The organism is Paenibacillus sp. RC334 (assembly GCF_030034735.1).
In the GTDB taxonomy this organism is placed as follows: domain Bacteria; phylum Bacillota; class Bacilli; order Paenibacillales; family Paenibacillaceae; genus Paenibacillus; species Paenibacillus terrae_A.
The window spans coordinates 1,554,937-1,612,607 of the sequence record NZ_CP125370.1; the positions used below are offsets into that span (position 1 = coordinate 1,554,937).

Here is a 57,671-nt window from a genome sequence, read left to right on the forward strand (position 1 = left end):
GAATGACTTCGTCGTTCATCAGACCCCAGCCGCCGCCCATAACGAGTACGGTGGGAATCGGCTTAAGACCGAATTGGTCCCGGATTTCGTCGTGCCCCGGATGTTCCCAGAAATTCGGATGAACCGGAATACCCGTTACTTGAATTTTCGACATAGGCACTCCGCGTGTGCGCAGCTTACGCATGACTTCAGGCGTAGATACAAAGTAACGGTCCACCTCGGGACTGATCCACGTTCCATGCGCATCGTAATCTGTAATGACGGTACAGAGCGGAACATGTACGCCCAAGCGCTTCAAACGTGAAATCACTGCACTTGGGATGGGATGAGTGCATACCACCAAATCAGGACGAAGCTGCCGAAGAATGTTTCGGGTCTGCGTGTAGAACAGACGGTGCAAAGCGAGCGTTGTAAGACGGTTTAATGATTTTTTATACTGATGACGGTAAACCATTCCGATCAGGCGAGGCTGCGATATGACAGTCTTCTTATACGCTGTAATAATGAGCGGAGCCATTCTCGGATTCAAAAAGCTCCCTAATTCCAGCACTCTGGTCTGCACATTCGGAGAAAGCTTGCGCAAACTGCTTGAGAGTGCGTACGCAGCTTGAGTATGTCCGGCACCGAAACCTTCCGATAATAATAACACTCGTTTTTTAGCCACTCTCATTTCACCTGTTCCTGCTGGGATGTTCTCAATCATACCATATCGGCTTTAAGGCCAGAATGCAACCGTTCCTATTGCTGCTGATGTGCCGATGACCGCCCCTGCGAGTACGTCCGTAGGATAGTGGAGCCCCAGGTAAATTCGGGAAAAACCCACAATCAGCGCGACGGGCAGCAAAAGCAGTATTAGCATGGGGGACTGTAGCATAAAAGGAACGGTTACTGAAAAAATAGCGGTTGTATGCCCCGAAGGAAAAGAATGATCCGACAGGGGATTACGGAACGTATTCGTATCTGGCAGTGCCAGGTACGGACGAATCCGCGGGTACAGCTTTTTGGCGATGGCTACAGGGATGTGGCTGACTCCAAGCGCGATGGCCCCCTTCATACCGGATTCCTTCCATGGAAGCGGAGCGAGCAGCCATACAAGCAGTGTAGAGGTGATTGTAAAGGTCGCTCCCCCCAGATGTGTAAGATAATAAAGCCAGAAGTTCAAAAAACGATTGTGTAAGCGTCCGTTGATCCATTTGAACAACTGCTGCTCCAGATTTACAAGTTTTACGACTAGACGTTGCATTTGGTTTCCTCCGGTTGCCGTGCCGGGTTGGTCGGCAAATATTTTGAATCACTTGGACAGAATCAGGTGATAAGTCATTATTCTCTTGCTCTCATCATATTTTTAAACGCTGCTCATTTCAAGAATCACAACTTATCTGGTTCAATTCTACACAAAAATGTTAATGGAATATAAGTTGAATTGTATAACTTTCTTTGCGTTCATTCGTCTAATACGATAGAGTATTTAGAAGTGGCTGTTAAATGGACCACAAAAAAGGAGGGACTAAAGAAATAAAAAGTTAGCAAATGGATGAAAATAAGACCTACCGTCATGTATGAAAGGATCAGCGTCGCATTCCTGGTTCAAACGGGAGTTTGTCGTGTTTTTTTGCTGCTGAGAACGGTTTAGAGGCTTTGACAAAAGATTGAAAACCAACGAAAATCGTAATGGCGTTCCTGTGTCAGCCAATAGGGGGCTGCGCACAGTCAATGAAAAAAGCAAGGGTCGGGTCAAAAACTACAAAAAAAGGCGCGCAAAGCGCCGCAACTTGCGCTACAGAGATAGAAAACAAACAAACGCAAGATTTTTAAGGGGTATAAAAAAAGGGGGTAACAAGAGATTATGTTAGACGCCATTTTTGTGACGCTCCAGATTATTCTGGCGCTGATCGCGGTCTATCAGTTTGGATTCTCCTTGTTCGGTCTGGTTCGCAAAAAAAGGAAAGAGCATGCGGCTCCGGAAAAATCATTTGCCATTTTGGTCGCTGCCCACAACGAGGAACAGGTTGTTGGAGCATTGATGGAGAACTTGAAGCAACTTGATTATCCAAAGGAACTGTACGATGTATTCGTTATTTGTGATAACTGTACGGACAAGACGGCGGATATCGTTCGCGCACACGGCATGAATGCTTGTGAACGTACGAATCCGAATTTGCGTGGTAAAGGCTACGCCATTGAGTGGATGCTCAAGGAATTGTGGGCTATGCCACGTCAATATGATGCGATTGTCATGTTCGATGCTGACAATTTGGCACATACGAATTTCTTGAGTGAAATGAACAACGACTTGTGCACAGGTGCCCGTGTTATCCAGGGGTACATTGATACGAAGAATCCTGAGGATTCATGGATTACTGCGGCATACGGAGTATCTTACTGGTACATCAACCGTCTGTGGCAGTTGTCACGTCACAACCTGAACATGGCTAACTTCCTTGGTGGTACAGGCATGTGTTTTGAAACGAACCTGCTCAAGGAAATGGGCTGGGGTGCGACGAGTCTGGTAGAGGATTTGGAGTTTACCATGCGCTGTACGCAACGTAATGTATATCCAAGATTTAATTATGATGCCAAGGTATATGACGAGAAGCCGTTGACTTTTAAAGCTTCCTCCAGACAACGTTTGCGCTGGATGCAGGGTCACTTTACAGTCGCTCGCCGTTATTTCTTCCCACTGCTGTGGCAGAGCATCAAGCATAGAAGCCTGGTCAAATTCGATATGGCTCTCTATGGTCTGAACGTGTATATCGTACTGCTTACCTTCTTGATGACAGTAGCGATGTGGGTAGACATTACGTTATTTGGTGGACCTAATATCGAAAATATCTATGTACAATTCCCGGCCTGGACCGGTGCTATAGCTGTTGGTCTGAATATTACCACCTTTTTGATCGCGATGATCCTGGAAAAGGTCACGTTCAAAAAAGTGTATCTTTATTTGTTGCTGTTCCCTGTCTATCTGGTTTCGTGGTATCCGATTACGTTCTATGCGTTCTTTACGCAAAACAACAAGCAATGGAGCCACACCCAGCATACCCGTGTCGTTCGGCTGGAAGAAGTTCAAAGTAAGCAGGGCTAAATGCAGAAGACATGAGTGTATCGCAGATCCTAAGTGCCAACTGTTTTGAATAAATGTGTTGACACTCTGGTGAGTTGCGTGATAAGATGTTCAAGCATGTTAATTGAAAAGTATGGATTATAAGTAGAAGGTCCGACTTCTCACCTGTCCGGTATTGCCGGCTGGTCTTGATCCAATGATTTGTGAATTGAACTTTCATGATGAATTGAGTATCAGACAGGGATGTCGGCTGCATAGTCGTCATCCCTTTTTTGTGTTTTAACACAATACAACAATAACAGGTTCTGGAGGTGGAGGGTTATTAGTAAGGAACATATGATCAATGATGAGATTCGGGTGAGAGAAGTACGTCTGGTTGGTGCTAACGGGGAACAAATCGGGATTACACCGACTCGTGAAGCTCTGCAAATGGCGATTGACGCAAACTTGGATCTCGTGAACGTGGCGCCTCAAGCGAAGCCGCCCGTGTGTCGGATTATGGATTACGGAAAATTCCGCTATGAGCAACAGAAGAAAGAAAAGGAAGCCCGTAAAAACCAGAAGATCGTTGACATCAAAGAGGTATGGTTCCGTTCCAACATCGAGGAGCATGACTACCAGACCAAGTTTCGCAATGTGGTTAAGTTCCTGAATGAAGGGGACAAGGTGAAATGCTCCGTTCGTTTCCGTGGTCGGGAAATTACCCATGCTAATGTGGGTCAAAAAATTCTCGAGCGTGTGAAAGTGGAAGTTGCTGATCTTTGTACCGTGGAGCGCCAACCCAAGCTCGAAGGACGCAGCATGATTATGATATTGGCTCCAAAGAGTCAATGACAAATTAAGGAGGAAGTTCAATGCCCAAAATGAAAACACATAGCAGCCTTAAAGGCCGCTTCAAGATTACTGGTACTGGTAAAGTAATGCGTTACAAAGCTTACAAAAACCACTTGCTTTCCCACAAATCCAAACGTGCAAAACGCGTACTGGGTACTAACCCTGAGATGGCACCTGGGGACGTTAAGCGTCTGAAACAAGGTCTTGCTAACCTGAAATAGCACACAGCACGGCAATGAATTAAGCATAAACATTATTTGGGAGGTCTTTTGATATGGCAAGAGTAAAGGGCGGATTCGTCGTTCGTCGTCGTCATAAAAAAGTATTGAAGCTTGCTAAAGGTTATTTTGGTTCCAAACACCGCATTTTTAAAACAGCTAACGAGCAGGTAATGAAATCGCTTGTTTACGCATACCGTGACCGTCGTCAGACGAAACGTAACTTCCGCAGACTGTGGATCGTGCGTATCAATGCAGCAGCTCGTTTGAACGGTTTGTCTTACAGCAAACTGATGCACGGCCTGAAATTGGCTGGTGTGGACATTAACCGCAAAATCTTGGCTGATCTTGCAGTCAACGATATCAATGCGTTCAACTCTTTGGCAACTGTTGCTAAAGGCAAAATCAACGCTTAATTATTGAAATGAAGGCGTTGAAACCGCGAAAGTGGTTGAAAAGGTATCCCGAGCAGTATGCTGTGTAGGGATGCCTTTTTTTGTACATACTTAACGAAATGAAAAAAGTCCAAATTATTCAAAATACGAATAAACATGACGTGTGATGACAGAATGTATGGATTTTACAATAGGTGTAGCGCTTACATTAATCAATTTTCAAAAAAAATTGACCCAAGGTTATTAATCATCTAGATTTTAGTCGATCATAATTGTATAATCTCTAAAGTAAGTCTTCTGTACGATCTGTCTCGACAGTAAATGGAATGTATGACGTGTCCATTTTCAGAGAAAAGAGACAGTCCAGGGATCTAACACTAAGGGGGAACAGTATCAGCATGAAGAAAATGTTCAGTATGTCTTTGGTTATGCTGCTAGCGATCTCAGTCATTCTCGCAGGCTGCGGTAACAAAAATCAAGGGGCGTCCAACGCAAGTGGCGGAGACGCAGGTGGTTCTGCCAAAACATCGAATGTCCAAATCGGCATGGTTACAGATGTAGGTGGAGTAAATGACAAATCGTTTAACCAATCTGCATGGGAAGCATTGCAAGCCATTGAAAAAGAAACAGGCGCCAAGGCTAAATACTTGCAAAGTAAATCGGATCAAGATTATATTCCTAACCTGAACCAATTTGTTAAGGGCGGTTTTAACCTGACTTGGGGTATTGGTTTTAATCTGGCGAATGCGATTGGACAAGTAGCGAAAGACAATCCTGACAAAAATCTGGCGATCATCGACAGTGTCGTAGATGCGCCTAATGTAAAATCGGTTGTTTTTGCTGAAAATGAAGGTTCCTTCCTGGTGGGGGTTGTAGCTGGTAAACTCACCAAAACAAACAAAATCGGTTTTGTGGGTGGACAAGATAGCCCGCTGATCAAACGTTTTGAAAAAGGCTTCGAAGCGGGTATTAAAGCAGTTAATCCAAATGCAAAATTGGAAGTAAACTACACAGGTGCGTTTGATAAGCCGGATCTGGGTAAAGCAGCGGCTGCAACGATCTACAACAGCGGTGCGGACATTATTTTCCACGCAGCTGGCGGATCAGGTACAGGCGTATTTAACGAAGCGCTCGCACGGAAGCAACAAGGTCAGCAAGTATGGGTTATCGGTGTAGATAAAGACCAATCGCTTGAGTTTGGTGATGACGTAACGTTGACTTCAATGGTCAAACGTGTGGATGAAGCCGTAAAACGCGTATCCCAGGAAGTTATCGACGGTAAATTTAAGGGTGGTATCGAAACGCTGGCTCTGAAAGATAACGGAATTGGCTTGGCGGATACATCCAGTAAAAACGTTCCTAAAGACGTGCTTGATCTCGTAGAACAATACAAGCAAAAAATTATTAAGGGCGAAATTACAGTTCCTTCGAAATAAGATTTGGCTTGCAAGATAAATAAAGGTGGCGACAAGGCTGGTTCACAAGACTAGCCTTGTTCTTACGTCTGGAGTTATACAGATCATAACGGTAAATCAGCTCATTGGAGCACATACTATAAAGTATATAAGGGTGATCTCATGGATGCAGCGACCCCCGTCGTTGAGTTAAAGCAAATTACAAAACGATTCCCCGGCATCGTTGCCAACGACTCCATCAGCATCAAGCTGCATAAGGGAGAAATTCATGCCCTTTTGGGTGAGAATGGTGCGGGTAAATCTACGCTTATGAATATTCTTTTCGGACTGTATCAGCCGGATGAAGGATCGATAGAAATCGGTGGAAAACCAGTACAGATTGATAGCCCAAATAAGGCGATTGATCTGGGTATTGGCATGGTGCATCAGCATTTTAAGCTCGTGCAGCCGTTTACTGTCACCGAAAATATTGTCCTGGGCTCGGAGCCACGCAAAGGTCTGAAAATCAATTATAAAAAGGCTGCCGCCGAAGTACAGCGGTTGTCTGAGCAGTACGGCCTTCAGGTGAATCCGAATGCCAAAATTGAAGATATATCCGTCGGCATGCAGCAGCGTGTGGAAATTATCAAAACGCTCTATCGTGGTGCAGATATCCTGATCTTTGACGAGCCGACAGCGGTACTGACTCCACAGGAAATCATTGAGTTGCTGGACATTATGAAGCGTCTGGTAGCTGAAGGCAAGTCCATTATTCTGATCACTCATAAACTTAAAGAAATCATGCAAATTGCAGATACAGTTACGATTATTCGTCGGGGTCAGGTCATTGATACGGTCAAGACATCGGAAACGACGCCGAATGACCTGGCGGAGAAAATGGTAGGCCGCCGTGTGACCTTTAAAGTGGACAAGCAGCCTGCGAAGCCGGGACAAACCGTTCTTGAAATGAGCAATGTGGTCTCTAAAAACAAGGATGGCATTAGCGTTCTGAATGAGCTGAACCTGCAAGTCAAGGCAGGTGAGATTTTGGGAATCGCTGGAGTGGATGGTAACGGACAGAGTGAGCTGATTGAAGCTTTGACCGGTTTACGCAAGGTCGATGGCGGACACATTCGATTGCTCGGACAAGAGATGACGAATCAGTCGCCACGTAAAATTTCAGAGGCAGGCGTTTCGCATATCCCGGAGGACCGGCATAAGCACGGGTTGGTACTCGATTTTTCCATGAGCGAAAACATGGTCCTGGAGTCCTACTATCAGGCTCCTTACAGTAAAAACGGCTTTCTGAACAAAGAGGCTATTGATAAGCAGGCGAAAAGTCTCATTGAGAAATTTGATGTGAGAACGCCGGATATTCATACCAAGGCGAGAGCATTATCTGGCGGTAATCAGCAAAAGGCAATCATTGCGCGTGAAATAGATAAAAATCCAGACCTTCTCATTGCGGCCCAACCTACACGGGGGCTGGATGTTGGAGCGATTGAATTTGTCCAGCAGCAACTGATTGCCCAGCGGGATCAAGGCAAAGCGGTATTGCTCATTTCTTTTGAACTGGACGAAATTATGAATGTTTCCGACCGAATTGCTGTCATCTATGAGGGCAAGATTGTTGGGGAAGTGCTGCCGGAAGAAACGAATGATCAGGAATTGGGACTGATGATGGCCGGAAGTGCAGTGAAGAAAGGAGTAGAGAATGGCTAACCTATTGAAAATATTTACGAAAGACTCCTTTGTTCTGGCGCTGGTCTCTATTATTTTGGGTCTTCTTCTGGGTGCTGTCGTAATGCTGATTGGCGGCTATGATCCCATTGTGGCGTATTCTGCACTATTTAGCCGTGTGTACGGAGACTCATACAATTTTGGTGAGGCAATCCGTGAGATGACCCCACTGATTTTGACGGGGTTGGCATTTGCTTTTGCTGCCCGTGCCGGATTGTTTAACATCGGCGGCGAAGGTCAATTTCTGGTGGGTATGACGGCTGCTTCGATTGTGGGCATCAAGCTGCATGGACTGCCTGCTATTATTCATGCACCGCTGGCAATCATTGCTGGGGCGGTATTCGGGGGTCTATGGGCTGCAATTGCTGGCTATTTGAAGGCCAAGCGTGGCGTTAATGAGGTTATCACCTGTATTATGATGAACTGGATTGGTCTGTATTTGGCTAACCTGGTGATTAACCAGTTCGCACTCATGGAGGGTGAAAATCGTTCCGTGGATATTCTGCCTTCCGCTTCGATTTCGATTGAATGGCTGTCACAGATGATGGGAAATGCCCGGGTTCATTGGGGGACCGTCATTGCTGTGCTGGCGGCGGTGTTTTTCTATATTTTCATGTGGAAAACCAAGCAGGGCTATGAGCTGCGTGCTGTCGGATTTAATCAGGACGCATCCCGCTATGCAGGTATGAATGTGAATCGCAACATCGTAAAGGCGATGTTCATTAGTGGTGTTTTTGCCGGATTGGCGGGTGCCTTTGAAGTGCTGGGGGTATTCCATTATCAATCTGTCATGGCAGGATCGCCGGGGACCGGCTTTGACGGTATCGCCGTGGCGCTCATCGGGATGAATAATCCGTTCGGTGTGCTGCTTGGCTCTGTTTTGTTCGGAACGCTAACGTATGGTTCTGCGGGGATGAGCTTTAGCGCGGATGTACCGCCCGAAATTATTCGGGTTGTCATCGGCTCGATTATTTTCTTTATTGCAGCCCAGGGAATTGTACGTTGGGTTGTGAAGCCGCTCTACTCCAAGCGGAAGAAAGAGAAGGTGTTGTAAAATGAGTTGGTTAACACTTGGTGAATTAATCCATACAACGCTCGTTTTTGCGACGGCGATTATATTTGCCTCTCTCGGCGGAGTTTTTTCGGAAAAATCCGGTGTAACGAACCTCGGGCTGGAAGGTCTTATGGTGTTCGGGGCGTTTGCGGCGGGTGTAGGCGGATTTTATGCGGAACAAGCAGGGCTGGGGGGAACCTCTGCGGCTTGGGTAGGTGTGCTGTCGGCGGCGGTATTCGGCATTCTGGTTTCGCTGATTCATGCTGTAGCCTCGATTACGTTTAAAGCCGATCAGGTCATTAGCGGGATTGTTATTAACTTTTTGGCGGCAGGCAGTACACTATACATGGTTAAGCTTTTATTTGAGGGTGATGGGGATACTGGGCGAATTCAGGGGTTTAGCGAAATATCCATTCCCTATCTAGTAGATATTCCGATTTTGGGAAAAGCCTTTTTCCAAGCCTATCCAACGACCTATTTGGCCATATTATTAGTCATTATTGGATATTTTACATTGTATAAAACGCCGTTCGGCTTGCGTTTGCGTTCTGTCGGAGAGCATCCGGGCGCTGCGGATACCGTTGGTATCAAGGTAAATCGACTGCGTTATATCGGGGTCATGATCAGCGGTGCGTTGGCTGGTATTGGCGGAGCTACGATCACCTTGACGACGACAAATATGTTTTCGCATAATACGGTATCCGGTCAAGGATATATTGCCATTGCCGCTATGATTTTCGGAAAATGGAATCCGCTCGGCGCTTTTGGCGCAGCTGTGTTTTTTGGCTTTTCTCAGGCCATTCGCAACTATGTGCAGTTATTCGCATGGTCGCAAAGTATTCCCCAGGAAATTATTTTTATGCTGCCGTATCTCCTAACGATTATTGTTCTGGTAGCGGCTGTAGGGCGCTCGCGTGCTCCTGCTGCTTTGGGTCAGCTCTATGATCCAAGCAAGCGCTAATTTTACATGGGCAGCTAAAAGCTGTTTGTCTTGAAATCTGAAAATTGCATTTGTTCGCAAATCCGGTATCTGCATTCGCAGGTACCGGATTTTTTTAGGTTGTGCAGGCATTTAAACATACGCTTCTGGCATGGATGGAATAGACTGTGCTATGCAGATTGGACGAACGCTCGGCCCCTGTCAGCTCCAGTCTGTTTTTGTGGTGGCGGTGAGCTATCAAGGAGCCGTTCAATCTGTCCATCCGTTGAGAAAGAAGGAGGAAATACGATGAAACAGGCAGTGACCAGAAAGCAGGTGGAGAAGCTTGTCGGCAAAGTCATTCTGGCTACTCGCAAGGATGGTTCCCAGGTCAGCGGCAAGCTGATTCGCATTTCGGGTAACCGACTGATTCTTCAACCCAATCGTAAGAAAAAGGTAAAGACGAAGGCGATTATTCCCTTGGTGCTGTTCGACTTGCTTGCCATCGGCACGGCTCCTTATGTTGGTGGATATGGTGGCGGTTATGGCGGTTACGGAGCAGGTTATGGGGGACCGGGATACGGTGGCCCTCAGTACGGCCCATATACAGATGGGGGATACCCCGGAGGTTATCCGTTTTACCCCAATTTATTCTAGGATAATGGAATGATGAGCTGTAGGAGGTACTTTTTCACAATGCCTTTTCAAGTTCATGGCATCGGCTCAGGGAGACGTATCGTAGCATTTGGTACTGGTTGCGCAGATAAAAGCGGATTCCACGGATATTGTCTTCGTCTACCATGACTTTTGCCCGCTTGCAGCGTCGTAGTCGCCCATATTGCTCGGCATGCTCCAGCAGTTTTATTCCGTAGCGCTGGCCTTGATGAGACGAAGAGATTGCGATCAAATCAATATACAGCAGCTCTCCATGCAGCATGACATGAATGAAGCCGACAGGCTGTGCATTATCCGGCCTGCAAGCGACAAAAGTGATGCCCCGGTTTAAGCGCCGGGGTAATTCTTTACGAATTTGATCCATTTCTTGTGCGCTTAAATGCGATAGGGGAACAAGCTCTTGCTCGATCAGTCGAAGGATCATGCGGTCATCCTGAGCGCTGCGTTTGCGGATCATAAGCGGGCCTCCTTTTCCACCCTTTTAGCAAGGCAAGACGCAGCTTTGGAGGTGCGCACAGTCTCGCCGTGTGGTCTTTTTTATAATATGCGGATACCTCATGGAAGCGTGCGATTCAGAGGTACCCCGGAGAAAAAACATAAATTTTTATGAAATCTGGGTATTGACTATCCCAGATGGGGGACATATAATGTGTCTAAACATTTGAAAGAATGACATGAACTCAACGGCGATGAAAAGGACGAAGTGATTAGGGCTCTTTTGTTCAGAGAGTGAGGCATTAGCTGCAAGCTTCACCAAAATCCCTTTTTAACGAGCTCACCTTGGAGCTGTTTTCCTGAAAAGTATTTGGGCCCGATGATATTTAGCGGTGCGCTGAATCACCTATTAGGGAAAATCGTATGGTCTACGTTACAGACGCCAGATATGGAGATCCTTTGTGATTTCTGTACCTGCCAAGGTTCGGTATTGCGAAATATCGGGCAAACACGGGTGGTACCACGGAAGCTACAGCCTTTCGTCCCTCAGTAACAGCAAGTCTGTTCTAGGGATGGAAGGTTTTTTTGTTTTTACAAATGTCAGATGTATGTAAATTTTGTGAAGGAGGATGACCAATGAGTGCACAAATTCCTGAAGTTCGGTCAACCGATGAATTACGTGAAAAGTGGATGAAACCTGAAGTGATTACAGGTTCGGAAATTTTGCTCCGTAGCCTGTTGCTGGAGGGAGTAGATTGTGTCTTCGGATACCCTGGTGGTGCAGTGCTTTACATTTATGATGCCATGTACGGCTTTGAGGATTTCAAGCATGTCCTCACCCGTCACGAGCAGGGAGCTATTCATGCGGCAGATGGTTACGCACGTGCCAGCGGTAAAGTCGGCGTCTGTATCGCGACTTCCGGACCTGGAGCAACCAACCTGGTAACCGGCATTGCGACGGCTTTTATGGATTCGGTGCCGTTAGTGGTCATCACGGGTAACGTTGTATCTTCCTTGATCGGCACGGACGCTTTCCAGGAAGCCGATATCACGGGAATCACGATGCCGATTACGAAGCACAGCTATCTGGTAAGAGATGTAGAGGATCTGCCGCGAATCATTCATGAGGCGTTCCATATTGCCAACACGGGTCGCAAGGGTCCGGTACTAATTGATATTCCGAAGGATATATCGGCAGCCCAAACGCTGTTTGTTCCGCAAACGGGACCTGTGACCATGCGAGGTTATAACCCGAAGGTATTACCAAACAAAATTCAGCTAGACAAGCTGACTCAGGCTATTGCTGAAGCGGAACGCCCATTTATTCTGGCAGGTGGCGGGGTTGTATACTCCGGCGGACATGAGGCACTTTACGAGTTTGTTCGCAAAACGGAAATTCCGATTACGACAACATTGCTGGGATTGGGCGGTTTCCCAAGCGGTCATGAACTGTGGACGGGAATGCCGGGGATGCACGGAACGTACACCTCCAATCTGGCGATTCAACAGTCGGATTTGCTAATCTGTATTGGTGCCCGCTTTGATGACCGGGTGACAGGCAAGCTGGACGGCTTTGCTCCTCACGCCAAAATCGTCCATATTGATATCGATCCTGCTGAAATCGGTAAAAACGTACCGACAGACATTCCGATTGTAGGCGATGTGAAAGCGGTACTGGAATTGCTGAATCAGGATGTGAAACGCGCGAATCGAGCGGATGCATGGAGAGCGCAAATTCAACAATGGAAAAATGAGAAGCCTTATTCTTATAAGGATTCGGATACAGTGCTTAAGCCGCAATGGGTTGTCGAGCTGCTGGATGAAACGACCAAAGGCGGCGCAATCGTAACGACGGATGTGGGTCAGCATCAAATGTGGGCGGCGCAGTATTATAAATTCAATCAGCCGCGCTCATGGGTAACATCCGGTGGGCTGGGCACGATGGGATTTGGTTTCCCTTCCGCGATCGGCGCTCAGATGGCGAATCCCGACAGACTGGTTATCTCAATTAACGGAGACGGCGGCATGCAGATGTGTTCGCAGGAGCTGGCCATTTGTGCAATCAATAACATCCCGGTCAAAATCGTAATTATCAACAATCAGGTGCTGGGGATGGTTCGACAATGGCAGGAATTGATCTATGACAATCGCTATAGCCATATTGATCTGGCCGGAAGCCCGGATTTTGTGAAACTGGCTGAGGCATACGGCGTAAAAGGACTGCGTGCTACGAATAAGGAAGAGGCACGTCGGGCTTGGCAGGAGGCGCTTGATACACCCGGACCGGTCGTTGTCGAGTTTGTGGTCAACAAGGAAGAGAATGTATATCCGATGGTGACGCAAGGTTCGACGATTGATCAAATGCTGATGGGGGACGAGTAAAATGACGATTAAAAATACCATTGCTGTACTGGTAAATGATCATCCCGGCGTTTTGCAGCGTGTGTCCGGCCTGTTCGGTCGCCGTGGTTTTAACATTGAGAGCATTACCGTGGGTCAATCGGAGGAAGCTGGATTATCCCGTATGGTCATTGTGACCATAGGAGATGAGAACAATCTGGAGCAGATTGAAAAGCAGCTTTACAAGCTGGTTGATGTAATCAAGGTTATTGATCTTAGCTCCAAGCCAATGGTTGCGCGGGAATTGGCGATGATTAAGGTGAAAGCAGAACCACCTCAGCGGCCAGAAATTATGGGTGTCGTGGAAACGTTCAGAGCAGCAGTAGTTGATGTTGGAACGACGAGCTTGATTGTTCAGGTCATTGGCGATACCGAAAAAATTGATGCTATGATCGAGTTGTTGAAGCCCTACGGTATTCGTGAGCTGACCCGAACCGGGGTTACGGCCATGATACGTGGCAATGCTTAATACGGAGCTTTAACGAATTACCGCTTATAGCGCATTACATCAATAAAGAACCGCCCGCATAAGAGCGGGGGCTCGAAGAGATTTTCAAATTTTGGTAACGAGGCAGAGTCTCTTGGAGTACCCGCTCATTATGAAGGGTCCAATTAAAAGGAGGAAATTAACCATGGCAGTTACAACGTACTACGAAAAAGATGCAGAGCTCAGCGTATTGAAAGGAAAAACAGTTGCCGTTATCGGTTACGGTAGCCAAGGACATGCTCAAGCACAAAACTTGCGTGATAGTGGTCTGAATGTTGTTATCGGTTTGCGTGAAGGCAAATCGGCAGATGTTGCAAGAAACGACGGTTTTGAAGTTCTGAACGTGGCTGATGCAACAAGCCGTGCAGATGTGGTCCAAATTTTGTTGCCGGATGAAACACAAGCTTCTGTGTACAAAAATGAAATTGAACCTAACCTGAAAAAAGGCGCAGCTCTTTTATTCTCCCATGGTTTCAACGTTCATTTCGGACAAATTGTTGCTCCTAAAGATAGCGATGTACTGCTGGTTGCTCCAAAATCCCCAGGTCATATGGTACGTCGTACCTATGTAGAAGGTTTTGGCGTACCGGGTCTGATCGCAATCGAGCAGGATGCAACGGGTCAAGCGAAAGAAATCGGTCTTGCATATGCCAAAGGTATTGGCTGTACACGTGCAGGCGTGATCGAAACCTCCTTCCGTGAAGAAACGGAAACGGATCTGTTCGGTGAGCAAGCGGTATTGTGTGGCGGCGTGAGCGCACTCGTAAAAGCGGGCTTTGAAACGCTGACTGAAGCAGGATATGCTCCTGAGATGGCTTACTTCGAATGCTTGCATGAGCTTAAGCTGATCGTTGACCTGATGTATGAAGGCGGATTGGCAACAATGCGGGATTCTATCAGTAACACAGCGGAATATGGCGACTATGTAACTGGACCACGTATCGTAACAGAAGATACGAAGAAAGCAATGAAAGACGTATTGACAGACATTCAACAAGGTAAATTTGCTCGTGACTTTATCCTTGAAAATCAATCCGGACGTGCATTCCTGACGGCTACTCGCCGTAATGAAGCTAACCATCCGATTGAAGTGGTGGGCGGACAATTGCGCGAAATGATGCACTGGATCAAAAAATAAGATCTTTTTGTACAACGAGTTCGACAATATGATTCATTCATAATGTAATCTTACAATGCGGCCCTGCTTATTGCGTGAGCCGCATTGTAATTTAATGCTTCTATCCTGAGGGAGGTGTGTTAGGTTGCGCAAAATATATATATTTGACACAACGTTGAGAGACGGAGAACAGTCACCTGGTGTGAACTTGAATACCCGTGAGAAAGTAGAGATCGCCTACCAGTTGGAGAAACTGGGAATTGACCGTATGGAAGCTGGCTTTCCGGCTGCTTCTCCGGGTGACCTGGCTGCTGTCAATGCAGTCGCCAAGGCTGTCAAAAATTCAACGGTTATTGGTCTTTCACGTGCCAGGGAACAAGATATTGATGCGGTCCGCGAGGCACTTAAGGGAGCTCAGGACCCATGTATCCATATCTTTTTGGCAACCTCTCCGATTCACCGTCAGCATAAGCTGCGGATGGAGAAGGCACAGGTATTGGAAACCGCTCGTTCAGCCATTCGTTACGGGTTAAAATATTTGCCAAAGGTAGAGTTTTCTCTGGAGGATGCAGGTCGTACAGAGCTTGATTTTGTGGTGGAAATGGTCACCATGGCTGTACAGGAAGGCGCGTCTGTCGTCAATATTCCGGATACCGTGGGTTACTTGACACCTTATGAATACGGCAACATTTTCAAGCATATTAAGGAAAATGTGGTTGATGTGGAAAAGGTTCAACTGAGCGCACATTGCCACAACGACCTGGGAATGGCTACGGCCAATACACTGGCTGCGATCCTGAACGGGGCGGATCAGATTGAGGGCACCATTAACGGTATCGGTGAACGCGCCGGAAATACCGCTATTGAGGAAATTGCAATGGCGCTGGAGACGAGACAGGAATTTTTCCAGGCCAAAACGTCTCTGCAACTGTCCGAGATCGCACGTACGAGCCGGTTGGTCAGCCGCCTGACGGGCATGGTTGTGCCGGGCAACAAGGCGATTGTTGGAGCGAATGCTTTTGCACATGAATCGGGTATTCACCAGGATGGCATGTTGAAGGAAAAAACGACCTACGAAATCATGACGCCGGAAAGTATTGGTTTGAAGGAGAGCAAGCTGGTACTGGGCAAGCATTCCGGTCGCCATGCTTTCCGCGAACGTTTGATCGAGCTGGGCTACGAATTGAGCGAAGAGGAGCTGAACCGCTCTTTCGGACAGTTCAAGGATTTGGCTGATAGGAAGAAAGAAGTATCGGATGATGATATCCTGGCGCTACTGGAAGAAAAACTGGCCGATTCACCGGAAGTCTTCAAGCTGGAAACGATTTTCGTAACCTATGGCAACGAGGCTACACCTTCCGCCAAGGTACGTTTGGTTACCGACGAGGGTCAGGTTATTGAGACGGAAGCTGAAGGGAACGGCTCGGTCGATGCGATTTACAATGCGATTGACCAAGCCAGCAGCGAGGTAGTCGTTCTTTCGGATTACTCGATCAAGTCTGTTACCCAAGGTAAGGATGCTCTGGGTGAAGTGCATGTCGTGTTGACCCAAAACGATCTGTCTGTACAGGGACGTGGGGTAAGCACTGACATTCTGGAAGCAAGTGCCCGCGCTTATGTGGATGCATTGAATGGCTTGATCGACAAGCGTAAAAACTACAGCAATCGTGTAGATTACAAGTCCTAATGGTTGCGAATCAAGCAATTTGGAGTTTACAGGATCGGGTATTTCCGGTCCTGTTTTGTTTTGTCTTACTACAGCTTTTCAGCTTATAGGCTAATCCTATTAAATTGATAGATTCTATATCTTGGTCAAAGCCCTGTCATGTATGTTACAAAGAAGGTATGAATAATACGCCCGTAAGGCTGTAAAACAAGAGGAGTGTACGTGATGGCAGACGTGAAAAAGATTGCGGTAATAGCTGGGGACGGAATTGGACCGGAAGTGGTCGCTGAGGCAGAGAAAATTTTGAAGCGTACGGAGGAAGTGTTTGGCCATTCATTTGAAACGGAGCATGCACTGTTCGGTGGAATTGCCATTGATGAGAAGGGTACACCATTGCCGCAAGAAACGCTGGCTGTCTGCCAATCTGCAGATGCCGTACTGTTGGGAGCCGTAGGTGGTCCCAAGTGGGATAACAATCCGAAGGAGCTTCGCCCTGAAACAGGATTGCTGGGTATACGCAAAGAGCTGGGACTGTTCTCGAATCTTCGTCCGGCTGTCGTCTTCGACTGTCTCAAGGACGCATCGACACTGAAACCTGAAGTGCTGGAAGGAACGGATCTGATCGTTGTGCGCGAGCTGACGGGCGGCATCTACTTCGGTGAGAAGTTCAGACGTGAAAGCCCGCAGGGTGAGGAAGCTGTCGATACATGTGCATATAATGTAATGGAAGTGGAGCGCATTGTTCGCCAATCTTTCGAGATTGCACAAAAGCGTCGCAAAAAGCTCGCATCGGTGGACAAGGCCAACGTGCTGGAAACTTCCCGTTTGTGGCGTGAAGTGGTTAACCGGGTCGCAGTAGACTATCCGGATGTTGAGCTCGAGCATGTGCTGGTTGATAACTGCGCAATGCAATTGCTGCGTCGGCCGTCCAGCTTTGACGTCATCGTGACGGAAAATATGTTCGGCGATATCCTTAGTGACGAAGCGGCTATGCTGACCGGGTCCATCGGTATGCTGTCCTCCGCTTCTCTCGGGGAAGGCAGCTTCGGTCTGTACGAGCCGGTCCACGGCTCGGCACCGGACATTGCGGGTCAAGGACTGGCCAACCCGATTGCAACCATCCTGTCCGTTGCTTTAATGTTCCGTATGACCTTCGGATATGAGAAAGCTGCTGATGCCATTGAGAAGGCGGTAGCTGAGGTACTGGATGCCGGACATCGCACAGCCGATATCGCGGTGGATAAATCCAAGGCCATCTCGACAACTCGAATGGGCGATCTGATCGCAGCGGCTATTCGATAAAAGCTTAGAGGCTTCCTTAAAACAAGGTAGCTGATTATACAGCAAGTGCATGATGATACAGCAGCTCCTGAGCCATCAGGGGCTGCTGTTATATCCGGAAGTGTACAACCTGGTGAATGTGTATAAATTGTGAATTTTCAAAACCTAGTTTAAAATAATTCTAAAAAAGTAATGGTTACAATATTGACTTTGATTTCTGCGAATGATAACATTTATCAAGTAGGTTGTTTTAATACAATACAGATGATTGAGGAAAACACATTTGATGTTTTTCTTACATGAGGAGTTTTCAAAATCCTTACATATTTTAAAAGGAGGATTTCATATTATGGCAGAAAGATTGGTAGGAAGACCCGCACCTGATTTTGCATTGGAAACAGTGACTGGGGACGGTCAAGAATTTGGTTCGGTGAAGCTTTCCGATTACCGTGGCAAATGGCTCGTGTTCTTCTTCTATCCACTGGATTTCACTTTTGTGTGCCCAACAGAAATCACAGCATTGAGCGATGCTGCTGACCAATTTAAAGAGCTGGATACTGAAATTCTGGGTATCAGTGTAGACTCCGTACACAGCCACAAAGCATGGATCAACACAGCAAAAGAAAACAATGGATTGGGCAAACTGAACTTCCCGTTGGCTTCTGATATCACGAAAAAAACAGCAAGCGATTATGGCGTTCTGATCGAAGAAGAAGGAGTTGCATTGCGCGGTTTGTTCATCATTGATCCTGAAGGCGAATTGAAATATCAAGTGGTTAACCACAACGACGTAGGTCGTAGTGTCGAAGAAACATTGCGTGTACTGCAAGCTTTGCAATCTGGCGGCTTGTGCGCAATGAACTGGAAACCAGGCGACAAGAACCTGTAATACAAACTTCAGAAGAAGTTGAGCATTAAACTTGCAAGCCCCCAACAAGCGGTTTTTTACCGACATTGGGGGCTTGCTTGCCTATGTTATGCAGGAAAAGATTTTATAATTATGTGTGTTTGAAGTGAACAGTATAGGGTGAAATAAGAAATAATTGTGGAAATGTTACTGTGTTTTGGAGGAATTTCGACTGGTGAAAGCGAATAAGGTAACATAGAGGATAAACAAGGCGGAACAGGTTTTGTTCAGAGGAGGCTGAGCCCGGATGAGTTATTGCTGTGGAGCAAGCATGGTAGGAACCAAGGGAACGCTGAAGCATTACCGCACCCAAGTTCATAATGTTCCTTTGCTGTTTTGCCCAGTATGTCGTCGCATTGAGGTCCATTATAAAGTCGAGAATGAGTATGAAATTTTGGCGGAGTATGCACATGGAGACGGGGCAAGCGAGATTGATTTTCAGGACTACGTCATGGAAGATGATGATACGATATTTGAGAATTGTGTGAATCGAGAGAGTGAAGATGCGTTTGAAATTGTGAAGCGTCAAATTGACATGTCTCTGGATTTATTGATGGTAGCAAAACAGATGAACGATGAAAAATGGCAGGGAGAGCTCAAGAGAAGACTGGCTGTTATGAGCCAGAGACGCTCTCGGCTTCAGCATAATAAGAGCGGCAGTTGACATCCTACACACCAAAGAAGCTCTCACACCTAGAGAGCTTCTTTGGTGTGTAGGATGCTTATTCCTAACTTATTATTTCGTTTTTGGTAATGTTGCGCAGATATTATGACGAAAGAAAACAGGATAAAAATGTGAATTCGACACTTTTTCCGATTGACTGGAATCCTAAGTCTTGTCTATCATAAAATTAGACTCTCAATTGGAAAGAGATGACCAGGATTTTCTGAATCTGTTTTCTAACCGTTGAAGGGTAGTCGATAGATGATGTCTTTCTCTTCTTCAAAAAATGTTAAGCGTCCGATACGGCCAGTTTATCATTCCGAAACAAGGGGGAAGCCTGGCATGATCAGTGAATTCCAAGAAGCCTTGCTTGATACCGTGGGAGCTTGTCCTTCCACTCAGATCGCCAATAACAAGTATGAAAATGTTCTGGAGAACCTGGATAGTGGTATCATGCTGTTTGACAGTGACGGTGTACTGACCTTTATTAACGTGCAAATGGCCAAACTGCTGGAACTGCCGCGTAGTTCGCTGGCAGGCCGCAACTTGATGCAAATTTTGCATCATCCCGAGTTAAGCCGATTTAAGAAGAAGAAAATTATGCGGATATACAAAGAGACCATCTTTCATAGAAAGCGCTATCATGAGCTAATTGATGAATATAGTCGGCATTGGTTGATTACGGTGACCTACGGGGATCAGATGGATGGCGATTTTTTGTTCAGTGTCAAGGATGTGTCGGATTATAAGCAAATTGAGCAGACGGCGTATCAAAATGACAAGCTCGCGATGTTAGGCCGCATTTCCGCCTCGATTGCTCATGAAATCCGTAACCCGCTTACCGCTATTCGGGGCTTTATTCAATTACTGCGGCCGCATCTGGTGGAGCTGGGAAGAGATGAGTATGCTCGTATAATATTGACAGAGATAGATCGTGCGAACGACATTATTTATGAGTTTCTGAATTCGTCCAAGCCTTCAGCTCCGCAAAAAACAGCCGTACCTGTGATGGGTCTGCTGAAAGAGGTTGTGATGCTGACCGAAAGCGAGGCGCTGATGAAGGGTTGTCAAATTGCACTGGATGAAAATAGTACGATCATGAAGGTTTCGATTGATGTAAAGCAGATTAAGCAGGTCATTCTCAATATGATCAAAAATGCAATGGATGCCATCGAAGGTATCAGAGAGGACCGTAAGGGATGCATTGATATCCATACAGTGCTGGAAGGCTCGTATGTCCATATTTGCATTGAAGATAACGGTTTGGGAATGGATCACAATACATTATCACGTTTATTTGATCCATTTTTTACAACGAAAGAAAGTGGTACCGGCTTGGGACTGGCAGTGAGCTATCGGATCATCAAAAATCACGGGGGCTTTATTCATGTAGACAGTACACATGGAAAGGGGACACAGTTTAAAATCACGCTTCCTGTAGTTTAGTGTTCTGGGACTTTCACAAAGGGATGTAGTAGGTACTGATTCTTTTGTGTTGTACAGAACTGGGGCATAGGTATCACTCATTTGAAAAAGACCGGATAGAGCGCATTATCTGAAGAGATGATGCGCTTTTTTTGGTTCTGGAAGCTTATTTATTTGCGTAAATACGAAAATGAAATAATGAATATAAGACAAAAAAATGATTCACCTTTCACAGATTAAATGTTATTATGTACCATAATCCATATTTATTTTTGATACTAAAGACTTAAAAAACGGCTTCCAAAGCTGTCAAACGTCTTAGATGATCGGAATTTCCGATATGCAGGGGGCTGAAGAGGCTGAATGAGTACACGGCTGGAAGTAAAGAAAACGATAGGCATCGGCATTGCTGCGCTAGTTCTGTTTGTCCTGGTTCAGTTATTTCATGTAACTTTGAATAAGCTATACTCCTATAATGTTTTTTTCTTGCTATATCCCATTGCTGGATTCGTCTGTGCGGCGATCTGTTTCTCTATTTTTTATCAATCCTGGTCGGTTTTGCTGGAGCACTTATCCTGGCAGAGACTTCTCATCGCGCCCACATTTCTGGTGACTGGTCTTCTTTACCTTATTCATATCGTCTCGTTTAGTTTTATTAGCCTGACAGATTTTGTTTTGTCTCCGGGTATTTCGCTATGGATTCTTTATGTGAACCGTGTCTTTACCTCCATTATGCTTATAGTCATTTGCTCCTTCCCCTTTAGAAAAGCCAAATCAGGACACAAGAAAACCGCTTTATGGACAGGTATAAGTTTTACTTTGCTGATCCTTGGGACTATTCAGATCTACGGACCGTACTTACCGGATCTTCGTATAAGACATGAACTGGACAATCTGGGATGGATGTTGAACTGGGTTATCCTGTTTCTGCTTGTATCCAATTTTATTTTGGGCGCACGAAAATATTTTAAATATCTTCCATCGGAATTTGGTATGTTGCTTATGCTTCGCGGGATTGGGCTATGTATCGTGAGCCAGTTGTTTTATTTGTCCTCCCGGCAAATGAGTGATATAAATCAGCTTATGGGACTTTTGATGAATGCTATTGCGTTTTATGATCTGCTAAGCGGCTTGGTTCGGCTCATGGTCCTTGTTCCATACCTGGAAAAGAAGGCGGCAGAATCTGAATTTAATTACATAGCCTATTATGATGATATCACAGGGCTACCGAATCGTCGGCGTCTTTCACAACGTCTGGAGCAATCTCTGCGTAGTCCATTAAAACCCGATGAGACGGCAGCTCTTTTAATATTGAATATTGACCGATTCAAAACCATTAACGATTCGTTGGGGCATATGGCAGGGAATTATTTGCTGTATGCGGTGGGAGAACGCTTGGAGCATTTTTGCCGTGAAGGCGAGGATGTTTTCAGTATGGGCAGAGATGAGTTTGCGTTTCTTCTCACAGGCTACCAGGATATAGATGCCATGAAGAATCGTATTGATGATATGGTAAAGTTGTTTGAGCAGCCTTTTGATATTAATGGTGAGTACTATCATGTGATGGTGAGTATGGGGATAGCTTTATATCCTCTGGATGCCACTCAGGGTGAGCAGCTCATTCAGCATGCGGATACCGCTGTCCATAATGCCAAGGAGCAGGGGGTGAATTTTCAGCGGTATACCAGTGTCATGCAAATGCGTGCGCAGGAAAGGCTCCAATTGGAAAATGATTTGCGGCGTGCGCTTGAAAATGAGGAATTTTCACTGGTGTATCAACCGCGTGTTCATTTGCAGAGCGGTGAACTGACGAGCTTGGAGGCACTGGTGCGCTGGAATCATCCTCATCGCGGAATGGTGATGCCGGGAGATTTTATTCCGGTGGCCGAAGAAAGCGGTCTGATCGTGCCTTTGGGGGAATGGGTGCTGCGGGAAGCTTGCCTGCAAAACAAGAGTTGGCAGAAGGCAGGGTACCAGCCGATCCCGATATCAGTGAATTTATCCATGCGCCAATTTCAGCAAAAAAAGCTCGTGGATGTGATACGGGGCATTTTGACCTACACGGAACTGGAGCCGTGCTACCTGGAGCTGGAGATTACAGAGAGTATGACTTTTGATAAGGATCTGGCCTTTGAGCAACTGAAAAACATAAAGGCCATTGGCGTTGCAATCAGTATCGACGATTTTGGAACAGGCTATAGTTCGTTGCATTATTTGAAAAATCTTCCGATTGACCGACTTAAAATTGACCGTTCCTTTGTCAATGAGGTACTGGTGGACAGCAAAAATGCGGCTATTGTGTCGACCATTGCCTCCATGGCCCACCATTTGAAGCTGAAGGTTACGGCTGAAGGAGTGGAAAATGAGGGCCAGCTCCAATTTTTACAGGCTCAGGATTGCCATGAGGGACAAGGCTATTATTTCAGTCGGCCCATTCCGGCAGAATCCTTTGAAAACCTGTTTTTGCGCAAACCTATGAATTGGCTGGTTCAGGATGGTATGTAGTTTGCTTGCAATTTACAGGCAGGTAAGTTATACTAGATAACATCCTGATTCTGCTGGTTGACAACAGTTCGAATATGTCATTCATAAGAATTAAGATATTTTAAAGTGCGGGTGTAGTTCAATGGTAGAACTTCAGCCTTCCAAGCTGATAGCGTGGGTTCGATTCCCATCACCCGCTTTGCTGTATAAAATGCTTGAAACCCTTGTCCTACAAGGGTTTTTGTTTTGCCCATAGCTCGACGTACGACAGACTCCTTTTTAAAATAGGAGCAGATCAAGGGGCAGTTGGATTACATATAGTTAGCCGGGATGCCAATCGGGTGTACCGGCTTGTTTGCGTTCTTACGAACTGTTTTTTTACACTATTATACAAAAATATCTATATCAACAATCTCAACGATTTGAAAAACCAGTTAGGGGATTCAACTCCCAAAATCCTGGTGATTGAAAAAATATTTTTGCCTCCTCTAAAACCGTTGTCAATATTGGTGCCAACAAATCGCTTATCGGTTCATACGCGCAGAACAACTGGTTAATATTCATTTGAAAACAACGGCTAATTCCGGTATTGTGATCTTTCAAAACTTGACTTTTGAACATAGCGCCACATTAACGATAATGATGATATTCAGCTTTACCTTATATCACTATCTCCAATAATTATTTTGAAAATTTGCAAGTTCGCGGTCCTGGGCTTATGAGATATGGATATTTCCATGTTAAAAATAATTACATCAATAATTTTCAGTTGGCCTACAGGATAGCCACGAATGCAAGAATCTATTCGGAGTACAACTATTTTGGAAAAGGTAGCGAAAAGGGCGGCATTCTGGACGATAAAGCAAATGGAGAATTTAAAGACGTCGGCAGCTTTCCAGCCATTATCAACCAAAAGTCGCGGGTGACCAACTGGAATCCGAGCAAGAACTACAGTTATCAAGTTCAAACTCCTGAATATACCAAGGAATTTGTAACTAAATATGCAGGCTCGTCCAATACAACTCTTGTATTCGGAAAATAATTTTGATGTACAACGGATTTGCAAATATTTTCTGATCTGCTATACTGGCTGCAAGCAAGTATTCCGTGAAAAGGAAGGTAACGATACGTCCGATGAAGTAAGCACACCGATTTTCCCCATAAACTGCACAGTTAGTGGCAGGCGGCTGTATGCTGCAACGGGAGAAGTGTGTCTGAAAATGAGGTTTGGGACGTATACGTTTGCTCCGGAACGGGATTATGCTTTTTTCCGTTTACGGTTCTCTTTCTTATAAACGTATGTTCTGAAACGATTCATAGCAGTCATTCTATATTCCTTGTAAGCAAGCCGCAGCCTTCTGCGGCTTTTTTTATTGCTTCCGGTGATGAAAACCGGACAGGGAAAGGATGATTACCATATGAGAACCATTTTGCGTATTCGAGATGTCATAAAGGATTGGAACGGGACGTCTTTGTTTGAGAATGTGTCCATGGATGTGACGGAGGGGGAGCGGCTCGCCCTGTTCGGAAGAAATGGAGCAGGCAAAACGACGCTATTGCGGATACTGTTGGGCGACGAGGCGCCGACTTCAGGTAAGTTAGAGCATGAATTGCCGCTGGAGGAGCGGGGCTGGATGAAGCAGCAGGATACCATTCAATCCGCGCGAACTGCACTGGAGGCGGCACAGCAGGCCAGTCCTGAGCATTGGCGAGTGAAGACGACGCTGAAGCAACTGGAGGCTGAAATTGCCCATAGGGGAGAGGAAGCAGAGCGTCGGCTGGAGCAATACGGCGAGCTGATGGATGAGTACGAGCGGCTGCAAGGTTTTGCGTGGGAGTCCGAAGTGGAAAAGGCGCTGACCCGGATGGGGATGCCTGCTGAGACGTGGCCTATTTCCTATGGTGACCTGAGCGGAGGGCAGAAGACCAGAGTACGGTTAGCCGGATTGATGGTCAGACAGCCGAAGCTGCTGGTGCTGGATGAACCGACCAACCATCTGGATGCCGAAAGTTTGCTCTGGCTGGAGCAGTGGCTGTCCACATATCATGGGACGTTGTTGTTTGTATCGCATGACAGAGCCTTTTTGGATCGAGTAGCTACAGGTATTTGCGAGCTGACGTCAACGGGCATTCGGCGCTATAAGGGCGGCTATACGGAATATAAGGAGCAAAAGGAAAGGGAGCTGCGGGAGCAGGAAGCCAACTACCGGAAGCAGGAGCTGGCACGGCAGGCGTTGGAGGAGACGATCCGAAGTTATCGGGAATGGTTCCATCAGGCGCACCGGGCAGCTTCCAATGTGGAAATGGCCGTTACGCAAAGCTTTTATAAGGCCAAGGCTAATAAAAATATTTCCCGTTATCATGCGAAGGAGAAGGAGTTGGAACGGCTGGAGGCCAATCGGGTTGAGCAGCCGCGTGAAGCCGCGTCTCTGCATATGAAATTAAGTGACAGCAGATTTCAGGCCAAATATTTGCTGCGTGCCGAGCATGTCTATTTTAGCTACGACGACCATAATACCATTGTGCAGGATCTCAACCTGAACATTGCTCGTGGCGATCGTCTGGCTGTTCGGGGTTCGAATGGAATTGGCAAAACAACGCTGCTGCGGCTGTTAACAGGACAGTTGGAGCCGTATAAGGGAAAGATCACAGCGAATCCACAGCTAAAAATCGGATATTTCTCACAGGAGCTGGAGCAGCTTCCAAAGGATCAGACATTGCTGGACAGCTTGCTTGCGCTCCCCACCATGACGCAGACGGAAGCGAGAACGGTGCTGGGATGCTTTCTTTTTGCCAGAGAAGATGTGTTCAAGAGGATCGGGACGCTCAGTATGGGTGAGAAATGCAGAGTGGCCTTTCTACGTTTGTACTTTAGTGGAGCCAACCTGCTGGTGCTGGATGAGCCAACCAATTATTTTGACATTGAAACCCGTGAAATCGTGGAGGAGTCTTTGCGCAGTTACGATGGGGCGCTGGTGCTTGTCTCACATGACCGAGAGCTGGTGCGACGGACGGCAACCCGTTTGCTTGATATGCAGCCTGGAGGCACCTATGAAATCTATGAAGGGACAGCCGACGAAAAGCAGGAAGAACAGCGGAACCGTCAACAGGAACCAGAGGATCAGGAACAGCGTGAGGAGCGTCTGCGATTACAGTTGCGTCTTACGGAGCTGATGGGTACGACGGGGCCGGACGATGAAAATGAGGAACTGCTGTCAGAAATCAGGCGTATTCGTGCCAAACTGGATCAGTCGGATTAAACGGCTGCGTCAGAATGGGTAAAACCGTATGCCCGGCTTGCCAAAGCGCTAGGGTTTGCATATAATAATGGACAATAGTTCGAAATTTGAAAATGTCTTGATGGAGAAGAGTAGGCAGTGTCCGATTGAACAGGGAGGAAGCGCCGTAGGATTGAGAGCGTTTCTGCAGAACAGGGCTGTTGAAGTTCGCTCCGGAGCAGTTCCTTGAACCTCGTATGCCATCTGTAGATGGCAAGTGGGCAAGTAGGGGATACCGGTTCACGACCGTTACAACGTGCAGAGCGAGATCATGATTGCATAGCATGGATAAACACCTGTGTTGCCGAGAGGCAGATATTGTCGAAAGGCAAAGCGCGGGGTGGGCTGAGCAGGATTGTCTAACGAGGGTGGTACCACGGTCTTTTCGTCCCTTACCGGGAGAAAGGACCTTTTTTTGTTGTCTGAAAAACTGGATATGAAGAAAGGGGACTGAACAGGCGATGAGCGAAACCATCCAAATGAAGGAACATTTGCTGGCCTTGAAGGAAGAAGCATTGGAAGTATTGGAGAAGGTGGCAACGCCCAAAGAGCTAGCTGATCTGCGGGTCAAATATTCGGGTAAAAAGGGTGCGCTGACTGAAATTTTGCGCGGTATGGGCAAGCTGAGCGCGGAAGAACGTCCAGTTGTCGGACAAGTAGCCAATGAAGTGCGCGAGGCGATTGAAGAAGTCGTCAACCGTAAACAGGATGAGTTCACGAAAGCGGAGACGAATGAGCGTCTGCAAGCGGAAAAGATCGACGTTACACTACCTGGACGCACAATGCCGCAAGGTGGATTGCATCCACTCAACAAAGTAATTGAGCAGATCGAGGATATTTTTACAGGTATGGGCTACCGGGTTGCAGAAGGTCCACAGGCTGAGACGGATTATTATAACTTTGAAGCGTTGAACCTGCCTAAAAATCACCCGGCGCGGGATATGCAGGATTCGTTTTATCTGACCGAGGATCTGTTGATGCGTACCCATACGTCACCCGTTCAGATTCGCGCAATGGAGGCGATGAAGGGCGAAACGCCGATTAAGGTCATTTGTCCGGGTACGGTTTTCCGACGTGATGATGACGATGCTACGCATTCTTTCCAATTCCACCAAATTGAAGGGCTTGTGATTGGAAAAGACATTCGCATGAGTGATCTGAAAGGAACCTTGCTGCAATTCGCACGCGAAATGTTCGGGGAATCGACCGAAATCCGTCTGCGTCCAAGCTTCTTTCCGTTTACAGAGCCGAGTGCCGAGGTGGACGTGACTTTTGTAAAGAAAAATGGCGAGCGCGTATGGATCGAAATTTTGGGCTGTGGCATGGTGCATCCGAAAGTGCTGGAAATGGGCGGTTTTGATCCCGAGGTATATAGCGGCTTTGCATTCGGTATGGGTGTAGAACGGATTGCCATTTTGAAATACGGAATTGACGATATTCGTCATTTTTATAACAGCGACCTGTCATTCTTGAAGCAGTTTACGCGTCAATAAACAACTATATGAAGGGAAGTGAACCCATATGAAAGTATCATTCGATTGGCTATCCGAGTATGTATCGCTGGATCAGGTGAGCGCGGAGGATCTGGCAGAGAAAATCACCCGTTCGGGCATTGAAATTGATGAGGTCGAACATCGCAACAAAGGGATTACTGGCGTCGTGGTCGGCTATGTCAAAAGCAAGGAAAAGCACCCTGATGCGGATAAGCTGAATGTGTGTATCGTCGATGCGGGACAAGAGGAAGATCTGCAAATCGTGTGTGGCGCCAAAAATGTGGATGCAGGGCAAAAGGTTCCTGTTGCCGTCGTGGGCGCGAAGCTGCCGGGAGATTTTCAGATTAAAAAGGCCAAGCTGCGCGGTGTCGTATCCATGGGCATGATCTGCTCGGCTAAGGAACTGGGTATGAATGACAAGCTGTTGCCCAAAGAGTTGCAGGAAGGTATTCTGGTGCTGCCTGAGGATGCTGAAATCGGTACGCCGATTACGAAGCTGCTGGCGCTGGATGATCAGGTGCTGGATTTTGATCTGACACCAAACCGTTCGGATTGCTTGAGTATGCATGGAGCGGCTTATGAAGTGAGCGCGATTCTGGGGCGTGACATTTCGCTGGCTGACCCGGCTAAGGATTTGGTGGAAATCAGCGATGTGGCGGCAGATCATCTGTCGGTAAAGGTGGATATACCTGAACTGTGTACGCACTATGCGGCTCGCTATATCACGGGTGTGAAAGTGGGGGCCTCTCCACTGTGGATTCAAAACCGCCTGATGGCGGCGGGAGTTCGTCCGATCAACAACATCGTGGATATTACGAACTATGTCATGCTGGAATACGGTCAGCCGTTGCATGCTTTTGATGCGGATAAGCTGGAAAGTGGCAACATTGAAGTGCGTCTCGCTCGTGCAGGCGAAGCATTGGTTACGCTGGACGATCAGGAGCGGAAGCTGGAGCCGCATATGCTGCTGATTACAGACGGCGTAAAGCCAATTGCGTTGGCAGGGGTGATGGGCGGAGCGAATTCCGAAGTTACGGATACGACGGTCAGCATTGCGCTGGAATCCGCGAAGTTTGACGGCGGTACGGTTCGCAAAACGTCCCGTCAGCTTGGACTTCGTTCCGAAGCAAGCCTGCGTTTTGAAAAAGAGGTTGATCCGGGTGCTGTTGTACCTGCGGTGAACCGTGCGGCTGCGCTGATTCAGCGTTATGCAGGAGGCACTGTGCATCAAGGCATCGTGGAAGCTGTTTCTGCGAAGGCCGAAAGCCGGATTATCAAGTTGTCGCTGGATAAAGTGAACCGGTATTTGGGAACAGAATTGTCGCTGCTTGAGGTGAAGACGATTTTCGGCAAGCTTCATTTCGGATGCGGTGACGTGGAGCAAGGTGTGTTGGAAGTGGAAGTGCCTACACGGCGCGGAGATATTTCCATGGATGTGGATTTGATTGAAGAGGTGGCCCGTCTGTATGGCTATGACAATATTCCGACGACGCCGATTGAAGGACCAACGACGCCAGGTGCTTTGACGGCATCGCAATCACTGCGCCGTTCGCTGCGTAAATTGCTGGCCCATGGCGGCTGGCAAGAGACGATCAGTTACTCGTTTGTGCATCCGGAAAGTGCAGGTTTGTTTAATGCGCTGACAGAGGGAAGCCATCCTGTACGTTTGGCGATGCCTATGAGCGAAGACCGCAGTGTGCTGCGTACGAGTATTATTCCGCAAATGCTGGATACAGCAGTGTATAACATGAACCGGAAGCAGGAAAATCTGGCGATTTTCGAAATAGGAACTGTATTTTATACCGGGGAACAAACGTTGACCCGCCAGCCGCAGGAAATTCAAGTGCTCAGTCTGCTGCTGACTGGCGTACGCCGTGAAAAACAATGGAATATCGGTGCTGAGAAGGTTGATTTCTTTGATATTAAAGGCGCGCTGGAAACGGTATTTGACTATTTCGGATTGGGTGCAAGCATCCGTTATGTGGCTGACCAGCCGCAAAGCTATCATCCGGGACGTTCTGCCTCCGTATGGCTGGATGTGAATGGAACCTCCCAACGAATCGGCACCATCGGGCAGATCCATCCGGAGCTGCAACAGTCTTATGGGCTGAATGATACGTATGTAGCGGAAATTGCGTTGCAACAGGTGATCGAACACGCCAACAGTCACATTCAGTTCAGAGAGCTGGCTCGCTTCCCGTCCGTGGAACGCGACATTGCCCTCGTGGTGGATAAGGACGTAGAAGCAGGCGAACTGCTGCGTGTGATTCATGCGGCTGGCGGAGAGCTATTGCAGGATGCACGGGTGTTTGATGTATTTACAGGCAGCAAGCTTGGCGAAGACAAGAAGAGCGTAGCTATCTCCCTGACCTACCGTCACTGGGAGCATACGTTGACGGATGAAGAGATTAATGCGGCACATATTCCTGTCGTTACGTCTCTGGAACAAACTTTTGGAGCGGAATTGAGAAAGTAGCAGGAAATGCGGGGAGCCGTATCGAATCTTAGTGACAGAGGTTCGATACGGCTTTTTGGCCTATCATCATTGAAGCTCTCTACTCTGATATTCACCCGCTGCGGGGAAGCCGGACTAATGGGGTTGAACGCTTCACGAAGGGCGGGTTACCATAGTACCGGACACAACTTAGAATCAACATACAGTAGTATTGAAGGAGGGCTTAATTGTGACTACACCAGATCGTACTCGCGTCACTGTAGAGATCTACGGTACTTCTTATAAACTCGTCGGCAGTAATACCGATTATATGAAGCAGGTTGCCAATTACGTGGATGAGCGCATGCATAGCATTTCTCAGGCTCATTCGCGTCTTGATATGCCCCGAATTGCCGTACTGGCTGCGGTTCATATGGCAGAAGAAGCTGTACAAATTCAGGAAATTCAGAGCCATATGAACCGGTTGGCCGGGGAGCGGGCGGAGCTTCGGGGCGAACTGGCTCAACTCCAGACGGCTCTTGGAGAACAGCAGCAAAAAAATACGGATATGCAGCAGTCTTTTGCCCAATTGAAGGAAGAGAAGGAAACGGTTCTGAAAAAATGGAAGGAGACCGAATCCACATCAGCCAGGGAAATTGCCGAATTAAAGGCGAAGCTGGAACAGCAGGAGAAAAAAGCGGCAGAACTCGAAAATGGACAAAAGCAGGCTGAACGTCAATTGGAGGAGTCCCGTCAGGAAGCTTCCCGTAAGCTGAAAGAGCAGCAGGAGGCGGCAAATGCCCGTATCCGCCAGATGGAGGAGCAAACCAAGAAGGAGCTGGCCGAAGCGGTCAAGCAGGCGGAAGCCAAGCTGTCGGCTGCGGAAAAGGCTCATCAGGAGCGTCAGCGTACAGAGCTGGACAAGCTGCGTTCTGCTTTGCAGCAGGAGCATAGCCGGAAGGTCACCGAATGGCAGGGCAAGTGGTCCGGGCTAAAGGAGCAGTTGGAGCAGGAGCGTAAACAGGCGGAACTGGCGTTGAATGAAGAAAAGCTCCAGCATCAGGAAGCGGAGAAACGGGCCGAGGAAGCTGCACTGGAGCAGGAAATTCGGATCGAGGAGCTTCAAGAGCAATTGGAGCAGGTACAAGCAGGTAGTACAGAGCTGTCTTCCCGTCTGGGAGAGGCGCAAGAGCAGGTTGCAGCATTGAAGCAACAGCAGTCCGAGCTGGAGTCTATGCTAGAAACGCAGCGACAGGCTGCGACAGAACGCGAGCAGGCGGATACGCTTGCGCGTGAAGAGCTGCAAAGCCGTTACGATGAATTGGCAGCGGAAGCCAAGGCAACGCAGCAGCAAGCGGCCAAGCTGGAGGAAGAACAGCGCCGGATGCAGAAGTTGCTGGAGCAGGCGCATGTGTCCTCCCGCAAACTGCAAAGTGAGTTGGCCACACTGGGCGAAAGCGAGAAATCTTGGAAGAAGCTTGCAGAGGAACGCCAGCTCGCAGTAGATGAGCTGGAGCTTTCGATATTGGAAGTACGTGAACAGAAGGATACTGTACAGGAGCAATTACAGCATGCCGTGGCTGAGGTTGAAGCTGTAAACCATAAATTTGCTGCACAGCAGCAACGTCTGTTGCAGTTGGAAGCGAGAATCAAGGAACTTTCACCTGAGCTGATTCGCGCTCAGGATGAGCTGGAGAAGGCAATCCTGCGTGAGCAAGAGGGAACAAAGGCTTACAAAACGCTTCAGGAGCAGTATGGAAGCATGAAGAGCCGGGCAGAGCAACTGGGACAGAATATCAAGCAGCTCCAGCGTGAAGATAGCGAACGGCGGAGGGAACTGGAGCGCGCCGAAGAAGAATCACTGGAATGGCAGCTTAAATATGAGCAGTTGAAGGCCGAAGCGGAACGTTTGGAAGCCGAAGATGCTGCCCGTAAGAAAGAATTCGCCTCGTGGGAACGAGAAATAGCCGTAACTGTTGAACAAAAGGAACAGCTTCAAGAGGAAATTCGTCTGGCCGTTGAAGCTGCCGAGGCGGCGAAGGCTGAACAGCAATCTGTAGATCAGGAACGGATGGCTTTACAGTCCGAGCTGGAGGAAGTCGGTCAGAAGTATGAGCTGGCGGCTCATCAGCTTCGTCTTTTACAGGTTCAACAGGATGTGGATCGGGAAAATACGGAGAAGATATCGACGGAATTACGTCAATTGCAAGAAGAATATACCAAGCTTCAATCCGAGTACAATGAGTGGATTGAATTAATTGAACAGGATCAGTAGATACGGATTATAAATGCAATGTAATGCAATCCCCGGCTGCTTATCGCCGGGGATTATTTGTATGCTGTATCCTATTCGGTTCTTGGATGACAAAAGGCTGTCCAGCGGCAGAAGAAATCTGCTGTGGAACAGCCTTGTCGGGAATGTGACCCCAAATTATTTCTCGCTCTTGCGGCCAGCTTCAAACGGTGTAGATACCGGAATGAACAGGTCGATAATCCCGATAACCAATGCAGCGAGCAATGCGCCCAAAAAGGAAACACTGACACTGGTTACGATATATTGAGCGATCCAGATAACCAGAGCGCTCACCAGGAAGCCTACGATACCGCGTCCGAATGGTGAAACGCGTCGGCCAAACATAGCCTCAATGATGTAACCGATCAAGGCAATGACAATGGCAAGGATCAGCGCGCTCCAAAAGCCGCCTACACTAAAGCCGGGAACGATCCAGCTTACGACCATCAGAACCAAAGCGGCGACGATGAAACGCACAATGTGCCCGAGAATGCTCACGGAATAACCTCCTTTGTTTTTTGAATGTACAGGGTTATACAAAGGTTATTGTGTGGCATGAAGGGCTTTCTTATGTGTAAAACGGAGTTGGCAAATAGCGTAAGTGCGCGGCTTTCGTTATAATATAGATATAAGTGAAAGGAGTAGTGAAGTTGGACTCTAAAATTTTCAAAACCCTAGAATATCAAAAAATTTTAAATAAACTAAGTCACTATGCTCAAACGGCGATTGGTCAGCAGACAGCCCAGCGGCTACAGCCCAGCGATGATTTGGAACATATCAAGAAATTGCTGAAAGGCACGGATGAGGCCTATGCTGCCGATCGACTTAAAGGAGTACCCTCTTTTAACGGAGTTGTGGATATTACTCCAGCGGTCAAGCGCGCACGTATCGGCGGAACACTGAGTCCGCAAGAGCTGCTTGGCATTCGGACAACAGTCCAGGCAGCACGCCGTGTACAGGTGTACGTGGCAAGCTTGAATGAGGAAAATCCAGTGGAAACACTGCTGTATTGGAGTGAACAGCTTTCAGAACAGAGAGGTCTGGAAAACTCGATTAAAGGCTGTATCGACGAAAATGCAGAGGTGCTGGATTCTGCCAGTACAGAGCTTTCACAGATCCGCAGAGAGCTGCGCTCGGGTGAAGTGCGTATTCGGGAAAAGCTGGATTCCATGATTCGTTCCTCCACCGTATCCAAAATGCTTCAGGATCAGTTGATTACGATCCGTGGAGACCGTTTTGTAATTCCGGTTAAAGCCGAGTATCGTTCTTATTTTGGCGGAATTGTGCATGATCAATCCGGGTCCGGGGCAACGCTGTTTATCGAGCCTGAATCCATCGTGGCCATGAACAACAAGCTGCGGGAAACACGGTTGAGAGAAGAACGCGAAATCGAAGTGATTTTACAAAAGCTGACTGCACTTGTCGCAGAACAAGCGGATATGCTGCTATATGATGTAGATGTTTTGGGGACGCTTGATTTTATTTTTGCCAAAGCGCGTCTTGCTCGTGAGATGAAGGCAACCTTGCCATTGATGAATGATCGTGGTTACTTGAAGCTGAAAAAAGGCAGACACCCTCTTATTCCGTTGGAGCAGGTCGTTCCGATTGATGTGGAGCTGGGCAATTCGTACACTTCCATTATCGTAACCGGACCGAATACTGGGGGGAAAACCGTTACGCTGAAAACCATCGGCTTGCTTAGTCTGATGGCGATGTCTGGACTTTTTGTGCCTGTAGAGGACGAAAGCCAATTGTGCGTATTTGATGCCATCTATGCAGATATTGGTGACGAGCAAAGTATTGAGCAAAACTTGAGTACTTTTTCCAGTCATATGACCAATATTATCAGCATTCTGAAAAATATGACGCCGAAAAGCCTTGTGTTGCTTGATGAGGTAGGTGCAGGAACCGATCCTGCGGAAGGCTCGGCTTTGGCTGTATCCATTCTGGAGCATATGCATGCTTTGGGTTGCCGTATGGTTGCGACGACTCACTACAGTGAATTGAAGGCCTATGCCTATGAGCGCAAAGGAATCATTAATGCGAGCATGGAGTTCGATGTTGCTACATTAAGCCCGACATACCGTCTTCTTGTAGGTGTACCCGGTCGAAGTAACGCTTTTGCCATTGCTGAGCGCTTGGGATTGCCGGGCCGTATTTTGGATTATGCACGTGGTGAGGTGACGGAAGAAGATCAGCGCGTAGAGCACATGATTGCGTCACTGGAACAGAACCGTTTGACAGCCGAGCAAGAGCGGGAAAAGGCGGAACAATTGCGAGGTGAAATGGAAGAACTGCGCACACGTCACCAGAATGAACTGGAAAAGCTGGAAGCACAGCGGGAGCGTTTGCTGGAGAAAGCTGCGGACGAAGCGAGAAGTCTCGTGGACAAAGCTCGCAGTGAAGCGGAGATAATCATTGCTGATCTGCGTAAGTTGGCTCAGGAAGAAGGGGCTTCTGTTAAGGAACATAGGCTGATTGCAGCCCGCAAAGAGCTGGATGAAGCGGAACCGAAACAGCGTATGAAAAGCGCAGTCAAGCGCCCGGCGGCTACACGTACTCGCTCTATCGTAGCGGGTGATGAGGTATCCGTTCACAGCCTGAATAAAAAAGGCCATGTGGTGGAACTGTCTGGCAGCAAGGAAGCCGTGGTGCAGTTGGGCATCATGAAAATGAAGGTCAGTCTGGACGATCTGGAGCTGCTGCAACCCGCCCAAACAACTACACCTAGAGCCCAGAAACCAGTAACCGGCATTAAGCGAACACGGGATGATAATGTGCGAAACGAGCTTGATCTGCGTGGTGCGAACGTAGAGGAAGCACTGATGGAGGTAGATCGCTTCATGGATGAAGCATTTCTGGCCAATCTGGGGCAGGTACACATTATTCATGGCAAAGGTACAGGGGTTCTTCGGACCGGTATTCAGGAGTACCTTCGCAAGCATAAGCATGTGAAAAGCTACCGTATCGGAAATTACAATGAAGGCGGCACAGGCGTGACGGTTGCTGAATTGGAATGAGCTACGGGTTACCGGCTCCGGCCGGGAACGCTTTGTAGAACGGGAGGGACAAAGTGAAGATGGCGATTGATGAATTGCTGTCACATCCGTTAGGAATGATGCTGGGCTATTTCTCGGTGGCGGTGCTGGAGCTGATTGTATTTTTGTCTTGCTTTGAGCTGGTAACCCGGTATAAATGCTGGGAAGAGATCAAACGCGGCAATATTTCGGTAGCGATGGCTACGGGCGGGAAAATGTTTGGCATTTGCAACGTGCTCCGCTTTGCGATGGAGGCCAAATCCAGCGTGTACGATACGATGGTTTGGTCGTTCGTTGGCTTTTTACTACTGCTTGCGGCGTACTTTCTGTTTGAGTTTCTGACACCGGTATTTTCAATCGATCAGGAAATTAAGGAGGACAACCGCGCTGTCGGCTTGTTCTCCATGATTATCTCGATATCGTTATCTTATGTGATTGGTGCCAGTGTAACTTGACACATCCTGTATACTAGAGCTTGGTATACGCTTGGAACGGAAGGATGATGAAGCTTGGAAATGACTATTTGTCCATGGTGTAACATGGAAATTATTTGGGATGAAGAATTGGGACCTGAAGAAGAGTGCCCTTATTGCCATAATGACCTGAAAGGGTATTCGGATATCACCGATGATGAAGATGAAACGGAGTCTGATTCTGCACATGTTGATGGGCATACGGATGAGCACCGACATGGAGAAAGTGAACACATGCATACTCTTGCACATGACCACGACCATAGCCATGATGATGCGACCTCTGTGGGTCAAGCAGCGCTTTCCCCTGTGAAGGAAGACCTAAAGGGCTATCGTACGTTAAGCATTCAGCTTGGGGATGATGATGAGCAGGATATTTTATATGAAGCAGAGGATGAAGCCGTAGTTGAAAAGCCGGCTGACGCTCCACTGTTACAGGACAACGAGCTTCACAAGCTGCCTGTGCTGCATACCCTGCAAAAATTCGAAGAAAGCGGTGCGGATCTGATGGCTTATGAACAAGGCGCTGAACAAATACTCGACAGACAAGATGAGGTTCTCGAATGTTCCCAATGCGGTGAATACATGCTGCATGCAGGTTCGCAAACCGTGACCGGAGAAGGCTTTGTACCGTCGATGTCTCCTGCGCTTGGCAGACCTGTTCTGGATTTGCCGTTTGTCTTAAATGTATATGTATGTCCAAGCTGCTTCCATGTTCAGCAGACGTTGTCAGAGGATGACCGATTGCGCTTGTTAGAGAAGCTGAGTGGTATTTCCAACAATTAAATTATATTCCCCCGGATAAGCCCAAGTTGAACTCGGGCATCTTAAACCGAAGAAGCTCTGAAGCAAGCTGAGATAAAAGGAGCTGAATGGTGATTTTCGGTTAGGGGGAACTACATTGAAATCAAACCTGAACGGACAATCCATTCTGCTGCTAAGCCTGAATGGATTGTTTGTGTTTGCGGCAGCTCTGTCAGGTACTTTTCTTAACGTATATCTGTGGAAAAGCAGGCAGGATTACGCGATGATTGGCTGGTTTAATGTCAGCCAGCAAATTGCGCTGGGAATCATGGTTTGGGTAGCTGGAAAATGGGTCAAGGAGCATAACAAAATGAATGCTCTGCGCGTAGGGACCGCATTGTCCGGGTTATTTTATCTGGTGGTTTTATATACGGGATCGCAGGCTGTAAACTACATATGGCCTTTAGGGATGCTATTGGGTGCAGCGTTGGGTTTGTTTTGGCTGGCTTTTAATGTGATTTTTTTCGAAGTCACAGATCAGGGAAGCCGGGATCATTTTAATGGCTGGGTCGGTCTGCTGGGTTCGTTTTCAGGTATTGTCGGTCCCTTGCTGTCCGGCTGGATTATTGCCCGTATGGAGGATGATGCGGGATATCGCGTGATATTTAGTATCTCTCTGGCACTTTATGTGGTAGGGGTAGTGCTGAGTTTCTTTCTTCACAAGCGTAAGACGACAGGAAGTTACAATTGGCAGGAGTCCAAGCAACGTTTGTCGCAAAAAGGAAGTATGTGGCGGCCATTGTCGTTGTCGCTTGTTACACAGGGTATTCGTGAAGGAGTTTTTGCATTTCTGATTACGCTGCTTGTGTATGTCGCTACTCAGCAGGAGTGGAAGCTGGCGCAGTTTTCACTTATTACATCCGCAGTTTCATTTTTCAGCTTTTGGGCTGTCGGCAAATGGCTCAAACCACAATATCGCTCGGTTGGCATGCTGTTGGGGGCCGTGCTGCTGGTGATTGTACTTTTGCCGTTACTGTGGCGTATGGAGTATAGCATGCTGTTGATTATGGGCATCGGGACCGCCTTGTTTTTGCCGTTATATTTAATCCCGATGATTTCTGCGAGCTTTGACCTGATGGGCGTGAGCGAAGAGGATGTTAATCAGAGGGTGGAACTGGTCGTACTGCGCGAGTTGTGTTTGATGGTAGGTCGATTGACCGGAATGCTTATCTTTCTGGGTGTGTTGAGTATGAGCAAGGCACCTATAGCCATGATCTGGCTGTTGATTGGGCTTGCGTTAATGCCCGTGGCGGGATGGGTATTTATGCGCAATGTGCTAAAGAAGGAGCAAACAACGAAGCAGAACAAGTCTCATTCCAAGGCACGACGCTGGCACAGGCAAACCGAGTAGCTTAAAATATATATTCAAAAAGAGCCTCCAAACCCACGAAAATGGGAATGGGAGGCTCTTTCGTGTTTCGTATTTATTAAGCCAGCGGCTCCGTTATTTCGGGTGAAGGCTTGGTGGTACGTGTTAGTGAAAAAAACTCTATCTCAGGTCGGTGTGTGCCCGTCAGTTCATCAGCCAACAGCTGTGCAGCCATCATGCTGGTGACTGTGCCGTTTCCCCCGTAGCCCTCCAAAAAGTAGCAGTTCGGAAAGCGCGGGTGCGGGCCAATATACGGTAAGCCATCATGGGAGGAGCCAAAGACGGCTGCCCACGCGTAATCAATCTTGAAGGGTATATCGGGAAAATGCTTCTGTAATGCTTGCAGCAGCTTTTTCTGTTGGTGCAGCAGCCTGACTTCACGCTGTCTCGGGTCGAGTACAGGCTCATCCAGCCCCCCGATAATCACGCGTCCATCCGTAGTGGAGCGTATATACAGATAAGGACGGGCGGTTTCCCAGATTAGACATTGCTCATGCCACATGGCTGAATCTCCAACCGGCTGGGTAGCAATCGCATAAGAGCTTTCCAGTATGGCTCCACGATCCTTTTTAATTTCCTGCGTTTCATAGCCTGCCGCAAAAATAACCTTTTTCGCCCGAATGGTTCCACCGCTGGTATGACAAACGACCTCATTGTCACCAAATTCAAAATGCTTCGCTTCGGTATGCTCATATAAGTGTACACCAAGACGGCTGGCAGATTGCAGGAGTCCCTGTGCAAAACGAAACGGATTTACCTCTGCATCTTCATGTGTATACAGCGCAGCCGGTTTTCGAAAAGGAAAACGTGCAGCCACCTGTTGCTCATCCCAATATTCCACTGGGAATCCAAAGCGGATTAGCTGTTCGAACTCGTTTTGGAGCACCGACACATCCTCCGGCGTACTCGCATAATATAGGCTGCTGCGCCGGATAAAGGACGGGTCGATGTCCACTGTGCTGGCCAGCTTTTCCAACTGATCCAGAGCATCCTTGCACATCCGATAAAACAGCACCCCATTAGCTTCGCCAAAAGTGTTGATAAAAGAAGTCAGCGTCTTATCATTGCTATATTGCAGCAATCCGGTATTGGCCGAAGAACTTCCGTGCGCCAGCTTACGCTTGTCAATGACCACTGTATCCACCTGTCGTTCTCCCAGCAGTCGGGCACAGATTGACCCACCCATCCCACCCCCGACGATAAGCACATCACAAGTCAAATCTTCTGTTAAAGAAGGAAAATCCAGTTTGTGCTCCAGGGTGCTAGGCCAATACGTATTCCCACTAATCAAATCCATAACAAAACACTCCCTATAAGCAATATCCAATGTGTGTGTAGTTATTTAAAGTAGTTCCGAGAAGCCATCAGGCTTCTCATATTTTAATACCCTTCACTTCCCACCCCAAAGGGGAGTCTTATCGAAATCTTTGGCGCGCCTTAGTGGTGGGCGTTTCCGCCAAAAGCAGCGAAGCGATTCATTTGAATCTGAAGAAGCGACAGCGTTCGCCTTTGCCATGGAATTCTTACCTCTAAATATTTTATAAAATCCAAAGAATCCCGAGGCAACAGCGATCGTAAGATCAAATGGATCGCGTAGCGTCCTCCTCAGGAACCGTACTTCACTAAATCGTCAAATTTCGATAAACTCCGCTCCTCTTCACATATACATATAATTCCGCCAAACGGACAAGCTAACCAGCGTGCAACAAAACATTTAAGGAGGCACAGACCATGCAATCTACGAACATGCAACCTTTGACTGGCAAAGAACTGGAGTACATCGTGGACTCCATTTCCAATGAAGAACTGCTGCTCAAGCAATGTGCGGCAACGGCAGCATCCGTTCAGCATCCTGCCATTCAGCAAGCTTGTCTGCAATTCGCGAGAACTCATGAGCACCACCTGAATCTGCTTTCAAATGCCCTTCAACAGCACCAGCAGATTGCCCCTATGCAACCGCAGCAGTAACTATGGATTAACCAACAAAGGAGGTAATATCACGATGTTTTCACAGAACAATACGTCATTTATGCCCGAAGAAGATTTGCTCTATACCATTCTTGCCGATATGAAACGCACTGTGGGAGAATATACAACGGCGACAACTGAATCCAATTGTCCGTCTGTGCGCCAGCTTTTCACCGACCTTACGAGCGATACACTGCGTCTGCAAGGTGATTTGTACCGTTTGATGAGTCAGAACAACATGTACTCCACCACGACCAAAGCGTTGCGCACCGATTTGGACAAACAGATTCAGGAAGCCCGAAAAACCCAACAGGAATGCCAGCAGTTCATTCAGCAAAAATCGTCCTCCGCGGGAGTGTATAGCCAGCCTATGCATCAACAGGGCCAGCCTTCTCACCAAAACAACCCTTACTATATGTAAACGGGGCACTCCGCTTTTGAAGCTTTTTCTCATAACAAGCCGTCCGTCTGCCGGGTTCACCGGGGCGGGCGGTTTTTCTTTGCAGGTTTAAAGCACGTATTGTATGATGTATAGTAATCTCTTTTGATGGAGGCCTTATGTAGAATGACAGAACTGAATGATTTGAAATTAAAAGTGCTGGAATTGTTAAAAGAAGATGCAAGAAGGACGCCGACTCTGCTTGCTACCTTGCTGGGAGTTGCCGAACAGGATGTATGTACCGCGATTAAAGAGCTTGAAGACCAGCATGTGATCGTCAAATACGCCGCTGTGGTTAATTGGGATAAAGTTGACGACGAAAAGGTTACTGCTTTAATTGAGGTGCAAATTACACCGGAGCGGGGAAGAGGATTTGAAGGCATCGCTGAACGGATTTATTTGTATCCACAAGTTAAATCGGTATATCTCATGTCTGGTGCATACGACTTGTTAGTGGAAGTAGAAGGACGCAATCTTCGCGAGGTAGCGAACTTTGTGTCGGAAAAGCTGTCGCCTATTGATTCGGTCCTGTCTACCAAGACCAATTTTACGCTCAAAAAATACAAACAGGACGGAATTATCTTCGAAGATCATCAGGAAGATAATCGTCTGATGATTTCGCCGTAAAGGAAGATCATGATGAATATCAAACCTGAAGCATTGACTGACAGTAACAAAGCCATGAGCTCGTATTTGTCTCCATTGGTGCGCGAGATTCCATCCTCGGGCATTCGTAAGTTTTTTGATCTGGTGGGCGGCAACAAGGATATTATTACTCTGGGGGTAGGCGAACCGGATTTTACAACCCCTTGGCATATGCGGGAAGCCTGCGTCTACTCATTGGAGCGGGGTTTTACCAGCTATACTTCCAACGCGGGGACGCCTGAACTGCGTGAGGCGATTAGTGAATATCTGGATGAGCAATTTGCAGTCCGCTATGATCCAAAAAGTGAAATCATCGTGACGGTGGGCGGCAGCGAAGCGATTGACCTGGCTTTGCGTGCGTTAATTGTACCTGGCGACGAAATTCTGGTTCCTGAGCCATGCTACATTTCGTATTCTCCGATCACTTCGATTGGCGGCGGTATTCCCGTAGGGATTGAAACCTTCGCCAAGGATGAATTCAAGCTGACAGCAGAGGCGCTGGAGGCTAAAATCACACCTAAATCCAAAGTGCTGATATTATGCTATCCGAGCAATCCAACCGGGGCGACCATGACCTATGAGGATTGGCTTCCGATTGCGAAAGTTGTAGAAAAGCATGATTTGATCGTCATTTCTGATGAAATTTATGCAGAGTTGAACTATGGTGAGAAGCATGTTAGCTTCGCGGCTATGCCAGGCATGATGGATCGTACCATTCTCGTCAGCGGTTTTTCCAAAGCCTTCGCCATGACGGGCTGGCGTATTGGATATACATGCGGGCACCCTGATTTAATTGCCGCTATGCTTAAAATCCACCAGTATACCGTGATGTGTGCGCCTTCGATGGGTCAGGTTGCGGCTCTTGAGGGTCTACGCAATGGTTTGGGCGAGAAGGATCGCATGGTGGAAGCTTACAATCAGCGTCGCCGTCTGATGGTTGAGGGGTTCCGGGAAATTGGTCTGGAATGCCACGAACCGAGAGGGGCTTTTTATGTTTTCCCAAGTATTCAAAGCACAGGGCTGAGCTCGGATGAGTTTGCGCAGCGTCTTTTGGCAGAGGCCAAGGTTGCGGCGGTGCCGGGGAACGTATTCGGTTTGGGGGGCGAAGGATACCTTCGTTGCTCATATGCGACCTCTGTGTCTCAACTGACAGAAGCATTGGATCGTATTGGTCATTTTGTAGAAAAAGTAAGAAAAGAAGGTTAAAATTATTTTTTTATGGGTAATTCATAGAAAAAAGTATTTTATTTCTAAATTTATATGCTATAATGTAAAATCGAAAGCAGGAAGTTCAATTTTTCAATTGCAGGAGGAATGATCATGTCATATGTTGGATATAATTCATCGGGTTCAATAGGATACGACATTTCCCTGGAAGATGAAATTTTGTTCCTGCGCAATGAGATGATGCGGACGTTTCAGGAAGAGAAGTCCTTCACCTCTGATCTTGTCATTGAGATCAGTTGCAAGCTCGATTTGAAAATTAACGAATACATGAAGCTGTACGGTACGGAATGCAAGGTGTAACCGTGTGAAGCCAAGCCGTACGTATAGAGAAGGCCGCAGGGCCTTCTTTTTTTGCGTTCACAACTTATGATATATTAGTGGCATGGAAGAGGGGGCGTACATATGAGAGCAGGGCTGAAAAGGCTGTCGCCATGGATTATCGGAATGCTGGCACTCGTGCTGTTGGCGGGATGCGGGGGGCGGGACAAGGACAGTTTCACCATTTTTATCATGGATAAGCAAGGGGATGCTTCAATTATTCGTGATGAGCTGGCGCAAAAGCTTAAGGATAAACTGGGCGAACAGGCTCCAACCATCGAGCTTGCAGTTAGCCCATTGTATAACCAGCAGAAACTGGTCGTTGAATATGCGGCCGGGGAAAACGACCTGTTTATTTTGCCGGAAGAGGATATGAAGTTGTATGGACAGAATGGTTCGAATTTGCCTTTAGACGATGCTTTTGACAAGAAAACGTATGCTCGGGGTGTGTTCGAGGGCGGCGTATTTAAGGAGAAGGAGCAGGGGGAAAAAGGAACAGATATGATCAAGGAAACTCATTTGTTCGGGATTCCGGTGGAGCAGATGAAGATGTTCAAGGATGTAAAATATAACTCCAAAACATTATTTGCTACCGTGCCACCGCGTACGAGTAATAAGGAAGAAGCCATTAAGGTATTAAAAGCACTGACGGAATGATAGAGGGGATGAGATACCATGGGGATTTATACAAGAACAGGTGATGAGGGACAAACCTCGGTGATCGGCGGTCGGGTGGCCAAGGATGATGACCGTGTGGAGGCATACGGTACGATTGACGAACTGAACAGCTTTGTAGGTCAAGCGATCAGCTTTGCCGAAGGGGAAAAGTTTGCAGATATTCGGACCCAATTGGAGGAAGTACAGCAGGAACTGTTTGATTGCGGTTCGGATTTGGCGTTTGTCAAAATCAACGAAAGCAAATACAAGGTGAAGGATGAGCTGGCAGAGCGGCTGGAAGGCTGGATTGATGCATGTCAGGAGGAAAATCCGAAGGTCGAGCGTTTTATTATTCCGGGAGGCAGCACGTTGTCCTCAGCGCTTCATGTTTGTCGTACGGTTTGCCGCCGAGCGGAACGTCGTGCTGTCACACTGGGCAAGCATACGGAAATCAATCCTGCGGTACGTCGGTATTTGAACCGTCTGTCCGATTATTTCTTCGTCGTGGCCCGCACCGCGAATGTACGTCAAGGGGTGCCGGATGTCGAATATGTGCGCAGCAAAAAAGTGTTCCGCAAATAAGGAGGCAACCGGGAATTTGTGATGAGCTTGTACTATGAACCTATCGTGTATACGATCCCTCCTGAGGAGGAGGGAATGCTGTTGAAGACCATTTTGCAAAAACGTATGAATGTTTCACGCAAGCTGATATCCAAACTCAAGCTGACGGAACAAGGCATTATGCTGAACGGAACACGAGTGTATATCAGTGTAAAGGTACAGTCCGGGGATCGGGTGGAAATTCGTATGGAGCGAGAGCGTTCTGATGATATTTTGCCTGAACCGATTCCTTTTGACATTTTGTTTGAGGATGAGCATTTATTGGTTGTCAACAAGGCGGCGGGTATGATTGTCCATCCTACTCACGGTCATTACACGGGAACACTGGCTAATGGGATTGTGCATTATTGGCAGGCCAAAGGTGAGCTGTTCCGGTTTCGCCCCGTTCATCGTCTGGATCAGGAGACGACTGGCGTTCTTGTGGTGGCTAAAAATCCATATGTACACCAGCATATTTCAGAGCAAATGATTATGGGAACGGTGGATAAGCGTTACACTGCCCTGGTGCACGGTTGCCCTGATCCACAGACAGGCAGGGTGGATGGGCCGATTGACCGTAATCCGGATGATCCACATTTGCGCATGGTGACCCCTGATGGTTATCCGGCCCTTACACTGTATAAGCTGGAGGAAGCCTGGAATGAGGGGAGCCGCATCGGGATTAAGCTGGAATCCGGGCGTACGCACCAAATCCGGGTACACATGACTTCTATCGGATGTCCGTTGATTGGAGATAAAATGTACCGAAATACGCCTGATGACGCTGCACAACGTGAGCGCTATGATCAGCTGGATGCCCAGATGCCCCGACAGGCATTGCATGCCTCAGAGCTGTCCTTGGTGCATCCTGTGACCGGAGAGCAGCTGACGTTTTGCGCTCCTTGGCCGGACGATATGGCCAAGTTGCAAGAGCTGTTAAGAAATCAAAATGGAGGGTTAGCATAACAATGAGCCAGTTGAAAGTATACCAGTACTCTAAATGCAGCACTTGCCGCAATGCAGTGAAATGGCTGCAAAGCAAGGAACATGAAACGGAATTGGTTCCTATTTTTGAACAACCTCCCAGCCCGGAGGAATTAGCTGATTTAATCAGCAAAAGTGGACTGGAGCTGAAAAAGTTTTTCAATACGAGCGGTGAGGCTTATAAGGATCTAAAGCTAAAGGACAAGTTGGCAGACATGAGCCGTGAAGAACAAATCTCGCTTTTATCCTCGAATGGAAGATTGATCAAGCGCCCGATTGTAACAGACGGGAACAAAGTAACGGTAGGCTTCAAAGAGGAAACATTTGAGGAAGCATGGGGCGCTCAATAACGTCCAATTCGGCTCCGTGATATGTTATACTGTTGGGGTTAAATAATAATATCATGAATGGGAGCAATACAATCTGTGACACAACGTAAAGAACAATCCATAATGCTGGTTGACGGCATGGCTCTGTTATTCCGCGCTTATTATGCAACTGCTGCAAACGGTTATATAAGGCGTACAAAGGCCGGAGTGCCAACGAACGCCATATATGGTTTTATTCGATATTTTTGGGATGCGGTACAAACATATAATCCAACGCATGTCGTATGCTGCTGGGATATGGGAGGAACGACGTTTCGCGGGGAGCATTTTGCTGCGTACAAGGGGAATCGGGCTGACGCGCCAGATGATTTGATTCCCCAATTTACATTGATCCGTGAAGTGACGGACAGCCTCGGCATTCCTAACATTGGAGCGGCAGGCTTTGAAGCGGATGATTGTATCGGTACGCTGGCACGCCTTTATACGCAGACTGAGGACATGGATGTAATGATTCTCTCCGGAGATCACGATTTACTCCAATTGGTGGATGAGCGGACACGGGTCATTATTATGAAAAAAGGCCACGGCAATTATATGGTGTATACCCCGGAAACGCTGCTGTCTGAAAAAGGACTCAAACCTCGCCAAGTCGTGGACCTCAAGGGCCTAATGGGGGATGCAAGCGACAATTACCCGGGAGTACGAGGCATTGGTGAGAAGACGGCACTCAAGCTGGTACAGGAATATGACTCCATTGAAGGTATTCTGGAGAATCTGGATCAATTGACGCCGGCGGTGCGCAAAAAGATTGAGAGTGATCTGGATATGCTGCATTTGTCACGTAAGTTGGCTGAAATTCACTGTGGTGTACCTGTAGCATGCGAACTGGACAGCTGTCTGCTGACACTGGATCATGTACAAATTGTAGACAAGTTTGAGGAGCTTGAAATGAAAAGCTTGTGTACGTTAATGGGTGTGGCAACTGGATCATAACGAAGCCAGCTTGGCTTCACAAGTACAACCCGGAGCTCTCATTACACATATGAGGATGCTGGCGCTTGTGCGTTAGTGTCCTTTTAAGGGGATTGACCTTGGATACGTTTCAGGCGAATATAGGGTAGAGAGAATAGGATCATGACTGAGAGGGGACAACAGCAGCTATGACAGTATTGGGAGCAATTGAGGCAGGCGGTACCAAATTTGTATGTGGAATTGGCAACGAACAGGGAGAGGTGCTGGAACGCGCGAGCTTTCCGACAGCCACGCCAGCAGAAACGATGGCGAATGTCGTTGCATTTTTTGAAGGGAAGGGCATTGAAGCGCTGGGTGTAGGGTCGTTTGGGCCGATTGATCCTATCGAAGGCAGTGATACATATGGCTATATTACAACAACGCCAAAGCCGCATTGGGGCAATTATAACCTGATCGGCAAACTGAAAGAGCATTTTGACGTACCTATGGGATTTGACACGGATGTGAACGGTGCAGCATTGGGCGAATCCATCTGGGGGGCGGCTAAGGGACTGGATAGCTGTCTCTATATTACGATAGGTACAGGTATCGGAGCGGGTGCTCAGGTCGGTGGAAAGCTGATTCATGGACTGTCCCATCCTGAAATGGGCCATATTCTGGTGCGTCGTCATCCGGAAGATACCTATGAAGGGACATGTCCTTATCACGGAGATTGTCTGGAAGGGCTGGCTGCGGGTCCTGCACTTGAAAAAAGATGGAAGGTCAAAGGCCATGAGCTTTCTGTGGATCACCCGGCATGGGAGATGGAAGCTTATTATTTGGCACAGGCTTTGATGAGCTATGTATTGATTCTTTCACCGCAAAAAATTATTATGGGCGGCGGAGTGATGAAGCAGGAGCAACTGTTCCCACTCGTTCGCGCCGAGCTTCAAAAACTGTTGAACGGATACGTACAGCATCGGAGTCTGACTACAGAAATTGATCAATATATCGTGGCCCCAGGCTTGGGAGACAATGCCGGATTGTGCGGTGCTCTTGCCTTGGCAAAGGAAAAGCTGAACAAATGATAATTTTGGGTTGACGGCGATCCGAGGTACGGTTATCATATAGGCAACAGTATAGTACGGCTCAAAAAGGGAAGCACCTTTCTTGCGAATACGCGGGATAGGTGCTTTTTTTGCGTTTGGCGTTGTACCGGACTGTAACCCAATTATAAGCATGGAGGAAAAAAGCATGGAAATTGTATTTTTAAACCGCTTGTCCAAACGGAATGAACAGGGCCATGAGCTATTTGCCCAGGTATGGATTGGTCAACATGATGGGGTATGGAGTGCAGGATGGAGCACACAACACAGCTTGGATGAAAGTACAGATGATCTTTGGTATGAGGGCAGCTTGTGGCAGGAGTTGCTGCATGTATACCGCCATGAGCTGGCGCTGAAGATGGCAGAGGGCTACAGACCCTTAATCCATGGTGTTTTTCATGAGCAGGAAGGGGCAGGGGCAGCAGGACGTGGACAAACATTACAAAAGCTGTATTGCTATAGTGATTTGTTTCCGCGTGATGATGTGTATGAGCAATTGACGATGTGGAGGCGGCAAAAGGCGGCTGCCGAGCGAAAGGCACCTTATTTTATCGCTACCAATCGTCTGCTCCGGTTGATTAGCGTCTATCTTCCCCATACCGAGGAGGAGTTGCTGGAGCTACCAGGGATGGGGCAAGGTAAAATATCTCAATATGGGCCAGAGCTACTGGCTATAACGACACAAAATGACCGGACTACGCCATTTCCGCTAAATTGGGTAACAGAGACGCTGGATGAGGAAGTTTTCTTATCATGGCTGTACAAGCAAAAAGAGACCCAGTATAAGCAGGAACTGAATAAATTCAGTCTGACAAAAACCATTATTGAAGGTATTTCAGACGGTCTTACATTGGAGCATATCGGACTGAAGGCGGGGTTACATCGTAGAGAAATGATTGAAGCAGTAGAGCATTTGGATAGAGATGGAATCGATATGGAAAAACTGATCCGTCAGGAATTGGTGAACGTATCTGAAGAAGAGCAGATGGCGATCTGGTCTGCGTATGAAGAACTGGGGGATACGCTGCTCAAGCCCGTCATGCTGCGGGTATATGGTGAGGAACAGGCTGCGGAAAAGGGATTGGATCAAGTTTATGAGCGGCTGCGTCTGATTCGTATCCGTTTTCGTCATCAGGTAGCATCAGAACGACATGCGGGATAACATAGCGCAAATATAAAAATAACCACACAAAAAAAGCAGCAGCTATATCCTGTGAGGATACGGCTGCCGCTGATTCTTTTCAAACCCAGTCCTTCTTGCGGAAAATACAAAACATGCTTACACCCAGCGCCACCATAATACCAATGACGACAAAATAACCATAACGTGTATGAAGCTCAGGCATATTATCAAAGTTCATACCATAAATTCCGGTAATAACAGTCAACGGCATAAACACGGTTGTAATCGCTGTAAACACGCGCATGATTTCATTCGCACGGTTAGCGATACTGGATTGATAAGCCTCTCGAAGGTTACCCATTAGATCGCGGTAAGTTTCGAAAGTCTCCGAAATTTTCACGGCATTTTCATAAATGTCGCTGAAATATTTTTGCAATTGATCGTCAATCAGCCGTAAATCCCGTTTGTTCAACGTATTGATGACTTCTTTTTGTGGACCAAGCACTTTTTTCAGCCACAGGATCTCACTGCGTAAGCCGATAATTTCATTCAAATGCGATTTTTTCGTATGCATCAGAATGTCTTCTTCCAGCTTTTCAATGCGAACCTCAATCCGGTCACCAACCAGAAAATAGTTGTCAACAATCAAATCGATCAACAGATACATAAAACGGTCAGGCTGGCTAACCTCCTGCTCCCATAGCATAGGCTTGAGGGTACGTAGCTCATTGATTTTCTGCTTCGTCACCGTAATGATAAAATGGCGGCCTAGGAAAATGTTCAAAGCACGTAAAAATATTTCTTCATCATCAAAACGAATACTGTTTACAACGATAAAATAATGGCTCTCGTAAATTTCAATCTTTGGACGCTGCTCTTCTTCACTCAAACAGTCCTCTACCGCGAGATCATGCATGGAGAACAAAGGCTGGAGCACTGCCAGATCATCAACATCGGCATCAATCCAATAAAAGCCTTCTGCTGGCGGAGTAAGCGCCATTTCAATTTCTTCGACAGGGGTAAAAACCCCATTGTTTACCAAACGGATTTTCATATATGTCACTCCTTATGCTCCGTCGTAACGGAAAATACGTGTATCTCAAGCATAAGGAATGGACTCAGTTAGCCAGTTAGCCGGATCGGGTAAGCGGCATCCCATCAAAAGCCAGAGGCTTTTGGAGCATGCAGAGCCTGGCGTCCCGTCTTTCGGCAAGCTGAAGTCATTCCTATGCTGTTGTTCAGGGATCGCCGCCTATTCGGACTCGGGTCGCCTTCCATTCCGGATTCACCTCACAAATGTTCTTTTTAGGTTGCCACAGTATCGCAGAAAGCACTCTAAATCTGCACCACTGCTTTATATTTTCGCCTATAGCACTTGTATAGTATAACGCTCGGCCTACAGCCTTTCAAGCGCAAAATCATGGGCTAAATCAACAGGAGTGACAAGAGCTTCGGCGATGGGGTAATGTATGATTTAACATATGGAAATGTAAGACGAAATGTGAATGCAGGGGTGGAAAATTACAAGTCCCATCTTGACGAAGCCCAGCGGATGCATTAAAGTGAACAACAAGAACTTTTTATGAACCCAAAATGAATATAGCGAAATCTTATCAAGAGCAGGTGGAGGGACTAGCCCGATGATACCCGGCAACCGGCGATTTTAATCGCACGGTGCTAATTCTTGCAGGACGCGCGCTTTTTACAAAGAGCGATGCCCTGACAGATGAGAGAGGCGCATATGGATACAAATATGACCTTTCTCGTAACCGAGGAAGGTCTTTTTATTATATGCCCGGCATCTCAACATGACGATTTTCGCAAAAAACTTCACCGAACAAGGAGTGAATTTACATGCCGATTAAAATTCCGGATACACTACCTGCCAAGGAAGTGCTGGAGGGCGAAAATATTTTCGTAATGGATGAAAGCCTGGCCTATCATCAGGATATTCGTCCGTTGCGCATCGCCATTTTGAATTTGATGCCTACCAAAGAGACAACGGAAACCCAACTGTTGCGTCTGGTCGGCAATACCCCGCTTCAAGTGGACGTTACGCTGGTGCACATGAAGTCGCATGTATCTAAAAATACATCGCAGGAATATTTGAACATGTTTTATAAAACCTTTGACGAGATCAGAAACAGCCGTTTTGACGGTATGGTTATTACGGGAGCACCCGTTGAACAGCTTGAGTTTGAAGATGTGAACTACTGGGAGGAAATCCGGCAAATTTTTGAATGGACGAAAACGAATGTAACTTCGACCATGCATATCTGTTGGGCTTCACAGGCGGGTCTGTACCATCATTTCGATGTTCCTAAATACGGACTTGATTACAAATGTTTTGGCGTGTTTTCACATAGCGTTATTAAACCTAAAGTGAAATTGCTACGCGGTTTTGATGAATTGTTTTATGCACCTCATTCCCGGCATACAGAGGTTCGGCGCGAAGATATTGAGCATATTGCCGAACTGGAGCTTTTATCCGAATCTGAGGAAGCCGGAGTGTATCTGGTAGCTACGCGTGATGGCAAACAAATCTTTGTGACTGGGCATTCCGAATACGATCCACTTTCCCTGAAATGGGAATATGATCGTGATGTCGCCAAAGGGATGGATATTGAAGTACCGAAAAATTATTTTCCCAACAATGACCCTGAGCGTACACCGCCCTCAACCTGGCGTGCGCATGCCAATTTATTATTTTCAAATTGGCTCAACTATTATGTATACCAAGAAACCCCTTTCGATATCGGGCCCCAGATTTAAAAAAGGGGCTTAACGTTTATATCTACGCAGTACCACCTTGCAGCAGCGCAGCAGTATAGATGTGATAATCCAATTTTGCAGCATATGTTACAGTACCTATTGTGGAAATGAACAGGAGGATTCATATGAGTGAGAAACAGTGGAAAATCGAAAGCAGATTAGCACAAATTGGTTCAATCGAAGAGCCGGTAACCGGAGCAGTGAATTTTCCGATTTATCAATCTACGGCGTTTCGCCATCCCCGTTTGGGTCAAAGCACAGGATTTGATTACATTCGAACGATCAATCCGACACGTAAGGTGCTGGAAGAGGCGTCCGCTACACTGGAATCCGGTGATGCAGGCTTTGCATGCAGTTCAGGTATGGCGGCGCTGCAAACGGTATTTGCCCTGTTTGGACAAGGAGATCATCTGATTGTATCGCTGGATCTATATGGAGGCACGTATCGTTTGCTGGAACGTATTTTATCCAGATTCGGCGTGACGGCGAGCTATGTGGATACGAACGATCTTGAAGCCATCGAGCAGTCATGTCGACCGAATACCAAAGCGGTATTCATTGAAACGCCTACGAATCCATTAATGATGATTACGGATATTCGCGCTGTAGCCGAATGGGCATCACAACGTCAGTTGCTTACCATTGTAGATAATACGCTGTTAACACCGTATTTCCAGCGTCCTTTGGAACTGGGTGCCGATATTGTGGTACATAGCGCAACCAAGTATCTGGGCGGACACAACGATGTGCTGGCAGGCTTGATTGTAACCAAGGGTAAGGAGCTGTCAGCCGAAATTTCCTTCCTTCATAATTCCATTGGTGCTGTACTTTCTCCGAGCGATAGCTACCAGTTGATGAAGGGCATGAAAACATTGGCGCTGCGTATGGATCGGCATGAGCACAATGCGACGGTGCTGGCCCAATTATCTGCTGACGCATCCGGCGGTGGCTGAGGTGTTTTATCCGGGGCTTGAGGGTCATCCTGGTCGTGAAATTCAAAATAAACAATCCAGCGGCAACACAGGTATTTTCTCTTTTAAAGTAAAAGATGCCCGTTATGTGGAGCCATTGCTTCGAAACATTAAGCTTATTGCTTTTGCAGAAAGTCTGGGCGGTGTGGAATCGTTAATGACTTATCCTGCTGTGCAGACACATGCCGATATACCGGCTGAGATTCGGGATGCAGTGGGAGTAGATGATCGGTTGCTGCGCTTCTCCGTCGGCATTGAACATACGGATGATTTAATTGAAGATTTGCGTTCAGCGTTGGAGGCGGCACGTCAGGAAATCGAAGGAGGACAACAGCAATGATTGAGGACGTGCGGAAAATCGGGCAAGAGTCGGAAAAAGAACGGAAATTTGCTACCAAGCTGCTACATTTTGGCTCTGAAATCGATAGTGTTACGGGTGCGTCGAGCGTACCGATTTATCAGGCGTCCACCTTTCACCATCACGATATTTTCAATCCTCCGCTGCATGACTACAGCCGTTCCGGCAACCCGACACGGCAAGCTTTGGAGGACTACATCGCCTTACTGGAAGGTGGAGCGAGAGGTTTTGCCTTTGCATCGGGCATGGCGGCTATATCCAGTACGTTTATGCTGTTGTCCGCTGGGGACCATGTCATTGTTTCGGAAGATGTATATGGAGGGACCTACCGCCTGCTGACTTCTATTTTAAAACGGATGAATATCGAAACCACCTTCGTCGATATGACAGACATCAACCTTGTGAAAGAAGCATTGCAGGAAAATACGAAGGCAGTGTACATGGAGACGCCCTCCAATCCAACGCTCAAAATCACCGATGTGGCAGGGATAACAGCTTGGGCACAGGATAAAGGGCTGCTGACACTGCTGGATAACACCTTTATGACGCCATATTATCAACGTCCAATTGAGCAGGGTGTCGATATTGTGTTGCACAGCGCAACCAAATTTCTCGGCGGCCACAGCGATGTATTGGCAGGTCTTGCGGTAGCACGTACGGAGTCGTTGGGCAGACAAATCAAGCAGCTTCAAAACGGACTTGGAACCGTATTGGCCCCACAGGAGTCGTGGTTGCTTATGCGCGGGATGAAGACACTGGAAGCACGTATGGCTCACAGCGAAAAGAGTGCAGCGAAGCTGGCCCAATTGGCTGAACGAGCGAAGTGACATTGAGGCGGTATACTATCCGGGTCTGGAAAATCATCCGGGGCGTGCCGTACATGAAAGCCAATCCAGTGGATACGGTGCGGTTATCTCGTTTGATGTAGGTTCCGGTGAGCGTGCAAAAGAGGTACTCAATCGCGTACAAATTCCGATTGTGGCGGTGAGCCTGGGAGCTGTAGAAAGTATTTTGTCGTATCCGGCAATGATGTCACATGCTGCAATGCCGCATAGTGTACGTCTGGAGCGGGGAATCACGGACGGTCTGCTGCGTTTCTCCGTAGGCCTGGAAGATATTGACGATCTGATCAATGATCTGAATGAGGCTCTTCGCTAAAACAAAAACACGGCATAATAAACATAAAATCTAAAAAAGCAGCAAGCTTCTGTGTAGTGGGAAGCTTGCTGCTTTGTGTAGGCGCGACATGGCGGAGGGCAATATGAACGCTGTTGCACAACCCCATCTTCCCTTTCCATGGGATAATGTACCGTAGAATTATAGCTTGTTCGTCGCATCATCCCCTGGGTAGAAAGCAGAAAGAAACGGGAATAAGTATGGTTCCTTACCTAAAGATATGTTAGTATTATCATTAGGTTTTACTATGCTATATAGCACAGACAAATACAAAGCCAGTCATGAACACATATAATACGACAGGGTTCGAACGCAGGTTTGTGAAATCATTCTCGTTCATAAGTCCTGTCTTTCATTTCGTCCCCCTGTGAAAGCGAAGGAGGATACACCATGAGTGTAATCGACCATATTTTAGATAAAGCCCTACGCGGCGAACGCCTGAATTTAGAGGACACCGTTGCTTTGTTCGAGTCAGACGAAGTAGAAAAAATCGGTCACGCGGCGAACAAAGTGATGAACCGTATGCATCCTGATCCGATCAAAACCTTCGTCATCGGACGAAATATTAACTATACGAACGTCTGTGACGTATATTGCCGCTTTTGCGCTTTTTACCGCAGACCGGGTTCAGATGAAGGCTATGTCCTGCCCGATGAAGTGATTTTCCAGAAAATCAAGGAAACCCAGGATGTAGGCGGCACTGAGATTCTGATGCAAGGCGGTGTGAATCCTAATCTGCCGTTCAGTTACTATACCGATTTGCTCAAAGCGATCAAGGAGCGTTTTCCCGATATTACGATGCACTCCTTCTCGCCAGCTGAAATTCATAAGATGAAGGAAAAATCCGGCTTGTCCATGGAAGATACGATTCGAGCCATTCATGAAGCAGGATTGGATTCCCTGCCAGGCGGGGGCGGAGAAATTTTAGATGACCGCACACGCCGCAAAATCAGCCGTCTCAAAGGCTCTTGGCGTGATTGGATGGACGTGATGCAGACCGCTCACAAGGTGGGTATGAACACGACGGCCACGATGGTTATCGGCTTTGGCGAGTTGATGGAGGAGCGTGCACTGCATTTATTGCGTGTTCGTGATGCTCAGGACGAATGCATTGAAAACAAATATGATTCCGAAGGCTTCCTGGCCTTTATTCCATGGACCTTCCAACCGGATAATACGAACCTGAAAAAGGAACGCCAGACGCCAGAGGAATATTTGAAGACTGTCGCAATCAGCCGCCTTGTACTGGATAACATCAAACATATTCAGTCTTCATGGGTAACGATGGGACCAGAGATCGGTAAAAAATCACTGTATTACGGTTGTGACGACTTCGGTAGTACCATGATTGAGGAAAACGTCGTTTCCGCCGCAGGCGCAACGTACAAAGTCAACATCGAATCCATTTTACAGCTGATCCGCGAAACGGGTCATGTTCCGGCACAACGCAATACCCGCTATGATATTATTCGAACCTTTGACGGTGCCAGCAGTATTGAACATGACTTTATTATGCAAAATTAAGACAAACACACCATAACTAAATTAACACATAATGGAGCATATAACCTGTTATTTTGCGATAGTAACACAAAACTTGTCTATCATTAATCCAAATGTAAGGATTAATGATAGACAAGTTTTTTTGACGTTGGTTTCCATCATGATTTGGCTGCTTAAAGTTTGGAGAAACGCTCTAGTTGTCCTCTTTTTCTAAATACTATCGTATTGAAAGGCAGCTATCGTCATGATAGTATATTAATTAATGGAGTGTTATAATCATACATTAATAAGTGATTTAAGCAATCCACATGTTGAATTCAAATACATATGAAGGTGAATCTTATGCTCAAAGTTAACCGAAACGACCAACGTCCCCTATGGCAGCAACTTCTAGACCAAGCGATTCATAATATTAGAACAGGAAAATGGCCACCAGGGGAATTGCTACTCCCATCTCGTGAGCTCGCTTTATTAGTCGGTGTCTCGCGTTCAACCATACAGATTGTTTATGAGGAATTATTCAGCCGTGGATACACCGTGACATCTCGGCGCGGTGGAACAAGGGTAAGTGAGTGGAGCTATATAACAGGCTCTTTTGAAGATGTTATGCCTCAAGGGCCAGTCACCCCTGAATTACCTGTATTAAAGGCTGCAGTCAATCATCTACACGGCTGGCTTAGAGGCAAAGAAGAGCAAAATGTGGAGATTGATTTCTGTCCCCACGAACCTTATTTGGACCAACATTTTCAAAGAAAATGGAGACAATCATTTTTACAAGCCTCCACAGAAATGGACTTGGCGAATTGGGCTTATGGTAACGCCTACGGTTTTGTATCACTGCGCGAACAGATACAACGGTATTTGTCACTTGAACGAGGAATCCATGTGCATATCGATCAAATTATGTTAACCTCAGGAGCGCAGCATAGCCTTGATTTGATCGCCCAAGCGCTATTAACTGAAGGAGACACGGTTTCTGTTGAAGATCCCGGTTTTCCTGCCGCTTGGATGACCATGAAATATAGGAGTATGAATGTTGTGCCCGTTCCTGTTGACGAATACGGATTACAGGTAGATCACATTCATCCACAATCCAAGCTAACTTTTGTCACGCCTTCGCATCAGTGTGCAGTTGGAGTCATAATGTCGGAACCACGGAGGCAACAATTGTTACGTAAGGCTTCACAACATCAATTTTGGATTGTTGAGGACGATTATGATAGTGAATTTCGATATCGTGGGGACCCACTTCCTACGTTATTCAGCCATCAACCCCAAAATACGTTATATATGATGAGCTTTTCCAAAATGGTTGCTCCTGGAATACGAATATCGGCGATTGTTGGGCCAAAAGGGGCCATCCAACAGCTTGCTCAAGTCCATGCACTCACTTATCGTCATCTTCCAATTATGGAACAATTGACGCTTGCTCATTTTATTGAACACGGGCATTTCATGCGCCATATGAGAAGAGTCAGAAATGTATATCGGCGTAGACATGCAGCCATGACAAAGGCCATAGCTGCTACTGGTCTAGACAAGCGTTTTAAACTCAGTGGGGTAGAAACAGGATTGCACATGCTTCTCGAAGCTGAGGAATCGTTTGACGAAGAAGCTGTGACTAACCAAGCGCTCAAAGAAGGAATACGTGTTTATCCCCTAAGCAATTATTGTCTAAATAGCGACCGAAAAGGATGGGTACTTGGTTTTGCTAAAGTAGATGAGGAGGCAATTGAAGTCGGTATTTATCGCCTTGCGGAGATGCTTTTATAAGGCGCCGTCTACGCCGAGATGCATCATTAAAGCTTCATGAGATGGCGTAGCTACCACTTTTGCAGCAAAGGTGAATACTCGTTGCTTACCGCCAAGCAGCTTCTCATGTGACCTTATCTGTATCTGTACTGATTTCAAGCCTTCTATTGGTTCTGCTCAGCTTGTTGTATTACATTCGTACTATATTGCTTTTTTCGAAATTGTCCATAAATCAAAATATGTGCCGCCAAACCTGTAATAAGTCCCCAAAATGCACCTCCAACTCCAAGTAATGTAACATTTGCGGCTGTTGCTAAAAAAGTAATTAATGCTGTCTCACGTCCCTTGGGATCTGTTAATGCGTTGGCAAGGCTACCGCCAATTGTACCCAGGAGTGCCAATCCTGCTAAGGTGGCGATAAAGGTAGCAGGAAGAATCAGAAACAGAGCAG

At 47.1% G+C, this 57,671-nt stretch carries 48 protein-coding genes, 1 tRNA gene, 3 pseudogenes and 1 riboswitch (2 of these 53 only partly in view); of the genes and pseudogenes, 45 read left to right on the top strand and 7 right to left on the bottom strand.

Translation table 11 applies throughout. The annotated features are described in order from the left end of the window. Both QMK20_RS07350 and QMK20_RS07355 read right to left on the bottom strand, forming a co-directional pair. Positions 1 to 664, bottom strand: partial view of an MGDG synthase family glycosyltransferase gene (locus QMK20_RS07350; protein WP_481857716.1) — the 5' portion only. The gene continues 470 nt to the left of window position 1, outside the view; 664 of the gene's 1,134 nt are visible here — the first part of the coding sequence; its start codon is at positions 662 to 664; the stop codon falls past the left edge of the window. A gap of 51 nt (positions 665 to 715) precedes the next feature. Next, a complete protein-coding gene (locus QMK20_RS07355; RefSeq protein ID WP_283655212.1) occupies positions 716 to 1,243 on the bottom strand; it encodes a phosphatase PAP2 family protein in 528 nt (175 codons plus the stop codon). A 603-nt stretch (positions 1,244 to 1,846) separates the two neighbouring features. Here QMK20_RS07355 and QMK20_RS07360 point away from each other — a divergent pair. The 9 genes from QMK20_RS07360 to QMK20_RS07400 all read left to right on the top strand — a co-directional run bounded on the left by QMK20_RS07360 (position 1,847) and on the right by QMK20_RS07400 (position 10,275). Then, a complete protein-coding gene (locus QMK20_RS07360; protein ID WP_283655213.1) occupies positions 1,847 to 3,085 on the top strand; it encodes a glycosyltransferase family 2 protein in 1,239 nt (412 codons plus the stop codon). A 315-nt stretch (positions 3,086 to 3,400) separates the two neighbouring features. Further along, the gene (infC, locus tag QMK20_RS07365; protein WP_014280557.1) at positions 3,401 to 3,898 is read left to right on the top strand and encodes a translation initiation factor IF-3; all 498 of its coding nucleotides are present in this window, start codon (positions 3,401 to 3,403) and stop codon (positions 3,896 to 3,898) included. Positions 3,899 to 3,918: 20 nt separating this feature from the next. Further along, on the top strand, positions 3,919 to 4,119 hold the full coding sequence (gene rpmI, locus QMK20_RS07370; RefSeq protein ID WP_013309379.1) for a 50S ribosomal protein L35: 201 nt from the start codon (positions 3,919 to 3,921) through the stop codon (positions 4,117 to 4,119). Positions 4,120 to 4,172: 53 nt separating this feature from the next. Beyond that, entirely contained in the window at positions 4,173 to 4,532 is a 360-nt protein-coding gene (gene rplT, locus QMK20_RS07375) for a 50S ribosomal protein L20 (RefSeq protein ID WP_007429517.1), read from the top strand. A 377-nt stretch (positions 4,533 to 4,909) separates the two neighbouring features. Continuing rightward, a complete protein-coding gene (locus tag QMK20_RS07380; protein WP_283655214.1) occupies positions 4,910 to 5,947 on the top strand; it encodes a BMP family lipoprotein in 1,038 nt (345 codons plus the stop codon). 141 nt (positions 5,948 to 6,088) lie between these two features. Next, positions 6,089 to 7,627 (top strand): ABC transporter ATP-binding protein, encoded by a 1,539-nt coding sequence (locus QMK20_RS07385; protein ID WP_283655215.1) that lies wholly within the window; start codon positions 6,089 to 6,091, stop codon positions 7,625 to 7,627. After that, positions 7,620 to 8,699, top strand: coding sequence for an ABC transporter permease (locus QMK20_RS07390; RefSeq protein WP_283655216.1), 1,080 nt, complete (start codon positions 7,620 to 7,622; stop codon positions 8,697 to 8,699). The genes QMK20_RS07385 and QMK20_RS07390 overlap by 8 nt, the downstream gene beginning before the upstream one ends. Before the next feature lies 1 nt (position 8,700). Then, a complete protein-coding gene (locus tag QMK20_RS07395; RefSeq protein ID WP_283655217.1) occupies positions 8,701 to 9,660 on the top strand; it encodes an ABC transporter permease in 960 nt (319 codons plus the stop codon). A gap of 267 nt (positions 9,661 to 9,927) precedes the next feature. Then, the gene (locus QMK20_RS07400) at positions 9,928 to 10,275 is read left to right on the top strand and encodes a hypothetical protein (protein WP_283655218.1); all 348 of its coding nucleotides are present in this window, start codon (positions 9,928 to 9,930) and stop codon (positions 10,273 to 10,275) included. A 34-nt stretch (positions 10,276 to 10,309) separates the two neighbouring features. Here QMK20_RS07400 and QMK20_RS07405 read toward each other — a convergent pair whose 3' ends face one another. Further along, the gene (locus QMK20_RS07405; protein ID WP_044646666.1) at positions 10,310 to 10,750 is read right to left on the bottom strand and encodes a GNAT family N-acetyltransferase; all 441 of its coding nucleotides are present in this window, start codon (positions 10,748 to 10,750) and stop codon (positions 10,310 to 10,312) included. 614 nt (positions 10,751 to 11,364) lie between these two features. Here QMK20_RS07405 and ilvB point away from each other — a divergent pair. From ilvB to QMK20_RS07480, 15 genes and pseudogenes are all read left to right on the top strand, one after another. Next, positions 11,365 to 13,110: a biosynthetic-type acetolactate synthase large subunit gene (ilvB, locus tag QMK20_RS07410; protein WP_283655219.1), complete on the top strand. Its 1,746-nt coding sequence runs from the start codon at positions 11,365 to 11,367 to the stop codon at positions 13,108 to 13,110. Position 13,111: 1 nt separating this feature from the next. Then, complete coding sequence (ilvN, locus tag QMK20_RS07415; RefSeq protein ID WP_283655220.1) at positions 13,112 to 13,597, top strand: acetolactate synthase small subunit; 486 nt, start codon at positions 13,112 to 13,114, stop codon at positions 13,595 to 13,597. A gap of 163 nt (positions 13,598 to 13,760) precedes the next feature. Further along, positions 13,761 to 14,753 carry a ketol-acid reductoisomerase gene (ilvC, locus tag QMK20_RS07420; protein ID WP_014280566.1) on the top strand — a complete coding sequence of 331 codons (993 nt, stop codon included), beginning with the start codon at positions 13,761 to 13,763 and terminating at the stop codon, positions 14,751 to 14,753. 124 nt (positions 14,754 to 14,877) lie between these two features. After that, a complete protein-coding gene (locus QMK20_RS07425) occupies positions 14,878 to 16,419 on the top strand; it encodes a 2-isopropylmalate synthase (protein WP_044646663.1) in 1,542 nt (513 codons plus the stop codon). A 204-nt stretch (positions 16,420 to 16,623) separates the two neighbouring features. Then, the gene (gene leuB / locus QMK20_RS07430; protein WP_283655221.1) at positions 16,624 to 17,700 is read left to right on the top strand and encodes a 3-isopropylmalate dehydrogenase; all 1,077 of its coding nucleotides are present in this window, start codon (positions 16,624 to 16,626) and stop codon (positions 17,698 to 17,700) included. A 328-nt stretch (positions 17,701 to 18,028) separates the two neighbouring features. Continuing rightward, the gene (locus tag QMK20_RS07435) at positions 18,029 to 18,568 is read left to right on the top strand and encodes a peroxiredoxin (RefSeq protein ID WP_014280569.1); all 540 of its coding nucleotides are present in this window, start codon (positions 18,029 to 18,031) and stop codon (positions 18,566 to 18,568) included. A gap of 265 nt (positions 18,569 to 18,833) precedes the next feature. Beyond that, on the top strand, positions 18,834 to 19,250 hold the full coding sequence (locus QMK20_RS07440) for a hypothetical protein (RefSeq protein ID WP_007429530.1): 417 nt from the start codon (positions 18,834 to 18,836) through the stop codon (positions 19,248 to 19,250). Positions 19,251 to 19,592: 342 nt separating this feature from the next. Next, entirely contained in the window at positions 19,593 to 20,696 is a 1,104-nt protein-coding gene (locus QMK20_RS07445; RefSeq protein ID WP_283655222.1) for an ATP-binding protein, read from the top strand. 342 nt (positions 20,697 to 21,038) lie between these two features. Continuing rightward, complete coding sequence (locus tag QMK20_RS07450; RefSeq protein ID WP_283655223.1) at positions 21,039 to 23,180, top strand: putative bifunctional diguanylate cyclase/phosphodiesterase; 2,142 nt, start codon at positions 21,039 to 21,041, stop codon at positions 23,178 to 23,180. Positions 23,181 to 23,287: 107 nt separating this feature from the next. Next, positions 23,288 to 23,358, top strand: a tRNA-Gly gene (locus tag QMK20_RS07455). 199 nt (positions 23,359 to 23,557) lie between these two features. Next, positions 23,558 to 24,201 (top strand): annotated as a pseudogene (locus QMK20_RS07460) (pectate lyase family protein); the annotation flags it as partial. A 376-nt stretch (positions 24,202 to 24,577) separates the two neighbouring features. Beyond that, positions 24,578 to 26,419, top strand: a complete 1,842-nt coding sequence (abc-f, locus tag QMK20_RS07465; RefSeq protein WP_283655224.1) for a ribosomal protection-like ABC-F family protein — start codon at positions 24,578 to 24,580, stop codon at positions 26,417 to 26,419. A gap of 479 nt (positions 26,420 to 26,898) precedes the next feature. After that, positions 26,899 to 27,930 carry a phenylalanine--tRNA ligase subunit alpha gene (pheS, locus tag QMK20_RS07470; RefSeq protein ID WP_283655225.1) on the top strand — a complete coding sequence of 344 codons (1,032 nt, stop codon included), beginning with the start codon at positions 26,899 to 26,901 and terminating at the stop codon, positions 27,928 to 27,930. Positions 27,931 to 27,958: 28 nt separating this feature from the next. Next, on the top strand, positions 27,959 to 30,406 hold the full coding sequence (pheT, locus tag QMK20_RS07475) for a phenylalanine--tRNA ligase subunit beta (protein ID WP_283655226.1): 2,448 nt from the start codon (positions 27,959 to 27,961) through the stop codon (positions 30,404 to 30,406). A 208-nt stretch (positions 30,407 to 30,614) separates the two neighbouring features. Then, positions 30,615 to 32,639 carry a cell division protein ZapA gene (locus tag QMK20_RS07480; RefSeq protein WP_283655227.1) on the top strand — a complete coding sequence of 675 codons (2,025 nt, stop codon included), beginning with the start codon at positions 30,615 to 30,617 and terminating at the stop codon, positions 32,637 to 32,639. Between the two features lie 156 nt (positions 32,640 to 32,795). On the opposite strand, the gene QMK20_RS07485 is transcribed toward QMK20_RS07480, so the two are convergent. After that, entirely contained in the window at positions 32,796 to 33,155 is a 360-nt protein-coding gene (locus QMK20_RS07485) for a phage holin family protein (RefSeq protein WP_044646656.1), read from the bottom strand. Between the two features lie 152 nt (positions 33,156 to 33,307). On the opposite strand from QMK20_RS07485, the gene QMK20_RS07490 reads away from it, so the two are divergent. From QMK20_RS07490 to QMK20_RS07505, 4 genes are all read left to right on the top strand, one after another. After that, positions 33,308 to 35,677, top strand: coding sequence for an endonuclease MutS2 (locus QMK20_RS07490; RefSeq protein ID WP_283655228.1), 2,370 nt, complete (start codon positions 33,308 to 33,310; stop codon positions 35,675 to 35,677). A 59-nt stretch (positions 35,678 to 35,736) separates the two neighbouring features. Next, positions 35,737 to 36,150: a DUF350 domain-containing protein gene (locus QMK20_RS07495; protein WP_283656225.1), complete on the top strand. Its 414-nt coding sequence runs from the start codon at positions 35,737 to 35,739 to the stop codon at positions 36,148 to 36,150. 54 nt (positions 36,151 to 36,204) lie between these two features. After that, positions 36,205 to 36,954, top strand: coding sequence for a hypothetical protein (locus QMK20_RS07500; protein WP_283655229.1), 750 nt, complete (start codon positions 36,205 to 36,207; stop codon positions 36,952 to 36,954). A gap of 115 nt (positions 36,955 to 37,069) precedes the next feature. After that, positions 37,070 to 38,323, top strand: coding sequence for an MFS transporter (locus QMK20_RS07505; protein ID WP_283655230.1), 1,254 nt, complete (start codon positions 37,070 to 37,072; stop codon positions 38,321 to 38,323). 76 nt (positions 38,324 to 38,399) lie between these two features. On the opposite strand, the gene QMK20_RS07510 is transcribed toward QMK20_RS07505, so the two are convergent. Beyond that, on the bottom strand, positions 38,400 to 39,638 hold the full coding sequence (locus QMK20_RS07510; RefSeq protein WP_283655231.1) for an NAD(P)/FAD-dependent oxidoreductase: 1,239 nt from the start codon (positions 39,636 to 39,638) through the stop codon (positions 38,400 to 38,402). A gap of 434 nt (positions 39,639 to 40,072) precedes the next feature. Between QMK20_RS07510 and QMK20_RS07515 the strand changes: the two genes are divergently transcribed. The 12 genes from QMK20_RS07515 (at position 40,073) to QMK20_RS07570 (ending at position 48,727) form a co-directional block, all read left to right on the top strand. After that, the gene (locus QMK20_RS07515) at positions 40,073 to 40,309 is read left to right on the top strand and encodes a hypothetical protein (protein ID WP_044646651.1); all 237 of its coding nucleotides are present in this window, start codon (positions 40,073 to 40,075) and stop codon (positions 40,307 to 40,309) included. A 34-nt stretch (positions 40,310 to 40,343) separates the two neighbouring features. Continuing rightward, entirely contained in the window at positions 40,344 to 40,730 is a 387-nt protein-coding gene (locus QMK20_RS07520; RefSeq protein WP_014280585.1) for a spore coat protein, read from the top strand. Between the two features lie 144 nt (positions 40,731 to 40,874). Beyond that, entirely contained in the window at positions 40,875 to 41,375 is a 501-nt protein-coding gene (locus tag QMK20_RS07525) for an Lrp/AsnC family transcriptional regulator (protein ID WP_014280586.1), read from the top strand. A gap of 12 nt (positions 41,376 to 41,387) precedes the next feature. Further along, positions 41,388 to 42,599 carry an aminotransferase class I/II-fold pyridoxal phosphate-dependent enzyme gene (locus tag QMK20_RS07530; protein WP_283656226.1) on the top strand — a complete coding sequence of 404 codons (1,212 nt, stop codon included), beginning with the start codon at positions 41,388 to 41,390 and terminating at the stop codon, positions 42,597 to 42,599. A gap of 114 nt (positions 42,600 to 42,713) precedes the next feature. Then, positions 42,714 to 42,920 carry an aspartyl-phosphate phosphatase Spo0E family protein gene (locus tag QMK20_RS07535; protein WP_044646649.1) on the top strand — a complete coding sequence of 69 codons (207 nt, stop codon included), beginning with the start codon at positions 42,714 to 42,716 and terminating at the stop codon, positions 42,918 to 42,920. Between the two features lie 102 nt (positions 42,921 to 43,022). Next, positions 43,023 to 43,595, top strand: coding sequence for a hypothetical protein (locus tag QMK20_RS07540; protein ID WP_283655232.1), 573 nt, complete (start codon positions 43,023 to 43,025; stop codon positions 43,593 to 43,595). A gap of 18 nt (positions 43,596 to 43,613) precedes the next feature. Continuing rightward, positions 43,614 to 44,177: a cob(I)yrinic acid a,c-diamide adenosyltransferase gene (locus QMK20_RS07545; protein ID WP_283655233.1), complete on the top strand. Its 564-nt coding sequence runs from the start codon at positions 43,614 to 43,616 to the stop codon at positions 44,175 to 44,177. Positions 44,178 to 44,198: 21 nt separating this feature from the next. Then, positions 44,199 to 45,161: an RluA family pseudouridine synthase gene (locus QMK20_RS07550; protein WP_283656227.1), complete on the top strand. Its 963-nt coding sequence runs from the start codon at positions 44,199 to 44,201 to the stop codon at positions 45,159 to 45,161. Positions 45,162 to 45,163: 2 nt separating this feature from the next. Then, complete coding sequence (locus QMK20_RS07555; RefSeq protein WP_283655234.1) at positions 45,164 to 45,529, top strand: arsenate reductase family protein; 366 nt, start codon at positions 45,164 to 45,166, stop codon at positions 45,527 to 45,529. A gap of 75 nt (positions 45,530 to 45,604) precedes the next feature. After that, positions 45,605 to 46,501: a 5'-3' exonuclease gene (locus QMK20_RS07560; RefSeq protein ID WP_283655235.1), complete on the top strand. Its 897-nt coding sequence runs from the start codon at positions 45,605 to 45,607 to the stop codon at positions 46,499 to 46,501. 167 nt (positions 46,502 to 46,668) lie between these two features. Then, positions 46,669 to 47,547 carry an ROK family protein gene (locus QMK20_RS07565; RefSeq protein WP_283655236.1) on the top strand — a complete coding sequence of 293 codons (879 nt, stop codon included), beginning with the start codon at positions 46,669 to 46,671 and terminating at the stop codon, positions 47,545 to 47,547. A gap of 166 nt (positions 47,548 to 47,713) precedes the next feature. After that, positions 47,714 to 48,727 carry an HRDC domain-containing protein gene (locus QMK20_RS07570; RefSeq protein WP_283655237.1) on the top strand — a complete coding sequence of 338 codons (1,014 nt, stop codon included), beginning with the start codon at positions 47,714 to 47,716 and terminating at the stop codon, positions 48,725 to 48,727. Between the two features lie 79 nt (positions 48,728 to 48,806). Here QMK20_RS07570 and corA read toward each other — a convergent pair whose 3' ends face one another. Beyond that, a complete protein-coding gene (gene corA, locus QMK20_RS07575; protein WP_014280596.1) occupies positions 48,807 to 49,742 on the bottom strand; it encodes a magnesium/cobalt transporter CorA in 936 nt (311 codons plus the stop codon). A gap of 553 nt (positions 49,743 to 50,295) precedes the next feature. Further along, positions 50,296 to 50,421: riboswitch (SAM riboswitch) on the top strand. Positions 50,422 to 50,542: 121 nt separating this feature from the next. Here corA and metA point away from each other — a divergent pair. The 5 genes and pseudogenes from metA to pdxR all read left to right on the top strand — a co-directional run bounded on the left by metA (position 50,543) and on the right by pdxR (position 57,241). Beyond that, complete coding sequence (gene metA, locus QMK20_RS07580; protein WP_283655238.1) at positions 50,543 to 51,460, top strand: homoserine O-acetyltransferase MetA; 918 nt, start codon at positions 50,543 to 50,545, stop codon at positions 51,458 to 51,460. Between the two features lie 125 nt (positions 51,461 to 51,585). Then, a pseudogene (locus QMK20_RS07585) lies at positions 51,586 to 52,771 on the top strand (PLP-dependent transferase). Then, positions 52,768 to 53,947: pseudogene (locus QMK20_RS07590) on the top strand (trans-sulfuration enzyme family protein). Before QMK20_RS07585 ends, QMK20_RS07590 begins: the two co-directional pseudogenes overlap by 4 nt. A gap of 408 nt (positions 53,948 to 54,355) precedes the next feature. Next, entirely contained in the window at positions 54,356 to 55,489 is a 1,134-nt protein-coding gene (mqnC, locus tag QMK20_RS07595) for a cyclic dehypoxanthinyl futalosine synthase (RefSeq protein WP_283655239.1), read from the top strand. Between the two features lie 321 nt (positions 55,490 to 55,810). Next, entirely contained in the window at positions 55,811 to 57,241 is a 1,431-nt protein-coding gene (gene pdxR / locus QMK20_RS07600; protein ID WP_283655240.1) for a MocR-like pyridoxine biosynthesis transcription factor PdxR, read from the top strand. Between the two features lie 143 nt (positions 57,242 to 57,384). Here the strand turns inward: pdxR and QMK20_RS07605 are convergent, their stop codons facing one another. Further along, positions 57,385 to 57,671, bottom strand: partial view of a benzoate/H(+) symporter BenE family transporter gene (locus QMK20_RS07605; RefSeq protein WP_283655241.1) — the final stretch only. The gene runs 943 nt beyond the window's last position; the window shows 287 of its 1,230 coding nt (coding positions 944–1,230); the start codon falls outside the window, past its right edge; its stop codon occupies positions 57,385 to 57,387.

What these genes read in the sequence shown, in the direction of transcription:
- QMK20_RS07450 (WP_283655223.1), top strand. Translation starts at nt 21,039, where the DNA reads ATGAGTACACGGCTGGAAGTAAAGAAAACGATAGGCATCGGCATTGCT.
- leuB (WP_283655221.1), top strand. Translation starts at nt 16,624, where the DNA reads ATGGCAGACGTGAAAAAGATTGCGGTAATAGCTGGGGACGGAATTGGA.
- abc-f (WP_283655224.1), top strand. Translation starts at nt 24,578, where the DNA reads ATGAGAACCATTTTGCGTATTCGAGATGTCATAAAGGATTGGAACGGG.
- infC (WP_014280557.1), top strand. Translation starts at nt 3,401, where the DNA reads ATGATCAATGATGAGATTCGGGTGAGAGAAGTACGTCTGGTTGGTGCT.
- mqnC (WP_283655239.1), top strand. Translation starts at nt 54,356, where the DNA reads ATGAGTGTAATCGACCATATTTTAGATAAAGCCCTACGCGGCGAACGC.
- rplT (WP_007429517.1), top strand. Translation starts at nt 4,173, where the DNA reads ATGGCAAGAGTAAAGGGCGGATTCGTCGTTCGTCGTCGTCATAAAAAA.
- ilvN (WP_283655220.1), top strand. Translation starts at nt 13,112, where the DNA reads ATGACGATTAAAAATACCATTGCTGTACTGGTAAATGATCATCCCGGC.
- QMK20_RS07440 (WP_007429530.1), top strand. Translation starts at nt 18,834, where the DNA reads ATGAGTTATTGCTGTGGAGCAAGCATGGTAGGAACCAAGGGAACGCTG.
- QMK20_RS07520 (WP_014280585.1), top strand. Translation starts at nt 40,344, where the DNA reads ATGTTTTCACAGAACAATACGTCATTTATGCCCGAAGAAGATTTGCTC.
- pheT (WP_283655226.1), top strand. Translation starts at nt 27,959, where the DNA reads ATGAAAGTATCATTCGATTGGCTATCCGAGTATGTATCGCTGGATCAG.
- QMK20_RS07545 (WP_283655233.1), top strand. Translation starts at nt 43,614, where the DNA reads ATGGGGATTTATACAAGAACAGGTGATGAGGGACAAACCTCGGTGATC.
- QMK20_RS07525 (WP_014280586.1), top strand. Translation starts at nt 40,875, where the DNA reads ATGACAGAACTGAATGATTTGAAATTAAAAGTGCTGGAATTGTTAAAA.
- QMK20_RS07390 (WP_283655216.1), top strand. Translation starts at nt 7,620, where the DNA reads ATGGCTAACCTATTGAAAATATTTACGAAAGACTCCTTTGTTCTGGCG.
- QMK20_RS07495 (WP_283656225.1), top strand. Translation starts at nt 35,737, where the DNA reads ATGGCGATTGATGAATTGCTGTCACATCCGTTAGGAATGATGCTGGGC.
- corA (WP_014280596.1), bottom strand. Translation starts at nt 49,742, where the DNA reads ATGAAAATCCGTTTGGTAAACAATGGGGTTTTTACCCCTGTCGAAGAA.
- rpmI (WP_013309379.1), top strand. Translation starts at nt 3,919, where the DNA reads ATGCCCAAAATGAAAACACATAGCAGCCTTAAAGGCCGCTTCAAGATT.
- QMK20_RS07445 (WP_283655222.1), top strand. Translation starts at nt 19,593, where the DNA reads ATGATCAGTGAATTCCAAGAAGCCTTGCTTGATACCGTGGGAGCTTGT.
- QMK20_RS07550 (WP_283656227.1), top strand. Translation starts at nt 44,199, where the DNA reads ATGAGCTTGTACTATGAACCTATCGTGTATACGATCCCTCCTGAGGAG.
- QMK20_RS07400 (WP_283655218.1), top strand. Translation starts at nt 9,928, where the DNA reads ATGAAACAGGCAGTGACCAGAAAGCAGGTGGAGAAGCTTGTCGGCAAA.
- pdxR (WP_283655240.1), top strand. Translation starts at nt 55,811, where the DNA reads ATGCTCAAAGTTAACCGAAACGACCAACGTCCCCTATGGCAGCAACTT.
- QMK20_RS07405 (WP_044646666.1), bottom strand. Translation starts at nt 10,750, where the DNA reads ATGATCCGCAAACGCAGCGCTCAGGATGACCGCATGATCCTTCGACTG.
- QMK20_RS07395 (WP_283655217.1), top strand. Translation starts at nt 8,701, where the DNA reads ATGAGTTGGTTAACACTTGGTGAATTAATCCATACAACGCTCGTTTTT.
- QMK20_RS07380 (WP_283655214.1), top strand. Translation starts at nt 4,910, where the DNA reads ATGAAGAAAATGTTCAGTATGTCTTTGGTTATGCTGCTAGCGATCTCA.
- QMK20_RS07530 (WP_283656226.1), top strand. Translation starts at nt 41,388, where the DNA reads ATGAATATCAAACCTGAAGCATTGACTGACAGTAACAAAGCCATGAGC.
- ilvC (WP_014280566.1), top strand. Translation starts at nt 13,761, where the DNA reads ATGGCAGTTACAACGTACTACGAAAAAGATGCAGAGCTCAGCGTATTG.
- QMK20_RS07515 (WP_044646651.1), top strand. Translation starts at nt 40,073, where the DNA reads ATGCAATCTACGAACATGCAACCTTTGACTGGCAAAGAACTGGAGTAC.
- QMK20_RS07555 (WP_283655234.1), top strand. Translation starts at nt 45,164, where the DNA reads ATGAGCCAGTTGAAAGTATACCAGTACTCTAAATGCAGCACTTGCCGC.
- QMK20_RS07570 (WP_283655237.1), top strand. Translation starts at nt 47,714, where the DNA reads ATGGAAATTGTATTTTTAAACCGCTTGTCCAAACGGAATGAACAGGGC.
- metA (WP_283655238.1), top strand. Translation starts at nt 50,543, where the DNA reads ATGCCGATTAAAATTCCGGATACACTACCTGCCAAGGAAGTGCTGGAG.
- QMK20_RS07385 (WP_283655215.1), top strand. Translation starts at nt 6,089, where the DNA reads ATGGATGCAGCGACCCCCGTCGTTGAGTTAAAGCAAATTACAAAACGA.
- QMK20_RS07355 (WP_283655212.1), bottom strand. Translation starts at nt 1,243, where the DNA reads ATGCAACGTCTAGTCGTAAAACTTGTAAATCTGGAGCAGCAGTTGTTC.
- pheS (WP_283655225.1), top strand. Translation starts at nt 26,899, where the DNA reads ATGAGCGAAACCATCCAAATGAAGGAACATTTGCTGGCCTTGAAGGAA.
- QMK20_RS07535 (WP_044646649.1), top strand. Translation starts at nt 42,714, where the DNA reads ATGTCATATGTTGGATATAATTCATCGGGTTCAATAGGATACGACATT.
- QMK20_RS07540 (WP_283655232.1), top strand. Translation starts at nt 43,023, where the DNA reads ATGAGAGCAGGGCTGAAAAGGCTGTCGCCATGGATTATCGGAATGCTG.
- QMK20_RS07435 (WP_014280569.1), top strand. Translation starts at nt 18,029, where the DNA reads ATGGCAGAAAGATTGGTAGGAAGACCCGCACCTGATTTTGCATTGGAA.
- ilvB (WP_283655219.1), top strand. Translation starts at nt 11,365, where the DNA reads ATGAGTGCACAAATTCCTGAAGTTCGGTCAACCGATGAATTACGTGAA.
- QMK20_RS07565 (WP_283655236.1), top strand. Translation starts at nt 46,669, where the DNA reads ATGACAGTATTGGGAGCAATTGAGGCAGGCGGTACCAAATTTGTATGT.
- QMK20_RS07510 (WP_283655231.1), bottom strand. Translation starts at nt 39,638, where the DNA reads ATGGATTTGATTAGTGGGAATACGTATTGGCCTAGCACCCTGGAGCAC.
- QMK20_RS07360 (WP_283655213.1), top strand. Translation starts at nt 1,847, where the DNA reads ATGTTAGACGCCATTTTTGTGACGCTCCAGATTATTCTGGCGCTGATC.